Here is a 54,465-nt window from a genome sequence, read left to right as displayed (position 1 = left end):
CGCACCCCACTCTCGGTCGTCCGCGGGGGTCGACGACGAATCCGGGACTGACGCCAGTTCGTGGTTCGCCACCGAGGTGCCCGACATCGTCGAGGGGCTCGCGTCCTCGCAGTCCATCGGTCCCCTCACCGCCGCGACCGCGCGCGAACTCATCGCGGTCGGCCGCGCAAGAGACGCGCTCGCGCTCGTCCTCGGCGAAGTCGACGGGTCGTGGCGGCGGTGAGACGGCGCGACGAGCGCCACCGAATCGACGGCCGACGGACTACTTCTCGCGGGAGCTCGTGTCTCTGACGTACAGTTCCACGAGCGAGTCGAGCAGGTGCGGAGCCAGTCGGAACCGAACGTCCACGCTGTTTTGCTCGCGGTCGTACGCGAGCTGTTGGACGTCGATGGCGGCCAGAAGCGTGCGCATCGCGTCGACGACGTAGTTGCTCGACCCCGCCTCGACGCGGAGGCTGTCGCCGAGGTGAATCGAGAGCCCGTCGACGGCCGTCTCGTAGCACGTCTTGCTCGGCGCGTCGACCCGCTGGGTCCGTTCGACCAGCCCGAGGCTCGACAGCGTTTCGAGCCGGCGGTAGATGGTCGATTCGGAGACGTCGCAGGTCTCGGCGAGCTCCTCGGCGGTCATCGGCGCGCGGTTGCACGCCAGCAGTACGTCCCGGGAGACGTCGTCTCCGAGCGCGTCGAGGAGGTCGTCGTCGGACGACTCCGGGGGGATATCGGTCTCGTCCGTCGTCTCGGCGGCGGCGCTCTCGTCGGTCAGCGGTCCGGGAGGCTCGTCCGAGGCCGAGAGAACGTCGTCCACGAGGTCGCGTCGGGTCATCGCGTGTTACCTGACGCGGGCGGGTAATATGTAATCGGTGCCTACAATCGAGATAATCTTCGATTACCTCCGAACAGTCTCGAATCCCTGAAAAACGGCGGCCCTCGGACCGAAACCGAACGACTGCGGCGAATTAACGGGTGCGAAACGTCGGAACGCGGCGGTGAGACCCACCGCGGCGCTCGCTCACGCTCACTCGACGGTGACGCACTTGGCGAGGTTGCGCGGCTTGTCGATGGGTCGTTCGAGCAGGTCCGCCGCGTGGTACGCGACGAGCTGGAGCTGGACGTTGGCGAGGACGCCGGCGATGTCGGGATGGGTGTCCGGAATCCTGAGCACGTGGTCCGCGAACTCGGTCACCTCGCCGGTGCGGTCGCTCGTGATGGCGATGACCGGCGCGCCGCGGGCCTGCACCTCTTTGACGTTGCTCAGCGTCGCCTCGTCCTCGTGGCCGGTGAAGATGGCGAACACGGGCGACAAGGGTGTGACGAGCGCCAGCGGGCCGTGTTTGAGCTCCGAGGCGGCGAAGCCCTCGGCGTGCTCGTAGGATATCTCCTTGAACTTCAGCGCGCCTTCGAGGGCGACGGGGTGGGCGACCCCGCGGCCGATGAAGAAGTAGGCGTCGCTCCCCTCGTACTCGATGGCGATTTCGCGGGCCATCGAGGTGTCGAGCACCTCCTGTACGTCGCCCGGGAGCCGCGACAGCGCCTCCATCAGGGTGCGCGCTTCGGGCGACTTCGCGCCGGTCACGTCCTCAACGAGGCGCTCGGTGAGGAGCGTCAGCGCCGTCACCTGCGACGAGAACGTCTTGGTGGCCGCGACGCCGATTTCCGGGCCGGCGCGGATGAGCAGTTCGTCGTCGCACTCGCGGGTTATCGACGAGCCGACGACGTTCGTGACCGCGAGGGTCCGCGCGCCGGCGGCGCGGGCGCGGCGCACCGCGTCGAGGGTGTCTGCGGTCTCGCCCGACTGGCTGACCGCGACGACGAGCGTGTCCGGCGTCACCGGCGGCTTGATGACCGAGTACTCGCCGGCCATGAACGCGTAGGCGGGGATGCCCCGGGAGTTGAGCAACGACGCCGCGTACATCCCGGCGTGGTGCGAGGTGCCCATGGCGAGGAGGTGGACCTGCTTCACGTCGGCGAACGACTCCGGCGGGAACTCCTCTAATTCGACGCCGCCGGCGTGGGTGTTCAGCCGGCTCTGGGTGGTCCGCCGGAGCGCGCCGGGCTGTTCGTGAATCTCCTTGTACATGTAGTGCTCGTAGCCGCCCTTCGTCGCCGTCTCGGGGTCCCACTCGACGCGTTCGACGGGGCGGTCGACCGCGCGGCCGGCCGAGTCCGTGATTTCGTAGCCGTCCGAGCGAGTGACGACGAAGTCACCGTCGTGGAGGTAGACGACGCGCGCCGTGTGCTGGATGAACGCGGGCACGTCGCTGGCGAGGTAGTACTCGCCGTCGCCGACGCCGAGGACCAACGGCGACCCCGAGCGGGTCGCGAAGATGGCCTCCTCGTCGCCGATGATGGCCGCGAGGGCGTAGCTCCCCGAGAGACTGCCGACCGCGGCGCGGAAGGCCTCCTCGGGGGTCGCGCCGTCGCGGAGGTTCTCCTCGATGAGGTGCGGGACGACCTCGGTGTCGGTCTCGCTACTGAAGACGTGACCGCGGGCTTCGAGGTCGCTCCGGAGCGACTGGAAGTTCGAGATGATGCCGTTGTGGACGACGGCGATACGGCCCGACTCGTCGGTGTGGGGGTGGGCGTTGCCGTCGGTGACGCCGCCGTGGGTCGCCCAGCGGGTGTGACCGATGCCGTAGTCGCCGGCGATGGGGTCCCGCTCGACGGCCGCGACGAGTTCGGAGACCTCGCCGACGCGCTTCGTCAGCGAGATGCCCGACCCGTTTTTCACGGCGATACCGGCCGAGTCGTAGCCGCGGTACTCCAGCCGCTGGAGTCCCTCGACGAGCGAATCGACCGAGTTGTCCGCGCCGATGCAGGCGGTGATTCCGCACATCAGTGGGTCACCTCCACGCGCTCGCGGACGTCGCCGTGTAAGACCGTGCCGGCCCCGACGACGGCCTCAGCGCCGACGCGACTGCCCGCCGTGAGCGTCACGTTCGCGCCCACCTCGGCGCGGTCGCCGATGATGCTCCCGAGGCGGCGGTCGGTGTACAGCCGGCCTTCGAGGATGACGTCCGCCCGGCCGCCGGGTGAGACGACGCCGTCGCCGACGGTCGCGCCGGGGCCGACGACGGAGTCCCGGAGGACGACGCCCGCGCCGACCCGCGCGTCGGTCGAGAGGATGGAGCGCTCGATGACGCTGTTCGCGCCGACCGAGACGTTGTTCTGGAGGCACGAGCCGGCGCTGATGACCGCGCCCGGCCCCACGTCGCAGTCGTCGCCGACGACCACGTGGTCGCCGACGACCGCGCGCTCGTGGATTCGCGCCGAACCGGCGACGGCCGAGCCGTGCCTGCGCGCGAGGAGCGTCTCCGTCACGGAGAGGAGTCCCCACGGGTGCGAGGGGTCGAGCCAGCCGCCGTTGACGAGGACGGACGTGACGTTCCCGTCGAGGTAGTGAATCACGTCGGGAAGCCGCGTCTCGCCGTCGTGCGGCGGGGTGAGCCGGAGCGCCTCGAACACCGCGTCGTCGAAGACGTAGACGCCCGCGTTGACGAGGTAGCCCTCGCTGTCGACGGCGTGTTCGTCGATGTCGGCGATGCGGCCGTTGTCCTCGACGACGACGCCGTACTCCTCGGGCGTGTCCGACTCGGCGACCGCGACGGTCGCCACCGAGTCGGTCGTCGAGAAGCGTTCGAGCACTGTCGTGACGATGTCGGCGTCGATGACGTTGTCGCCGTTGCAGACGACGAACGGGCCGGAGACGAGTTCCTCGGCGAGGAGGAGCGCGTGCCCGCTTCCGAGTCGGGCGTCCTGGTGGACGAACTCGATGTTCGCGTCGGGGTACGTCGCAGAGAGGTGCGACTGGATGCGGTCGGCGCGGTGGCCGACGACGACGACCGCGCGCTCGATGCCCGACTCGAACAGCGCGTCGAGGACGTACTCGACGACCGGCCGGTTGGCGACCGGGAGCATCGGCTTCGGTTGGAAGGTGGTGAGCGGGCGAAGCCGTCGCCCCTCTCCGCCCGCGAGGACGACCGCCTCGGTGATGCGGTCGTTCATTCGCGCCCTCCCGCGAGCGACAGGCGTTCGGAACGTGACCGTGACGGTATGTAAGTCATGAAGGAAACAGGGAGGGCGACGGGGATTGTTATACAGCGCGTTCCCCGAACCGGTCTCGCGTTAGGGTCGCGTGTGAGACTGTTGCAAGCGGAGACCGCAGTCCGAAATCGGCGGAGTAGACGGTTCGGACGCGCCTAATCTGGGGGCGCTCCCCCGACAGTGTCGCGGCGCGGCGAGCCGCCGCGTCGGTCGCACGGACTGCGAACCACACCGCGGGGTGAGAACGGACCTCGGTGGAGGAGTCGAGGAGAGTTGACCTCGGTGGAGGAGTCGAGGAGAGCAGATGTCGGCGGGCGGAAAGAAGGGAGGGACCGAATGCCGCGGCTGTTCGAAAGCGGAGCGAAGTAAAATCCGGGTGCAGTCGTTGGAAATCGGTATCGTCGCGGACGCGTGAGAACCGACCGACTCAGAGGTCGAGGCGGTTCTTGTACGACTCCATCGCGGTGATGGCCATGAGCGTCGCGGTGCTCAACACGGCCCAGCCGGCGGCCGGGACCTGTTCGAGTCCGGGGACGCCGAGCAGTCCGGCGGAGACGGTCGCGGCCACGCCGGCGGCGATAGCGAGGTTCCGCTTCGGCGACGCGGCGAGCGACGCCGACTGCTCGTCGTCCTCGGTGCTGACGATGTCGCCGTCGAGGTACTGGTCGAGCTGTTTCGCGGTGTCGAGAAGCGTGATGTCACCGCGGTTCTTCTCGAAGTCGACGATGCCCGCCGAGTCCATCTTCGGCAGGTGACACTGGTACAGACCGATGTACACGCGCTTTCGTTGACTCGACGACAGCGCCTTGATCTCGATGCCGTTTTCCTTCGCGGCGATGAACTCGGCCATGTCGCCGAGCTTCGCCTCGCCGTCGTTCTCCTTGAGGTACCGGAGCGCGTCGCGCCGGCGTTGGTTCTTCAGAATCTCGAAGACGACGTCCTTCGAGAGCGCTTCGATTTCGGGTTGTTGTTGCTGTTCTGCGAGCGCGTGAGACCCACCAGTCGTCTCCGCGGGCTGTTCATTCGTCGTCTGGTCGACAACGCCGGTATCGGCTTGTAGTGAATCGGTAACCATTGTTCCTTCCTCCCCCACTGTGTGGTCGGGTGCTACCGTGTCACGTGGTCGGTCGAGAGGGAAGACCACGAGGCGTTTGCACAGACCACAACCTTTGGATGCGCCCCACCAAGCGCGCCCCAGATACAGAGGGTCAGTGAGCTAATAGGTTAAGCGAGGATATATACTTGTCTGACAATCCCACACTCTGATTTCTCCGACTGTTAGGGTTGCAAAATCTGCGAGTAAAGTGACTGTAACAATCTATACTAACTCAGACTTTCAATAGTTCCGACAGTAAGAGAATCCTACCAGAGAGCCGCGAGGGACGCCGTTTTCACTCTCATTTATCTCGGTTCTGAGAAATATATAAAACACAGTTGGTAGTTAGGTTCACGGATACGTCGATTCAGCAGTAGCATCCGTTGAGAATACGCGAGCGCTTCGGAGCGGGTGTTTGCGACGGCCGCGAGGAGACGAATTATTCCGCGGTTATTCCACGAGCGCTTCGAAGGCGTCGGCCGATGTCCCCGCCCGCCGCTCGGAGCGGTACTGCGCGAACACCAACACGAGGAGCGCCGCGGAGACGAACACCGCGACGGCGCTCCACGAGACGAGCGCGAACCCGGGGAGGCCCGCCCACAGGCCGAGAATGAGCGCCCAACTGAGCGCGCCGAGGAGCGCGTAATACCGGCTCCACGGCTCGTTCGTCTCGGATTGCATCCAGAAGAACCCCCGCTTTGCGACGTTCGAAACGAGCTCGACGGACCGCTCTTCGTCGTCGTAATCGACCAGTCCGGCGCTCTCGAGTTTCGGGAGATGCGTCTGGTACAGCGAGATGTACACCCGCTGTCGCTCTTCGTCGGTCACGTCCTCGACCGCCGTTCCGTTCTCCCGCGCGGCGACCATCGCCGCGAGTTCTTTCAGCGAGATCGCCTCGCCCGCCCGATGGAGGAAGTAGAGAATCTGCCTCCGCCGGGAGTTGCTGAGGATTCGGAATAGCTCGTCTTTTGATAGCGTTGTCATCGTCGTGTGCGGGGGTGGTCCCGCACGCGGTGTGAAAGAGGGACCCGACCCGGTTGGGTCGTACTACACCACACCCGACCTTTGTTATCGTGACGTTTCCGGGAGGCACCGAGTCGGTCGCTACCGGATATTAAGCTCATCTTCACGCGATTGTCACCGGGGCACAGACCGTCAGCGGGAGGGGGTTATCTCGGTCTCAGAGATGATTCCACATCTCAGCAGTTTCGAGAAAAACCCTCGGGGCGAAACGGGAGCAAACTCGCGGCAACGGCGGTAAGGAACCCAATTGTCCAGTATAGAGGTGGCTAACAATACCCGATGACGGCGATACTTAGATTCGAGACTACATGTTCGAACTGACTGGCTTCCAGCGCGACCTGCTGTACGTGATCGCCGGGGCAGAGCGCCCGTCCGGGCAGGAGATTAAAGAGATGATCAGCAAAGACGTCGGGGAGGTGAATCACGGTCGCCTCTACCCGAACCTCGACGCCCTCGTCGAACAGGGGTACGTCAACAAGGGACAACACGACCGTCGAACGAACTTCTACGAGATGTCCGAAAAGGGCCGCGAATCCATCGTCGAACGCCGAGAGTGGGAAGACCGGCGCGTCGAGTTCCTCGGATAGCATCACTCTGACGGAGAGACGCATCGTCCGTTCGAACACCCCGCGGGCGCGAGTGGGACGCTCGCCCCGGGAAAGCCGAAGGCGAGAACGACTCGTCGCTGGTGGCCGCATCGGTCCCCGCGGTCTCGTTCGGCCCCTCCTCCTTCCGCCGACGATTCGACCCGAGCGACCGCATCGGCGCTGAACCGGAAGCCGACCGCGCTCGGCACCGAGCGCCCCGTCTGGTCCGGCCGGGTTTCGAAGCATGAGCCGACGTGTGGGCCGTGGACAGGAGGGTCGCGGCGCACACCGTCGGGAATCATATCAGATGTCGGTACACTCAAGAGTCGTCAAAAATATCAGATTCAAGATAGTCGAGTCGGCGCTTCGAACCCGAGATTAATGCGCCCATAAGAAACGGATTAATTCGAGAATAAGTAGGTGCTGTCTTGCGTTTTTGTGCGTTCACTGAACGACGGGGACTCGTCGAGAATTCGAACAGTAACGGCGGCAATAATATCATCGATAGACATTCATGTATTCCTACTAATGTAATTATCGCAACATTTATGGGGATAATCCGCAACCCCTGAGACATGGTAAGAGAACGGTCCACCGGGCAGGACCCAGAGACGACGACTGACGACGACGTCGGTAGACGCAAGTACCTCGCGCTGTGCGGGTCGGTATCGGCCGCCGGTGCGCTCGCGGGGTTCTCTGGGGTCGGCTCGGCGACAGAACAGGCAGACGAGTCAGCCGACGCCGACGGGCACACGCTCGTCGTCGCAGGCACCGGCTCCGTCTCGTCGTTCGAAGTGACGGTCAGCGGGTCCATCTCACCACTCCAGCCGAACGGTGCGCTCAGCACGACCGGGACGGTCGGCCCCGCCGCCGAGGGGACCGTCAGCGACGACTCGCGGCGCTACCAGTTCGCGGGCGACGTCACCAACTTCCAGTCGACAGACGCGGTGTCGGTGTACGTCGACGGCGTCCGCGTCCCCGGCGACTCCTTCTGAGCGCCGCCGAGCGTTCGTCGTTTTTACCCGACCGACAGTGGCGACACGGGAGTGCTACGAGCGCATGTAGCCACGGAGCCACTCGGGCGTCACGTCGTCGAACGACACGAGTTCCCCGCCGTGTTCGGCGACGAACCCGTCGGCGTCGGCGTCTGACGAAAACGGAATCAGGTCCCGTCCCATCCCACCGAGCACCTCGCTTCCGACGACGTAGGCCATCTCGGCGGCGTCGCCGAACGTGTCCGCGGCGGTGTGCGTCGAGATGAACGTGTCGCCGTCCTCGGTCGAGAGCTCGTAGTCGACGGTCGAGTAGTCGGTGACGTACACCGCCGTCGCCTCCCAGCCCAGCTCTCGACGTTCGAAGTGGTACGGGAACAGCCCCATGCCGAGCGTGTGGAACCACGCCGGGTTGTCGCGGCCCTCGGGGGCGTTGTCGCGGTAGAAAATCTGTCCGTTCGGACCGGCGTGGAGGCCGATGACCATCCCGCCTCGGTCGTCCTCCTTTCCGCCCGAGAGGTCGACCGGGTCGGGCACCCGTTCCCGTCGAGAACCGCCGCCGAGACAGCCCGCGAGGGCCGCGAGCGCGCCGAGAGAAGCGGCTTTCGTCGCGGCGCGGCGCGTGAGCGCGACCGGCGGGGAGTCGCCCGGCGGAGAGTCGTCGTGCATCGTCGCTCTACGCGGGGGTCGGGCGTCATGGTACATAAACCGTGAGAACGGTCGCTCGCGTGCGCGAACTGAACTACCCTCCGACGAGGAGGCGGATGGGTCGCAAAAGCGAGTGCTTCAGGCGACGACCCGCGCGCCCTCGACGAGCGAGCGGACGTCCTCGAACAGGCGGTCGGCGTCGTCTTCGTCGCGGGCTTCGGCGGTGATTCGGACCAGCGGTTCGGTCCCGCTGGCGCGGACGAGGAACCAGCCGTCGTCGGTGTCGACGCGGATGCCGTCGATGGTGTCGACGTCGTCGTAGGCGGCGTGGATGTCGCGGGCGATGCGGTCCATCGCCTGGTGTTTGTCGTCGAACGAGAGGCTCGCGCGGCGGGTGGCGTAGCCCGCCCCGCCGAGGTCGGCGACCTGTTCGGACAGCGGTTCGCCGCGGGCCACGAGGTCGGCGAGCGTGAGCGCCGCGTAGTGGCCGTCGGGCGCGAGCGTCTCGTCGGGCCAAATCCACGCGCCGGAGGGCTCCCCGCCGAAGACGTAGCCGGGTTCGGCGACCGCCTCGGCGACGTGGACGTCGCCGACCGGGGTGTAGGTGACGCGCCCGCCGGCGGCCTCGACCACGTCCTGTACGAGCAGGCTCGTGTCGACGGGGACGGCGACGGCGTCGCCCGGGGAGACGGCGTCCCGCGCGAACAGCGCGAGCAGTGCGTCGCCGGGGACGTACGCGCCGGTCTCGTCGACGGCGACGAGCCGGTCGGCGTCGCCGTCGTGAGCGAGGCCCACGTCCGCGCCGAGCGCGGGGACGGTCCGGCGGAGCGCCGTGAGCGTCTCGGCGTTCGGCTCGCTCTTTCGCGCGGGGAACCGACCGTCCTGCTGGCCGTCGATTGTGTTGACCGTCGCCCCGAGTTCGTAGAGCGCGTCGACCGAGACGCGGCCCGTCCCGTTGCCGAGGTCGAACGCGACGGACACGTCGTCGAGGTCGTCGAACGACGAGACGAGGTGGCTCACGTGGCGGGCCGCGGCGTCGGGCCACTCGCGCTCTTCGCCGTGTTCGTCCCACGCGGCGAGCGACACCTCGTCGCGGTTGAGCCGGTGGACGATGTCGCGCGTCTGGGCCTTGTCGAAGGCACGGCCGCTCGGCGTCCAGAGCTTCAGGCCGTTGTCCGAGGCGGGGTTGTGAGACGCGGTGATGCCGATACCGGCGTCCGCGCCGGTCCAACCGACCGCGCGGGCGACCGTGGGAGTCGAGGCGACGCCGAGTCGGACCACGTTCGCGCCGCACTCGCGGACGCCGGCGCTCACGGCGTCCGCGAGGACGTCGCCGCTGAGTCGCGCGTCCTGTCCGACGACGACGGTGCAGGCGTCACAGCCGACCGCGCGGCCGATTCGAAGGGCGAGTTCGGCGGTCACGGTTCGGCCAACCGGACCTCTGATTCCACTCGTTCCGAACATACCGTGGGAGAGGGTGACGGGACGTTTTGGTATGTTTGGCCTACTGTCACGAACGGGGAGTCAGGCGGCACCTACTGGGAGCGCGAACGAACCGCGGACCGCGTCGGCGTTCTCGCCGCGTCGCCACTCGACGGGGCGAGTGGGCGGAGAGTGGTCGATAGTTAGGCGGCGCGTCGCCTCACTGGAGGGGCTGGGTGTCGCCGATGGGGACCACTTCGATAGAACCGAGCGCGTCGAGCGTCACGCGGTAGCCCGCGTACGAAAAAGAAAGAATCGCGTCTTCAGAACAGCCGAACACCGTTTCGAGGGCGTCGGGGTCGATGGTCTGTGCGAGCGGCGGGAGTTGCGTCGGTCGGACGCCCTCGATCGCCGCAATACTCAATACAACGTTCGTGCTTAGAAGCTCGGAAGAATCGCGGTCGACACGGTACGACCCAGTCGCCTCGTCGTACGTCACGTGCGAGTCCTTCCAGTCGTTCGTCTGTGCCATCATGGGTGCCTTAACAGCCGTCTGTGTGCGACGGTGGCCCTTAAATCCATGCTATTTGTGAACAGTCGTAATCCGTGAACGTCACGGAAACGGACGGGTACGGCCGTGGTACTCCGCGAGCGCAATCTGGTACCGGACATACAAAATCAAAAACCGTGATGGTTGTGTGGAGACGACGGTCAGCCCCGTCGGGCACGAAGCGTTCGGACGGTCTCTCGCGCCTCGTCGACCGTGATTTCGCGCTTGTAGAGCGCCGAACCGGGTTCCAGCAGTTCGCCGCCGGAGACGAGGCCGCCGACGTCGACGGGACCGAAACCGATATCACGGATGAGGCCGGCGACGCGCGCTTTGGCGTCCGAGTCGTCGCCGGCGAGGAACACCGCGAGGCGCTCCGATTCGGGGAGGTCCGGGTGCCCGAGGTCACGGAGCGTCTCCCAGTGGATGGTGTTGAACGACTTGACCAGCTTCGCGTCCGGGAGTTGGGTCGCGACGAGCTCCGAAGAGGTGTCGTCGCCGAGGTCGATGACGTGGAAGTTCTCCGTGTAGGGGTTCATCGCGTCGACGACAACCTTCTCCGCGAACTGGTCCGCGTCGGGAAGCGAGTCGCGCTTTCGGAACGGAATCGCAAGGAAGACCACGTCGCCGAACCGAATCGCACGCGACGGTTCCACCGGGCGCAGTTGCGGGCCGAGCGTCTCAGAGAGGTCTGCCATCGACTCGACCCCGCTGTCGTTGGCTATCGCCACCTCATGGTCCGCCTCCACGAGGAGTTGGGCCAACGTCCCACCGAGTCGGCCAGCGCCGAGTATCCCTATGTCCATGAACAAAGATGTATGTTATTCAAGTTGAATCTTTGCGTGGTCGGCGGCGAGGCGACCGGCCACCAGCCAGACGGGTTACAATGCCGTTAAATGCCGTATTCACGGAGAAGGCCGTCTCTATCTCGGATGTCTCCCGGTGGTTTCGCGTCAGGCCCCGCCGGCGTACGCCGCGAACTCCTTGCCGCGCAGGGCGAAGTAGGCCACGCCGACAGCCCCGACGAGCGACGCGACCGAGAACGCGAGCGTCGGGTCTCTCGCGTAGAGCCAGCCGCCGAGCGCCGCGCTCGGGATGACGACGGTGTTCCGCAGGAGGTAGTACGCGCCCGTCACCCTCCCGCCGGCGTTGCGCTCCGCCGGGCCGACGATGAGCGCCTTGTGCGCGGGCAGGCCGGCGAACCGAAGCCCGGAGAAGGCGAAGAGGGCGACGACGACCCACTGGTCCGCCGGCGCGAAGATGAGGAGGACCGGGAAGACGGCGTACACCGCGAATCCGAGTCCGACGACCGGCTTGAGTCCGGTCCGCTCGGCGAGCTTCGAAACGGGGAGCTTCGTCAGGAGGGCGACGACCATCTCGACGCCGAGGAGGACGCCGAAGAAGGCGTCCGGGCGGAGCGAGACGCCGAAGCCGGTGAAGCCGACGGCGAGGAACTCCGTGACGACGATGACGAAAAAGACGTACACCATCCCGTTGGCGAACCGGACGAGCGTGTCCGCGACGAGGAGCGGCCGAAGCGTCGGTGGGAGCGACCGGAGGTCGTCGCGGAGCTGTGCGAGCCCCTCGAACGACTTGCCCAGCGAGTCCTCGCGCGCGTCGTAGAGGACGTGTTGGGCGACGGTGGCGACGATGCCGAAGGCCGCGGCGACGACGAGGACGTACCGGAAGCCCTCGACGAACGTCGCCGTCGCCGCCAACAGCGCGGCCGCGATGAGCGGCCCGAGGAGGAAGCCGACGCGGCGGAAAATCTCGGTGCTGGCGAAGCCCATCGCCAGCCGCTCCGGCGGGACGCTCTGTTTGACGATGGCGAACGTCGCGCCGAGGCCGAACGACTTCCACGCCTGCGTGAGAAAGAGGCCGACGAAAATCCAGAGCCACGGTTCGAGCGAGACGCCCGCGAGCGTCACCTCGGGCACTTGCGGGGCGACGAACCAGAAGAGAAAGCCCGCAGAGGAGACGGTTCCGAACAGCGTGAGCGAGAGGCGCGAGCCGAGTCGATCGGAGAGCGCGCCGCCCGGATACGGGTACAAGGCCCCGATGAGGTTACCGACGCTCCCGTAGAGGCCGACGACGGTCGCGCCCGCGCCGAGCACCCGCAGGTACTCCGGGACGTACCGGCCGGTCATCTGGAACGAGAGGCTGAACGCGAACATCGCCACCGAGAGGACGAGCACGTCGCGTTCGAGTCCGATGAACTGCCGAAAGGAATCGAAGCTGTCGACGGCGTCCCGACGCGTATCCATCGTCCGAGTGGTTCGCGGGAGCGCCCAAGAAAGTACGGAGCGGTCGGGCCACCGCGGGGCGGTCGGCCTACGCGTCGACCGGCGGGTCGACCCAGACGACGAGGCCGTCGTCGGTCCTGACGATGCCGCGGGTGAGCTCGTCGCCGAACGGCGCGTCGTCGACGGTCTCGGGGTCGACCTCCGTCACGCGGTCGACCTCGTCGACCAGCCAGCCGAACACGGTCGCGTCCTCGTCGGCGGCGTCGAAGACGACGACGCGGGAGGCGTCGGGGTTCGAGCCCACGCCGAGGAGCGAGGCCGTGTCGACGAGCATCGTCGTCGCGCCCCGGTAGTCCATCGCGCCGACGACGTGCGGCGGCGTGTCCGGGAGCGAGCGCGCCGACTTGCGGTCGATAATCTCGGTGACGGCGTCGAGGACGACGCAGTAACGTTCCTCGCCGAGTTCGAATTCGAGCACCTGCGTCGGCTCCGCGAGCGCGCCGTCGGGCGCGTCGGTGAGCGACATCTACGCGCCCCGGGCGGGGAGCCCGTCTTCGGCCGCGTCGAGTTCGTCTTCGAGGTCGTCCACCTCGTCGTCGATGTGGTCGACGAGGAGCGCGACCTCCGAGATGTTCGCCGTCTGCTCTTCGGTAGCCGCGGCGACCTGGTCGATTTCGCCGGCGACTTCCTCCGCGCCCCGAGCGGTCTCGTCGACGAGGCTCGCCACCTCCTCGGTGCTCGCGGCCTGCTGGTCGGTCGCGCGGGCGACCTCCTCCGCGCCGGCGGCGGCCTCGCCGACCGCGGCGTCGATGTTCCGGAGCGCGGAGACCGCCGCGTTGACCTCCGAGATGCCGTCGTTGACCTCCTCGTTGGCCTCCTCGATGTTGCCGACGGTGGTCTCGGTCGTCTCCTGGATGTCGCCGACGACCGCCTCGATTTCGGAGACGCTGTCGCGGGACTGCTCGGCGAGGCTCTTGACCTCGTCGGCGACGACGGCGAAGCCGGCACCCGCCTCGCCGGCGCGGGCGGCCTCGATGGAGGCGTTGAGCGCGAGCAGGTTCGTCTGGTCGGCGATGTCGTTGATGACCTCGACGACGTTGTCGATCTGGTCGACTTTCGCGCGGAGGTCGGTGATTTCGTCGTACACGTCGGTGGTCACGTCGTCGACGGTCTCCATCGCGTCCGCGGCGTTGTCGGCGGAGCTTCGACCCTCGGCGGCGAGATCGCGCGCCTGGTCGCTCATCGCCTTCGTCTGGTCGGCGCTGGAGGCTATCTGCTCGACGCTGGCGCTCAGGTTCGACACCTCGCCGGCGACCTCCTGCATGTTGGTCGACTGGTCGCCCGCGAGGTCGCTTATCTCCTGTGCGCTGACGGCGACGCTCTCGGAGGCGTTGGAGAGTTCGGCGACCGCCGTGCCGATTTCGTCGGTCGCGTCGTCGACGTCGTCCACGTCGTCGAGGACCTCGTCGGCCGCCGCGCCGGCGGCACCGGGACCGGAATACGCGTCGTGCTGTCGGGAGGTACCGCCGTCACCGGGCGTCGGGTCCCGTTTGTTTCGCTCGATTGCCATACGAACGAGTGTGGGAGTAAAGTGATAAGTATTCGTGGAGAATGTCAAAATAAATAACTACAGATTGCCGGTATTCGCTTCGAAACGGCCAGAAATAAGCGATTCGGAGTAGATATTGCAGAATAGATACCATACTACCGACGCCGACAGAGCCGGAAATCATCGGGTCGTTTAAAAACCACTTGTCCGGTCAAGGTCGCGGTCGCGACGGGCTCTCCCCGGCGTCGCTCCGGAGTCGCCGCGGCCGGGGTTCGATGGGAGGGCCGAAACGGGGCGCGTTCAGGCCAGTCGGCGGCCGGCGGCGACGGCGACGAAGCCCGCGAGCGCGACGAGGACGATGGAGCCGCCGGCGGCGAGCCCGTAGAGATATGCGACGGTGACGCCGACGATACCGGCGAGTTCGCCCGCGAGGACGCCGTAGAGGAGCGACTGCTTGAAGCTCCGGCCGAGCCGTGACGCGGTGACGACAGGGACGACGAGCAGGGCCGCGACGAGGATGACGCCCATGATTCGCATCGCGCTGACGACGACGAACGCGGTGAGGACCGACAGGAGCGTGTTGACCGCGCGGACGTGGAGCCGCGACGCGCGGGCGGCCGTCTCGTCGAACGTGACGTACACGAGCGGCCGGTAGGCGACCGCGACCGAGCCGACGACGACCAGCCCCATCGAGACGAGGAGGCCCACGTCTGCCCGCGAGACGGTCGCCAGCGAGCCGAACAGATACTGGTTGATGCCGACCGAGATGCCGCCGCCGGTCAGCGAGATGAGCACGCTCCCGAGGGCGAACCCACCGGTCAAGACCATCGCCAGCGCGGCGTCGCTCCGGGCGTCGGTGTACTCGATGAGCGCCTGCACGACGAGCGCGGCGACGACCGCGACGACGAGCGCGCCCAAGAGCGGCGGAACTGCGAGGCCGAGCGTCGCGTCGAGAAAGAGCGCGAGTGCGACCCCGGTAAAGGCGGTGTGGGCGAGCGTGTCGCCGACCATCGAGAGGTCGCGATAGACGAGAAAGGACCCGACGAGCGGGCCGACGACGCCGATGCACAGCACCGAGACGTACGCCCGTTGCATGTAGGGGTAGCCGAGGAAGTCGAGGCCGGTGACGCCGGCGAGCCACGAGAACGCCCCGCCGACGACCACCGTCAGGAACCAGTCGAAAACACCCGTGAGCGCGTCGGTCACGAGGAGCGGCGCGAGGGAGTCGGCCGCGGAGAAATCGACCGTGAGGAGGTCGGCCGCCGCGAGTGTGACGGGGCCGGTCACGACTCGTCCTCCGGGTCGGTGCGGGCGTCACCGTGGGAGGGGCCGTGGTGGCCGTGAGAGTTGTCGTGATGGCCGTGTTGGTGGTCGTGGTCCAGCACGCGCTGATTCGCGCCGTAGGCCGCGGCGAGCGCGTCGCTGTCGGCGAAGTCGTCGGGAGAGTCGTGGAAGTACAGCCGCTTGTTGAGACAGGCGATTCGGGACGCGCGGGCCGTGACGACGCCGATGTCGTGTTCGACGAGGACGACCGTCATCCCCCCGTCGTTCAGCTCGCCGAGGAGGTCGTAGAACGCCTCGCGGGACTCGGCGTCGAGGGCGACCGTCGGCTCGTCGAGCGCGAGCAGGTCGGCTTCGGCCGCGAGCGCGCGGGCGACGAAGACCCGCTGGCGCTGGCCGCCCGAGAGCGCCCCGACCCGGCGGTCGGCGAGGTCCGCGATGTCGACGCGGTCGAGCGCCGCGGTGACCGCCTCGCGGTCGGCGTCCGAAAAGCGGCCGAACAGGTTCCGCGGGTAGCGACCCATCCGGACGACCTCGCGGACGGTGACGGGCATGTCGCGGGCGGTCTTCGTCACGTCCTGTGCGACGTAGGCGACGCGCTCGCCGTCGGCGAAGTCGTGGGCGGGCCGGTCGAACAGCCGCACCTCGCCGCGCGTCGGTCGCTGGAGACCGAGCATCAGCGTCAGGAGCGTGCTCTTTCCCGACCCGTTCGGACCGACGAGGCCGAGGAACTCGCCTTCGGGCACGTCGAGCGAAATCCCGTCGATGACGGGCACGTCGCCGTACGAGAAGGCCACGTCGGACAGCGAGACGGCCGTCATTGCGCACCGAGCGCCGTCCGGAGCGACGGGAGGTTCACCTCGCGCATGATGTCCACGTAGCCCCAGTCGTTTTCCTCCCACTCGGTCATGACGCCCGGAAGCGGCGTGAGCGGAAGCACGTCCTCGGCGTCCGTCTCGGCGACGAGTTGCTGTGCGGCGCGGTCGGACTCAAGCGGGTCGGCGAGGACGTGTCGGATGTCGTGTTCCGCGATGGTCGCCTGCGCCCGCTCGATGTCCCGCGGCGACGGCTCCTCGTCGGGTGAGATACCGGTGAGCGCGACGATTTCGAGGTCGTAGCGGTCGGCGAGATAGCCGTAGGCGTCGTGACCGGCGACGAGAAGCACGTCGCGCTCGCGGTCCGCGAGGCCGTCTTCGAACGCCGCGTCGAGGTCCGAGAGCGTCTCGCGGTAGGACTCGGCGTTCGCGGCGTAGGCGTCGGCGTTCGCGGAGTCGACCGACTGGAAGGCGTCGCGGAGCGTCCCGGTGGCGGTGGCGACCCGCGTGGGGTCCAGCCAGAAGTGCGGGTCGAGTTCGCCGTCGTGCTGTTCTGTCTCGTCTGCGTGCGTCTCCTCGTCGTGTTGTTCCGTCTCGTCGTGAGACTCGTCGTCGTGGACGTGGCCGTCAGCGCCGATTTCGTGGAGTTCCACGTCGGCGGACGCGTCGACTTCGGCGACACCCGAGTCGTCGGCGTCGAGCGAGGCGCGGATGTCGTCGGCCCACGGCTGGAAACCGGGCATCCCGTGGACGAACAGGTCGGATTCGAGCACCCGGCCCTGCACGTCCGGACCCGGCTCCCAGCCGTGGCCGTGCTGGCCGATGGGGACGAGCGTGTCGACGGAGGCGGCGTCGCCAGCGACGTGGCGCGCCACGTCGCCGAAGACGAAAAAGGAGGCCGTCGCCGTCGTTTCCGAGTCGGCCGACGAGTCGGTCGAGCCGGTCGAATCGGACGAGTCGTCACCGCCGAGACAACCCGCGAGGCCGACGGCGGCGCTTCCGGCGACTGTCGCGAGGAACCTGCGTCGGGTCTTCGTTCGCATGTTAATAGAAAGTTTGTTCGAGATAATAAGTGCTGTTATTTTGAATGTGTTTTTTATTATTTCGTGGTGGCGTCGCGGTCGCCGGGGAGCGCCGTCGACCCCGAAGATATGCGGAGAGCCGTGATATCGCTCTGCGGACGGAAGCGTCGACCCGAGACGCGCGGTGAATACGGAGCGCCGCGGCTCAGCGGGCAACTGTCTGAAAAGTCGAGATGGTGTCTGCCGCGATAAACAGCAGTCGCGTCTCGGTGTTACTGTCGGACGACGTTCGCCGCGCGGGGGCCCTTGGGCGAGGACTCGATGTCGAACTCGACTTCGGTACCTTCCGTGAGGTCGTCGCCGCCGACGTCTTCCATGTGGAAGAACACGTCTTCGTCGTCGTCGAGGTCGCCGTCGTCAGTAGAGATGAAACCGTAGCCGCCAGTGTCGTTGAAGAAATCAACTTTGCCGTGTGCCATTACGTACAGATCGAGAGTCGGGCGACGGATAACCCTTCCGAGGGTCGAGGTACCACGACCCTTCGGCAGACGTTCGTCCACTACCAACGCCCAATTCGGCGGGAATGTGCCGGACCGGACGGCAGTCGGCGATGACGCCGAAACTGTGGCGTCCAGCCTGAGCAGTGGTCCGCAGAGCGTCTCGTTGTGCGGCGCGCGGGAGCGAAGTTCCGCGACGGCGACGACGATTCGACTGGTGTACGAAAACGGCTTTGTCCGAACGGCCCGTCGTCCCGACACCGTCGGGCGGTCGCCCGCGGGACACTCCATCATGGCCACCCTCGCACAACAGGTCGAGCAGGCGACGAGTCTCGGAATCTTCCTCCTCGGAACCACGCTCGCGGTGCTCAGTCTGCTCGCGTGGCGGCGGGAGCGCGACACGCGGATGGCCATCGTCTCGGCGTCCTACGCGATGTTCTCGCTGTACGGGCTCGCCGTGTTTCTCGAATACCATCTCATCGACTGGGGGGTGGCGACCGCGGCGACCGTCGAACTCCTCGAACACGGGTCGGCGGCGCTCATCCTCGTCGGGCTGGCCGGCTTCTTCGCCGCGCTCTCGCGGGACTGACGCATGGACGAGTTCGAACTCGACTCCCGGCGAGACATCTACGCCGCGGTCGCCGACCGGCCCGGAGTCCACTTCCGCGGGCTGTTGGACCGGCTCGACGTCGCGCAGGGAACGCTCCAGTACCACCTTCGGGAGCTCGCGGACGCCGGCCTCGTGGACGTCTCCGACGACGGGAAGTTCACCCGCTACTACCCCGCCGGCGAGTTCGACGACGAGGACCAGCGCCGGATGAACGCGCTCCGGCGAGAGTACTCCCGGCGCATCATCGCGCACCTCCTCGCCGACGGCCCGCTCACAACGTCAGAGCTGAGCGACCGCCTCGAACGGTCGGCCTCGACGATATCGTGGCACCTGTCGAAACTGGACGACGCTGACCTCGTCAGCCGGCGGCGCGACGGCCAACGCGTCTACTACGCGGTTCGAGACCCCGACCGCGTCCGCTACCTGTACGTGGTTCACCGGCGGAGCTTCACCGACGGCGTGGTCGACCGACTGCTCGGGTTGTGGGACGCCTACTGAGACCGAGGTTCGACCCCGTCCGACCCGGTCCGCCCCGACTCAGGACCCTCGGGCGGTCACTCGCGCCGACGCGTGGCTGAGGGCTCTGAGCGCCAGCACGTACGCGAGGAAGCCGACCAGCGCGACCAGTCCGGGGACGGCGAACCCCGCGAGGTCGGTCCCGACCGCGGCGGCGTGGAGGGTCGCGAAGCCGAAGCCGGCGTAGGCGAACGCGTGGACGACGCGGGGCGACCACGGGCGGGCGAACCGCCGCGGGTCGAGGAACCCGAGAACCGCGACGACGAGCACGACGAGCGCACCGACGCCGACGGCCGACCCCGCGAGCAGGTACGGCAGGCCGTAGTCGGGGACCGGCGCGGCACCGTCGACAACGCTCCACACGTCCGCGATACCGACGACGCCGTGGGCGACGACGAGCATCATCGCGAACGCGGACACCTCGACGTGGATTCGCCTCGCGGCGTCCCGGAGCGGGCCGAACGCCTCCGCGTTGTACAGGATGCCGGTCAGGACGGCGAGGTACAGCGCCGGGTACGAGACGAGCGCCAGCGCCCGGTCGAGATACCAGACGAGCGCCATCAGGAGGCCCTCGTCGTCGCGACCGCGTCGGGACAGCCGTCACCGTCCTGGAAGCCGTTCTGCGTCTCGGGGCGAGTCGGGCACGCGTCGGCGTCGTCGGCGAGGCCGTCGCCGTCGTAATCCGCGGGGGCCTGTCGCTCTACGACCGAGGCGGCCGGGTGGTCCGCGACGGTCGGCGATTCGAGGTCGGCGCGGGCGTCGGCGACGGCCCAGACCGCCGCCATCGACGCGACGAGGACGAACACCGCCGCGAGCGCGACGAGGCGGTTCGTCAGCTCCCTACGCGACATGGTCTGAGAACCCCGTCGTCGCGTGGAACACGCCGTCGTGGACGACGAACGCTTCGAGCCCCGACCAGTCCTCGGCGAGCGAGAGCGCGTCCGCGAGCGGCAGGGCCCCGAGCGTCGTCGCCAGCGCGTCGGCCTCGGTGCAGTCGCGCCGGGCGACGACCGTGACGAGGTCGTGTCGCGCCCCGACGCGCCCGCCCCGCGGGTCGTAGATGTGGTCGACGCCGCCGCGGCCTCGCCGGTGTCCCGACGAGGTCGCGACGTTCCACGAGGTGTCGAGGACGCGGAGCGGGCGGTCGCCGCCGAACGGGCTCTCGACGGCGACGGGGCCGGTCGGAGCGCTGATGTCGCCGCCGCCGTCGACGAAGCCGGTCCGGGCGAAGCCGTCGAGTTCCGCGGCGGCCCGGTCCACGATGAACCCCTTAGCGAGCCCGTTGAGGTCGAGTCGCCCGTCGGTCTCGACCGTCGTCCCGTCGACGGCGACCCGCGCCGATTGGGTGGGGTCGGCACCGCGGGGGCGGGCGTCGGACTCGCCGGCGATGTACTCCTTGACTCGGGCCTCGGTCGCGCCGGCACCGATATCGAACGCGCCGTCGGTTCGCTCGCGGTATTCGAGGCCGCGACGGACGACCGCCGCGACGGTCGCGTCGTCGATTCGGCCGGTCCGGTTGAGCCGGGAGACGGCGCTTCGGGAGTCGAAGGCGTCGAGCACGCGTTCGAGGTCGAGGGCGGCGTCGCGGGCGCGACGGGTCGCCGCGGACGCGTTCCGACCCGCCGCGCGGACCAGAAACGCCGTGTCACAGCAGTCGAACGTCACCGTCGACTCGCCGAGCGCCGAGCGGGCCCGCGAGGCGAGGTCAGTCGTCATCGCCCTCGTGTTCGTACTCGTGTTCCTCGTCGTCGTACTCCCCGTGCTCCTCGTCGCCATCGTATTCCTCGTGTTCCTCGTCACCGTCGCCGTCGCCGTTCGACTGGACCGCGGGCGTGAAGTCCGGGTTCGGCGTCGGCGCATCGTCGGCGGACGCCGTCGCGGCGTGGTCGGTCGGCGTCTGCGTGTCGGTTCCGGGGAGGAGCGTCGGCGAGACCAGCCCCGCCGCGACGACGGTCGTCAGGAGCGCGCCGACGAGCGCCAGCGCGACGAGGGTGTGTTTCGGAAGCGGGATTCGCATCGTGTCGAAGCGGTCGCGGAGGGCGGATAAACGGGTTCGCGTCCAACGCTCGAATACTCGGTCAATCATCGAATGTTCGTCCAATCGTCGAATCGTCGGCTCGCGGGGACACCAAACGGGTCGGGGCTGGCTGGGGCGGGCTGGAGCTGGCCGGAGCTGACCGGGGCTGACCGGGCTGGGACTGAGGCTGGCCGGGACGCGGCGGGACGAGCGCCCTCGCCTCAGTCTGCCGCTCCGCCGCGCGCTTTCGCGACCGACTCGCCGAGGGCCCGGCGCTTGATGAGCGCGAAGCCGGCGAAGATGGAGACGAAGCCGAGCGCGGTCACGGCGTCGATGAGCTGGCCGAGGAACGCCCAACTGAGGAGCGTCGCGGAGACGGGTTCGAGGTAGCCGATGAGGTTTATCTGCGTCGGGCCGAAGCGACCGAGCAGTTCGAAGTAGATGAGGAACGCGCCCGCGCCGCTGACGACGGCGAGATACAGCAGGGAGCCGACGGCGACGCCGGACCACTCGATTGCCGCGAGCGATTCGCCGGTGGCGACGCCCGCGACCGACAGGAGCGCGGCCCCGAACAGCATCGCCCACGCCTGAAGCGTTCGCGCCGGGATGTCCGACGAAAAGGGCCGCGTCAGGACGGCACCGAGGGCGAAACACGCCGAGGCGACGAGGACGGTGGCGACGCCGACCACGTCGCTGGAGAGGAGCGCGTTCGGGTCCGGTCGGGCGACGAGACCGACGCCGAGGAAGCCGAAGCCGAAGCCGAGGACGCCGAGCGGGGAGATGCGGTCGCCGAGGATGCCCGTCGCGAACAGCGCGGTCAGGACCGGCCCGAGGCTGATGACGATGGCCGCCACCGCGCCGGGGACGTGCTCCTGTCCGAGGTAGAGAAACGCGTGATGAGCGCCGATGAGGAGACCGCCGGAGACGCCGACGAGCGTCCAGTCGGTCCGGCTGTGCGGCCGCCAGTAGTCGGTCGAGACGGCGGCGTAGCCGAGGACGATGAGTCCCGCGAGAAAGAACCGAAGCGCCGCGAACTGGAGCGGCGGGAAGTACGCGAGGCCGATTTCGATGGCGACGAACGAACTCCCCCAGAGGAGTCCCAGAAGCACGAACAGCCCGGCGGCGACCCGGCCGTTCACCGACACCACGCTCCGCTCGGCGGCCGCCGATGCGACCGCGTCCGACTCGGCGGCTCCATCGATTCCGCCGACCGTTTCGGCCCCGTCAGCCGTTTAGGCCGCGTCAGCCGTTCCGGCCCCGCCGGCCCGGATTCGAGACGTCCGCGTTCAGTTGCAGTAATATCCAGCACGTGAGCGTATCGTTACCACACAATCGATAATAGTCGTTTTGTTCGGTTCGAATTTCGAACCGCTCGCGGCTTATAGCGAGCCGCGGAGGACCTTCGCCGCGGTCAGAATCGGGTCCCAGACGGGGCTAAAGGGCGGCGCGTAGCCGAGGTCGAGTCGCTCCACCTCGGCGACCGTCAACTCGGAAGCGAGCGCGGTCGCCACGGTGTCGATTCTGACGGCGGCGCGGTCGGCCCCGACGATGGTCCCGCCGAGCAGTCGCCCGGTGTCGCGGTCGGCGACGAGCGTGACGGTCGTCTCGGCGGAGCCGGGGTAGTAGCCCGACCGCGAGCCGGCGGTGATGGTCTCCGAGACGGGGTCGAAGCCCGCGTCGCGCGCCACGTCGAGGTCGGTCACGCCGGCGCGGCCGCACTCGAGGTCGAACGCCTTCACGACCGAGGTGTCGGCGACGGTCCCGATGGGTTCGGGGTCGCCGGCGACGGTCTGACCGATGGCGCGCCCGGCGCGGTTCGCGGGCAGGCCGAGCGTGTTCCACGTCGGCTCGCCGGTGACGACGTGGTCGATTTCGGCGCAGTCGCCCGCGGCGTAGACGCCGTCGGCGCTCGTCCGCCCGTAGTCGTCGACCGCGATAGCGCCCGTCTCGCCGAGGTCGACCGCGTCGGCGACGAGGTCCGAGTTGGGCCGGAGACCGATGCCGACCATCGCCGCGTCGACCGCGAGGTCGCCGTCCTCGCAGACGACGGCCTCCACCCGGCCCGCGTCGCCGCCGCGGAGCCGCTCGACCGACGCGCCGAGGTGGAGCGTGACGCCGTGGGCTTCGAGGTGTTCCTCGACTCGCTCGCCGACCGCCTCGCCGAAGGTGCCGAGGACGTGGCCGGACCGCTGGAACAGGTGCACGTCGAGTCCGTGGGCGGTGAACGCCTCCGCCATCTCGACGCCGACGAAGCCGCCGCCGACGATGGCGACCGACTCGGGCGGTTCCATCGCGCCGAAGCGGGCCGCGCGCGCCTCGTCGACGAACCCGCCCCCGCCGAGGTCGGCCACCGACGCCTCGTCCGGGTCAGTGAGGAACGACCGAATCGCCGCCGCGTCGTCCAGCCCGTGGAGCGTGAACGCGCCGTCGAGGTCGATGCCGTCTATCGGCTCGCGGAGCGCCCGCGCGCCGGTGGCGACGAGGAGGTCGCCGTAGGGCTGTTCGAACGTCCCCTCGGGGCCCTCGACCGTGACGACCCGCTCGTCGGTGTCGACGGCGACGACCTCGTGTTCGCGCCGGAGGTCGATACCGCGGTCGGCGGCCGCCTCGGGCGACAGCGAGAGCATGTCGGTGAGTTTCTCGACCTCGCCTTTGACGAAGTAGGGCGTGCCGCAGTGGGCGTAGGAGACCCAGCGGCCCCTCTCGAAGACGACGACGTCGCGGTCGGTGTCGGCGCGGGCGAACTTGCTCGCGGCGGAGAGTCCGGCGGCGTCGCCGCCGACGACGACGAATGGTTCGGCAGACATCGTGAGAGAGTGGTACGCCCGCCGACACGTAATTTCCCCGGCCGGACGGAGGGGGCACACGGACGCGCCGGGGACGGTCGAGGGGCCGGCGACGGCGGCCGGAAGCGAGGCGAAAACGAGCGAACCGGCCCGTCAGTGGCCGACGCCGCCGCGCTCGGCCGCGAGCGTCCCGAGCACCCACGCGCTCACGGCGGGCGTCTCGCGCGCGGCGAACTCGGCGGTCGCGTACTCCGAGACCGCGTTTCGCGCGGCCCGAGGGTCGCCGTCCTCGTAGTAGTCGTCGCCGAGGTAGTCGTCCCCGTTGCCCACCATATAGGCGATATCGACCAGCGCGCGCCGCGTCAGGTGCGGGTTCGATTCGTCCGAGCGGGCGGCTTCGAGGGCTTCGAGCGCGCCGAGTTTCGCGTCTCTGACCGCGGCCGCGGACTCGACCGACTCGTACCGGCCTCGCTTGACCGCCGTGACTGCCTCCTCGAACGCGCGGCGGTGCGTCTCGGCGGTGTGCGAGCCCACGAGCGCGGTGGCGAATCGCCCGCTTCGGAGAGCTTCGCGGGCGTCCCGAAGCCCGCTTTCGACTTCGACGAACGTCTCCACCAGCAGGTCTTTGGCCGGCGTGGATTCGAGTTCCTCGGTGTCGAACCCCTCGCCCTCGATGACGGCTTCGAGCCCGCCCTCCTCGGGGTACTCGGCCCGGCGGTCCTCGACGACCGCGCCGAGCGAGGACGCGGTCGACTCGAACGCGTCGGTGAAGTCCACCGGGTCGTGAATCGACGCCAGATAGCGGTCGCGGACGTGGCGCGCGCCGTCGAGCGACGCCCGCGCCGACTCCACCGCGTCGAGCAGTTCGCCGACTCGCGGGGCGCTGTCGGCGTAGCGACCGTACTCGTCGGCGTTGTCGAGACGCCGGGCCGCACCCGCGACGAAGTCCTCGACGGCGTCGTACACGACGAGCGCCCGGTCGGGTTCGTCGCCGAGGTAGCGCGTGCCGAGCCTGAACGACTCGATATCGGCGCGGACCGCCGCGGCCTCGTCGCGCACGTCGGCCTCGGTGAGGTCGCCGACGGCGGCGTCGTAGGTCCCCTTCGCCATCGCCGCGGCCCCGCGGGCGTAGCGCAGTCCCCGAAGCGTCTCGAAGGGCGACTCGTCGGTGTCCGAGGGGGCGAGGGCCTCTGCGGCGTCCGCGTACGCCTCGGCGTAGACGTTCCGAACGCCCTCGTTCGGGACCTCTTCCGGAGACATCGTCTCGGGGACTGAATCGAGGAGTTCGCGGGCGCGAGCGCGACTCAGTTCGAGGTACGATTCCGCGATGGGGGCCGGGACGCGGGCGGGGAACGCCGGCGACCCGAGTTCCCTGACCTCCCGGAGCGCCGCCGCGTCAAGTGCCGAGTCGTCGGATTCGGATTCACCCGCGTCGAGTGCCGTACAGCCCGCGAGTCCGGCGACGCCGACCCCGGCGAGCGAGGCGAGCACGTCGCGTCGCGTTCGGGGCATCTCAGGCGTCCTCCGTCTCGGTTCGGAGCGACGGCGGGAGGTGACAACTGCTTCCGCCGCCGTGTCCCCAACTCGACTCGCCCTGCGACGAGTAGGGCAGTCGCACCAGCGAGGCGACGACGTGGCGGTCGTCCACGGAGCACTCGACCGACGCCGGCCGGAGCGGGTAACAGAAGTCGAGGTGGACGGCGCTGTCCGGCGGGTTCGTGACGTACAGCAGTTTTACCCGGTGGCAAGCGTTCGTCCGGTGCTGGGTGATGACGAGCGTCTGCGCGTCGAAATCCGTCTCGTCGATGAACGCGCGAGCCTCGTCGATTCCGTCGGGGTCCGCCGCGAACTCGACGTCTGCGCGTTCCTCGTCGGTGGTGACGAGGAAGTCGTCGAGGTACGACGACCCCGCCCCGTCGTCGTCGCGGGCGGCGTCTCGGAAAATCGCGCTCTCGGTGTCGTTTCGGAGTTGGAGCTGGTCGTAGTCGGTGACGAGCGTGTCCGGGGAGGGACCGGACGGCACGTCCGAACTGGAACTGGACCCCTCGCCGGAACACCCGGCGAGCGCGGCGACGAGCGACGCGCCGCCGGCGCGGAGGACCTGTCTGCGAGTCGGCAGGGACATGTGTCGATTTTCCAACCGAACGCCGGCGGTATGGGTGTTCCGATACACCGGGTCGCCGCCGGCCGAACCGCGGGACATTTCCCCGACGGTCGCCTCGTCTCGACCGACAGATGCGCGAGGACGAGTTGGCGACGCGGGTGGTCGAGCACTTCCGGGCGGCCTTCGACGACGTGGAGATTCACCTCGAAGAGCCGTACGACCACTACGGGAACCGCGGCGTCGCCGACGTGTACGTCCGGGTGCGGACGCCCGAGCCGGTGGATTACCTCATCGAACTCAAGGCCGACGCCGCCGTCCGCCACGCCACCGGCGCGAACGAGATACTCCGCCAGTACCGCCGCATGGAGCGCTACTTCTACAAGGACGACGAACACGCCATCCGGACGAAACTCGGCCGCGAGGGGCCGGGCGTCCACGCGCTGTTGCTGTTCGCGCCGACGAGGCGCTGTGTCGAGCACGTCCGCGAACACGCCGCCCTGTACGAGTCGGTCGACCCCGAGGCGACCGTCGAGGGCGTCGAGGCCGTCCGCAAGGTGGCCTTTCTGACGAATCTCGACCGCGCGCCCGAGGGCGAACTCGGCTTCCTTTCTCTCAACGGGCCGCTCGCGTTCGACTCGGTCGCCTTCCGCGAGGCCGTCCCGTCGGGGTCGCGCCTCGCTGACGCCCTCTGGGGCAACGACTAGCGGACACGCTCATACACCCCCCGTTCGTAGGGGCGGGCATGGGAACGATTCGAGAGTCGGTTCGAATCCCGTTGGGGGACCTCCGTCAGCAGGTCGCTGACAGCTTCGGCGTCGCGGCGTCGCTCGTGGAGATACACGGCATCCGGCTCGAAGACGGGGCAATCGAAGTCGAGGCGAGCTACCCCGACGGCGAGGACGTGCCGGTGGTCGAACTGTTCGTCACCGACCCGACCGGGCACACCGAGTCGTACGTCACCGAGTTGAACGGCGCGAAGAACCTCCTCATCGCCGGCGAGGACGTGCTCGTCGAGCTCGTGGACTACGACCCCGAGCGCGGCGAGGTGTTCGTCTCGGTGAAACACCGACAGGACGGCGAACTGGTGACCGTCCTCGGTTGCGGGGAGAAATGGGTGATTCCGGTCGAGCGCGACGGCGTCGAGGAGTCCATCCGCTGTCGGATACAGACCGCCGTCGGGCCGACCGGCGACGACTCCTGACCGGAGAGCCGCCCACGAGAGCCGTCCCCGAGCGCTACCCCTCGTACTCCACGTAGGAGACGCAGTAGCCCTCGGGCGAAATCTCGCCCGCGACGATGGCGCACGCGCCCGCGCCGTCCCCGTTTTTGTCCTCGATGTAGTACCGGCAGGTCGAACACTGCCTGCCCTCGCTCGGCTCCTCTTGATACGAGACGGCCTCCTGCGACGAGAGGCTGTCGGGGTTGCGCTGGGTGCCGCCGAGGGACGTGGCGGTCGCGTACTCCGCGGGGACGCCCCCGGTCGACCCCGACGACTGCGTCGTCGTCGCGGTCGCGGTCGTCTCGGCCGCGCCGCCACCGCCGCCGGAACAGCCGGCCAGCCCCGCCATCGCGGCGGTCCCGGTGAGCCAGATGAACCGTCTCCGGGTGCGTCCCGCGTCGGTCTCGGCGGTCTCGCCGGCGTCCCGACCGCGCGTCGGTCGGTCCGGTCGGTCCGGTCGGTCCGGTCGGTCGGTCGCGTCACGGCGTGGCGTCCGCTCGTCATCTGCCATGCCAGTCTCTGACGCGCGGCGTCGGGAAAACCGAGCCAGCCGTTTCTCGCGTGGCAAGAATTGCGGACGCGTTGATGGTGTCACGCCACTAAGTAACACGGATGCGCGAATCGGGCCGCGAGAGAGCGAAAATCGGGAAGTGAGAGGTGACGAGCCCCGTGAACCTCACTCGTCCGGGCGAATCCGTGCGAGTCGCATCGCGTTGCCCGTCACGCCCATGGTCATCCCGGCGTCGCCCGCGAGGACCGCGAGCGCGACCGAGACGTAGCCGAAGGGCACGCCGACCGCGAGGACGGCCTTGATTGCGAGCGACGCCCAGATGTTCTGCCGGATGACGCCGTTGGCCCGGTGGGAGAGTTCGTAGAGGTACGGGAGCTTCGAGAGGTCGTCGGCCATGAGGGCGATATCGGCCGTTTCGAGAGCGGTGTCGGTGCCGGCCGCGCCCATGGCGACGCCGACGGTGGCGGTGGCGAGCGCCGGGGCGTCGTTGATGCCGTCGCCGACCATGGCGACCGAGCCGTACTCGTCGAGCAGTCCCTCGACGGCGGCGACCTTGTCCTCCGGGAGGAGGCCCGCGCGGACGTCGTCGACGCCGACCTGCTCGGCGATGGCGCGGGCGGTCCCCTCGTTGTCGCCGGTGAGCATGACGACCGAGAGGCCGGCCTCCCGGAGCTTCGCGACCGTCTCGCGGGCGTCGGGGCGGACCTCGTCGGCGACGGCGACGAGGCCTTCGAGGTCGTCTTCGGTGCCGACGACGACGACCGTCTTGCCCTCGGACTGGAGGCGCGGAATCGTGTCCTCGACGAGGTTGAGACAGCCGTGGCGGTCACAGAGCTCTCGGACGTCCGCCGAAAGCTCCTCGCCGGGGCCGGTGACGTGGACGTGTTCGAGGTCGAAGCCGAGCTCCTCGAAGAAGCCGGGCTTGCCGGCGAAGTGCGGGACGCCGTCGAGGTCGGCGCGGACGCCCTTGCCGGTGACGCTCTCGAAGTCGTCGACCTCGCGGCCGGCGACGCCCGTCCCCTCGGCGTGGGAGACGATGGCCTCGCCGATGGGGTGTTCGCTCCGGGATTCGAGGCCGCGGGCGCACCGGAGCACGTCCTCTTCGGAGTTGCCGTTGAGCGGAACCACGTCGGTGACGGTGAGTTCGCCTTTCGTGAGCGTGCCCGTCTTGTCCACGGCGATGGCCTCGACCGAGCCCATCGCTTCGAGGTGCGTGCCGCCCTTGATGAGCACGCCGTTTTTCGCGGCCGACGTGATGCCCGAGACGACCGAGACGGGCGTCGAGATGACGAACGCGCAGGGGCAGGCGAGCACGAGCATCGTGATGCCGTAGACGAACCACGTCACCCAGTCGAGGCCGAACGCGAGGGGCGGAATCGCCGCGACCGCGATAGCGACGAGGACCATGACCGGGGTGTAGTACGACGAGAAGCGCTCGACGAACTGCTCGCGTTCGGTCTTGTTGGACTGAGCGTCCTCGACCATCGAGACGATGCGCGAGAGGGTGTCGTCGCCCGCGGCGGACTCGACGCGGACTTCGAGGTAGCCAGCCTCGTTGACGGTGCCCGCGAACACCTCGTCGCCCGCGGTCTTGTCGACCGGGACGGACTCGCCGGTGATGGGGGCCTGATTGACCGCGCTGTCGCCCGTGACCACCGTCCCGTCGACGGGTATCTTCTCGCCGGGCTTGACGGCGACCACGTCGCCGATTTCGAGTTCTTCGACGGGAACGACCGTCTCGACGCCGTCGCGGAGGACCGTCGCCTCGTCGGGCGAGAGGTCCATCAGTTCGCGGAGGGAGTCGCGCGTGCGGTCCATCGAGTAGCGTTCGAGGAGTTCGGAGACGCTGAAGAGGAACGCGAGCGTCGCCGCCTCGAAGTAGAGGCTCGTCGGCCCGGAGATGAGGCTCGCGGCCACGGCGCTGAGAATCGCCGCCGACATGAGGAAGTCGATGTCGAGACTGCGGTTCTTCGCCGAGTAGTAGCCGTTGCGGAGGATGGCCTGCCCGCCGACCGCGGCCCCGAGGACGTACAGCAGTTCGGCGACCGTGAACGAGACGCCGAGAACGCTGGCGACGACGAGTTCCAGCCCGAGCAGGTACTCGGCGGCGATGCCCGCCGCGAGGAAGCCGCCGCTCACCCACGTTTTGACCGCGCGCGTACTGCGCCAGACGCTCTCGCGGTCCGCGTCGGAACCGCCGTGAGAGTGACCGTGACCCTCGTTGCCGTCGTCGGCGTCGGTCCCGGTGACCTCGTAGCCGGCGGATTCGACGGCCGAGACGACCGAATCGAGGTCCGCGTCGGCCGCGAGCGTGACGAGCGCAGTCCCGGTCGTCGGGCGCGTTTCGTACGACAGCACGCCCGGCGCGCCCCGGAGCGCGTTCTCGACCTTCCCGGCGCAGGAGGCGCAGTCCATCTCCGGGACGGAAAGCGACACCTCGCGCGTCGAGGGGCCGCCTTCGACGGCGTAGCCCGCGCCCTCGATGTTTCCCCGGATGTCATCGGGCGTGGTCCGGTCGGGGTCGTAGTCGACGACGAGCCGGCCGGTCGTCACCCGCGGGTCGACGTCGCCGATGCCGTCGAGTTTCCGGACGCTCGTTTCGACCTTGCTCGCACAGGAGGCGCAGTCCATCTCCGGGACGCCGAACTCCGCGCGGGCCGAGCCGTCGGACCCGCCGATGGGGTCGCCGGTGCCCGTCTCGCCGGGCGCTCCCGACGCCGACGCGGACTCGACCTCGCAGGCGTCGCCGCACCCGCATTCGTCGCCCTCCTGCGAGTCCGTGGACGCGTCCGCACCCTCATCGAGGTCGGAGTCGGGGTCGCGCCCGTCGTGTTCGCTCATACTCGGCAGTAGCCGGTGACGGATTAATAATCCACCTGTTAGAAACGGGGGGTTTGATATTGTAAATTCACAAATTAGAGACGGTTAGTTATTAATCAGAGGAACGGCGGGGACGCGGTCGGCAGTGAGATGAGCCACAGGCTGAGAATCGTGTAGAGAATCATCACCGCGACGAAGGGGAACTGGCTCCGGACGGCCTGCAGTCTGCTGGGGAAGGTCCGGTAGGCCTGCGAGTGTGCCACCCACACCGCGAGCAGGTGGCCGAGGAGGACGAATCCGACGTTCAGCCCGCCGAACCACGCGGGGAGCGTGAGCACGACCGGGTTCGCCGGCGACGACAGCGGCGACGACAGCGCGTGGACGAGCATCGGCGACAGCGAGACGAAGAAGCCGAAGTAGTGCGCGAGGTGGTAGCCGGCGGCGATGGCGAGAAGCGGGGGGGCGAATTTGACCGCGAGGTCGAGCGGCGTCTCGAAGGTGTCGATGCGGCTGGCGGTCACCCGCGCCGCGAGGACGTAGAGTCCCAGGAAGACCCCGAAGCCGCCGAGGTAGAGCAGGCCGTAGACGAAAAGCGGCGGAAGCCCGACGCCCACCAGCGACCGGACGGCCGCCGCGCCCTGCTCGGTCGTGACGAAGCCGCTGAAGGTGAGTTCCCAGACGAGGACGACCGCGACGGCCACGTCGCCGAGGTCCGTCAGGTCGTCGTCGGTGACGAGTCGCATCCCCGGCAGGCGGAACGAGAGGCCGTCGCCGTCGAGGCGAACCGGCGCGACCCGGCCGTAGAAGTGCAGGAAGACGGAGACGGGGTCGACGTTGTCGAACCACGCGTCCGCGCCGACGACGACCGCGCCGACGAGGGTGACGACCGAGTAGACCACGAGCGCCGTCGCGAGGACCGACGGCCGAGTCGTGACGGCGGTCGCGGTCTCGACCCAGACGAGCGTGAGAATCCCCACGACTGCCGGCCAGCGGCCGAGCCGCTCGGGGTACGAGACGAAGCCGTTCGGAACCGCCGAGACGACGGTTCGCCACGGGTTCAGCGCGCGCCACGTGTCGGCGACGAGGTACGAGAGCATCGTGTAGCCGGCGCGGAGTCCGGCGAAGACGACGATGACGGCGAAGCTGACGGTCGGAATCTGCGGGCCGGCGTAGCCCAGGTAGACCGCAAGCGCGAGGACCGCGAGGCCGAGGACGCCGCCCGCGACCCGGAGCGCGCGCAGGACGCCGTCGGAGACGCCCGCTTCGGGGCCGGTCTGCCACAGGTGGACGCGCTCGATGAACCGGCGGTCGGTGACGAAACTGGCGAGGAGCGCGGACGCACCGACGGTCGCGCCGCCGGTGGCGAGATAGAGCCACCGCGGGACAGCGAGGTTGTCCTGCGACGCGCCCGCGAGGCCGACCGCGGCGTTGCTCGCGGCCGCCGGGTCGGCGAGGAGCGACAGCAGACTCGCCACGAGGAGGCCGAGACCGAATCGCCTGAGAGTGGTGGGTCGGAGTCGGGTCATGATGCGAAGACGATAAACAGCATGAGGAATCCGAAGTACAGCAGGACGAGGACGCCGAGCGCCCGGATGCGGAACGACTTGAGTTCGCCTTCCTCCTCGTAGTACGCCTCTCGATACGCCTCGACCTCCGCGGCGTCGAGGTCGTCGGGGTGTCTCGCGCCCCGATGGAGGACCAGCAGTCGCTCGGTCGGATACGCCTCGCCGCACGCTGTGCAGGTGTGGCGGTCGCGCGTCGCGTCTGTGTCCGTGATCATCCGATAGTCACTCGAAGTTCGGAGGGGTTGGCTTCTGAACGTTTCCATCGCGGGCGTCCGCGTCGGGCGGTGAGGGTCGAAAACATCGAAGCGCCGTCTCAGACCTCGAACCGCATCGGCTCGAACGTCATGAACGCCGTCTCGTAGCCGTCGTGGCGGGCGACCTGCGGCGGCACGTCCACCGAGAGCGTCAGCGCGTCGCCGGATTCGACGCCCTCGACGCCCGCGCCGTAGTGGTAGCTGAGGTCGGGGTCGAGCGTCCGGGCGAGTCGCGCGCCGTCGAGGACCGTCGTTCCGTCGCGGTCGAGCGTGGCTCTGACGCCCATCATCGGCAGGACGAACTCGTTGTGCGGCGTCCGCGCCGAGACGTAGAGGTACGCGCCGTCGACGCCGAACCGGGAGCCGTCGTCGACGACGAAGGCGTCGAACAGGGCGTCCGCGCTCGTCTGCCGGCCGATGTGGCGACCGGGGAGGTCGGCGACTGCGGGCGCTTTCCCGGTCGGGACGCCCATCATCTCCATCGCGGGGACCGCGCCGCGCGACCCGGCCTCGTCGCCGAGGCGCCGCAGTTCCACGTCGTAGAGGTCGTCGGTCTCGAACGCGAACTCGAACGTCGCCGTCTCGGCCGACTCGAACCGCCCGGCGAACGAGCCGGTCCGGGAAAGCGAGGTGCCGCCGACGTGGACGCGGGCCTCGTAGTCGCCCTCGCCGTCGAGGACGTAGTTCGAGCCGTAGTGCATCCCCATCTGCTGGGAGAGCATCGGGTAGGCGACCTCCTCGCTCACGAGGTCGCCGTCGCGGAGAATCTCGATTGAGACGCCGGCATCCAGCGGGAGGACGGTCCCCGTCTCGGCGTCCCACAGCGACGCCATGAGGTGAATCGAGTCGTCGGCCTCGACGACGGTCTTCTGAAGCTCCGAACCGGCGGCCGTCCAGAAGCGGTGGGGATACGAGTAGGTGAGCGCGACGCCGTACGGTCCGGCAGTCGTCTCCCCGTACATCTTCATCCCCTCGGTGATGGCGGGCAGATAGACCGCGGCCGGCCGGTCTTCGACGAGCGGCGGGTCGCGCCACGCCGACTGTCGTTCGAACCCGCCGAGACACCCCGCGGTCGCCGCGAGGGTTCCGATTCCGAGCGTCTTGATTGCGTCTCGTCGTTTCATGGTATCTCGGACCTCGTCGGCCCGTGTGGCGTGCCGCCGCGCGGAACCCGCGAGACGGTGATTGGCTCCGCTAGCGGCCCGGTGCCAATGTCGGTTGCGCTTCCCGCTCGGCTTTCGAGGGGCGTGTCGTCGTTATCAACTGCCGGTTCGCCGCATCACGTTTATATCTCCGCTCGCGCTCCGTTCGAACGATGAACGACTCGCCGCTCGACGGTCTCGACGCCCGCGCCATCGCGCTGGCGTACCTCGGCTTCGGGACCGCCGGCATCCTCGGCGGCGAGTTACTGCTGTCGACCGTGTTGGGTTCGACCCCGACTCCCGCGGCCAAGGTCGTCGGCGGGCTGTCCTTCGTCGCCGTCTCCACCGCGTTCGTCTGGGCGCTCGTCGCCCGGAAGGACCGCCGAATCGAACGCCAACAGGCGTCAGTTCGGTCGTCGCTGGAGCACCTTCGCACCGTGGTCGCCGCGTCGCCGGTGCCGATTACCGCGGTCACGCCCGAGGGGCGCGTAACGAGGTGGAACGACGCCGCCACGGAGACGTTCGGCTGGGAACGCGAGGAGGTGCTCGGCGAGCTAATCCCCTACGGCGCGAGCGAAGGCGGTGAGAACAGCGAAAGCGTCGAGGAGATTATCCGGCGGACCATCGCCGAAGACGGCCTCTCGAACGTCGCGGTCGAGCGACGACGCGCGAACGGCGACCACGGAGAGTTCCGCCTCTCGACGGCGGTCATCCGCGACGCCGACGGCGAGGTTTCCGAAATCGTCGGCGTCTTCGTCGACGTGACGGCACAACAGCGCCGGGAGCGGCGACTCCGCGAGTTCGAGCAGGCCGTCGAGCAGGCGGGCCACGCGATTTACCTCACCACGCCGGACGGAGAGATTACGTACGTCAACCCGGCGTTCGAGGAGACGACCGGCTACGACGCCGCGGAGGTCATCGGCGAACCGGCGTCGATACTCAGTTCGGGCGAGATGCCCGAGACGTACTACGAGCGGCTGTGGCGGGCCGTCCAGTCCGGCGAGACGTGGCAGGAGCGAATCATCGACCGACGGAAGGGCGGCGAGCTCTACACCGCGATACAGACTATCGCGCCCATCGAGAGCAACGGCGACATCGACGGCTACGTCGCCATCCAGTCCGACGTCACCGAGTCGGAGCTGACCAGACAGCGGCTCGGCGTCCTCAACCGGATGTTCCGGCACAACCTCCGAAACCGGATGAACGTCATCGAGGGCTACGCGGAGCTGATTCGCCAGAACGAGGCCGCGGTCGCCGACAAGGAACTCGCCGATGCCGCCGAGGCCATCGTCGAGGCGGCGGGCGACCTCGCGTCGCTCTCCGAGAAGGCACAGACGGTCTCGGACGCCCTCGAATCCGAGGGATCGCCGCGGCGCGTCTCGACGCTCGTCGAGGACGCCGTGTCGAGAGCCGAATCGGCGTATCCGGAGGCGACGATGCGGACGGACATCGAGACGGGGCTCCGCGAGCGAGTCGACAGCCGCGTCGGCGCGGCGCTCGACGAGCTAATCGCGAACGCGCTCAAACACGGGGGCGAGACCGTTCACATCGACGTGTGTCGAGCCGAAGACGACGACTCCAAACTCATCGTGCGAGTCGCCGACGACGGGCCGGGCATCCCCGACGAGGAGTGGCGAGTTATCAAGCGCGGCGAGGAGACGCCGCTCGAACACGGGACCGGGATGGGCCTGTGGCTGGTCCACTGGGTCGTCAAGAAAGCGGGCGGGAGCATGGAGTTGGAACCGTCTTCCCTCGGGGGGACGGCCGTGATGCTGAAGCTTCCGGTCGGGTCGGAGCGGCCGCGGGCGTGGTTCCCGAACGACGATTGACCACCGCCGGTATTGCGATGTCAGAACAATCCCAACGTCGAACTCCGAGCGGTGACGCCCGTCGAGCGGAGTGGCCGCGTCAGGCGTCGAGGAGTTCGACGAGGTTCCCCTCGGGGTCGCGGACGAATGCGATTCGCGTGCCGCTTTCGGTCGTCTGCGGTTCGCTGAGCGTCTCGGCGTCCGACGGGAGTTCGGCGACCGCGGCGTCGACGTCGTCCACCGAGAGTCCGAGGTGGGTCGCGCCGGGACGGTTGAGCGTCGGTTCGTCGGCGTCGGTGCCGACCGGGTCGTACTCGACGAGTTCGACGCGCACGTCGCCGCCGTCGAGGTGGGCGAACCGCGCCGACGCGCCGTCGACGGAGACGGCGGTGGCGAACTCCTCGCCGCCGACTTCGAAGCGGGAGACGACCGGCAGGTCGAGCGCGTCGCGGTAGAACGCGAGCGTCGAATCGAGGTCTGAAACGGTGATGCCGACGTGGTGGGCGTTGGTGTTCACGGTTCGTCTGCGCGCGCAGAGCCTCAAAGGCGCTTCGCTCGGAACGCGGAACGCGGGGCGGCGGCGTCGACGGAACGTCCGATTCCGCGCCGCCGCCGGAGACCGTATCGCATATACCCGCTCGGCCGCCCACGTAGGTATACGATGGAACCGAGAGGTGCGCGACGCGAGGTGGTGCGACCGTGAGCGAACCGTTCGTCGAATCGCTCCCCGGACGGGCGGTCCCCAAGTCGTTCGTCGCCGAGCTCGAAACGAAAGAGGCGATTCAGCAGGCCGTCGCGGTCCGCGGCTACAACATCGAACGCGACGGCGAGACGGTTCAGCACGCCTACCAACTGGTCGTGAACGTCCGCGGGAAGTACATCCTCGGCCTCCACCTCTCGAACGGGACGTGGCGCGTCGTCTTCGACACCCGCGAGCACCCGAAACTCGCACAGGAAGGCCCGCGGGCGGCCTACGAGGCCGTCCACGACGCGCTCTACGAGCGCGCGCCCTCCGACGCGGAGATAGATTTCGAGTCGACGCCGCGGTTCTGGAACGCCTCGCAATAGGGGCACAGGCGGCTCTTTCGGCCGGTTCGACGGTCCCAACTCCGTGAGCGGCGCGTGTGAAACGCGCGTGCGCGCCGCCGCGGCCGACGACCCGCCCGCACCCCACACCACCGTGTCCGCAGAAACCCGAGGCGTGACGGTTCGAACCGGCGTGTCACGCGGGCGGGAGAGTCTGATTCGGGGTATCGAGCGCCAACGGACCGATTCGCCACCGACCGCATCCCCCGGTGGTACGCAGATGGGATGGAATGGCTTAAATCCAGAATTCGGGCGTTAGGAGCGTCCTAACCCCTCGAATAGACCGGTAAGCCACTGCGAAATTAAATATATCCGGAACATACGGAAGGCCAACAGGAGCCGGAACATGTGGCCGCTCGCGGTCCCGTGCAGGTGGGCACGAGGTGGGTCTGAGGCCGGTCCTGGGTAGAACAATGGATATCAAGAAATTCCTTAGCGAATCACGCGCAGTCTCGCCGGTCATCGGCGTCATCCTCATGGTCGCGATTACCGTCATCCTCGCGGCCGTCATCGGCACCTTCGTCCTCGGTCTCGGCGACCAAGTCGGCGACACCGCCCCGCAGGCGAGTTTCAGCTTCGACTACGACGATGACTCGAACATTCTGACCATCACGCACGAAAGCGGTGACGCCATCCCCTTCGAACGGCTGAGCGTGTCCGAAAACTCGGATGCGAGTGTGACCGACGAAACTACCGGCGACGCTAACAGCGACGACAACATGAACGCCGGTGACACTATCGCCGTCGATTTCGGTTCTGATCTCAGCGACGGCGACGAAGTGCGCCTCGTCTGGACCTCCGAGTCCGGCTCGAACTCCGCGACCCTGCAGACGTACACGCGCTGAACGGTCCGCGGCGACACAGCCAACCGAACCTCGATTTTTCCGGACGTTCCCCCGAGAGCGACAGCGCGCTCCGATGGTGGTACGGAACACGCATGAGACGTGAAACACCTTCTCAGTACTAGTTTATAGCTTCGGAGAACGTCAGACTATCTGTTAGGTTAGAACGCAGGCGTTGGAGGACCGATTCGAATTTTTCTCAACGGTCGCCTCTCGTCCGGCACACCTAGGAGAAACACAACTATGCAAATCAAGACAATGTTCACGGAGTCCCGCGCAGTCTCGCCGGTCATCGGCGTCATCCTCATGGTCGCCATCACCGTCATCCTCGCGGCCGTCATCGGCACCTTCGTCCTCGGTCTCGGCGACCAAGTCGGCGACACCGCTCCGCAGGTGAGCTTCGCGTTCGCCCACAACAGTAGCAATGGGGATCTCGTCATCACCCACGAGAGCGGCGCTTCAATCGACCCGGCTCGCGTGACCATCGCAGGACCGATCGATGAAGACGGAGACGCCTGGAACGAAATCGATACGACTGCGACTGAGATATCGGCAGGGAGCTCGGTTACCGTTGGAGCGACAGGTGACTCGTTCGAATCTGGTGAAACCGTCCGCGTCGTCTGGACCTCCGAATCCGGCTCCAACTCCGCGACCCTCCAGCGGTGGACCTACAACGCCTAAGCCGGATGGCAGAATCGGCAACGAGCTCTATCAACCCCGGCCCGGAGCACTGATTTCTTTCGGAACCACGCTACAGAGGAGATCCGCATCTCCCATCAGTATTGTATTTTTAGCACAAACTTATTCGTCCGCGGTACGTACGTTCGGATAGAACTCCCATGTCCGAACCAGAGCTGACAGCCGTCGTCGCCTCCCTCCGCGAGCACCGCGAGGACGTCGTCGACCTCGCGTCGAGGCTCGTCGGCCACGACACGCAGAACCCGCCGGGAGACACGCGGGAACTCGCGTCGTGGGTCGAATCGTTCTTTTCGGAGCTCGGCATCGAGACCGAGCGCGTCGCCTCGGCCCCGACGAAGCCGAATCTCGTGGCGACGCTCCCCGGTGCGACAGACCGGACGCTCGTCTTGCTGGGGCACCTCGATACGGTCCCGTTCGAGGCTGGCGAGTGGACGCGCGACCCGCTCGGCGAGCGGGAGGGCGACCGGCTCTACGGGCGCGGCGCGACCGACATGAAAGGGGCAGTCGCCGCGATGCTCGCGGTGGCGAAGGCGTACGTCGAAACCGACACGGTGCCGGCGACGACCCTCGTGTTCGCGTTCGTGAGCGACGAGGAAGTCGCCGGGAGCGCGGGGATGCCGACGCTTCTCGACCGGCGCGGGCTCGACGCGGACGCCTGCGTCATCGGCGAGACGACCTGCGAGAGCGACCGCCACTCGGTGACCGTCGCCGACCGGGGGAGCATCTGGCTGGAACTCGAAGCGACGGGGACCGCCGCCCACGGCTCCCGGCCGATGCTCGGCGAGAACGCGATTCACCGACTCTACCGCGCCGTGAGCGACATCGAATCGACGCTCGCCGACGTCCGGTTCGACCTCGACCCCGCGGTGCGGGCGCTCGTCGACGAGTCCGTCGAGTACTACGCGCCGCGGTTCGGCGCGGACGCGGCGCGAGAGCTGTTCGAGCGGCCGTCGGCCAATCTGGGCGTCCTCTCGGGCGGCGACCGGGTGAACGTCGTTCCCGCCGCGGCGCGGGCGAACCTCGATATTCGCGTGACGGCGGGCGTCGAGACTGAGGCGGTGCTCGACGCCGTTCGAGACGTGGTCGACGGTCACGACGGCGTCGAGATTTCGGACGCCGACTGGTCGGTCGGGACGTTCGAAGACCCCGATGGGGCGCTGGCGAACGCCGTGGTCTCGGTCGCCGAGAGCGTCACCGGCGGGCGCGTCTACCGCCGGAGCGCGACCGGCGGCGGCGACGCGAAACGGATGCGGAACGCCGGCGTTCCGACCGTCGAGTTCGGACTCGGGACCGAGACGGCCCACGCGGCCGACGAGTTCACCACGGTCGACGCGCTCGTCGGCAACGCCGAGGTGTACGCCCGCCTGCCCGACGAGCTATTGCGGCAATTCGATAGTGGTACCGGAACGTTTGATTCGACGGACGCGACACCAGCAGACACGACTCCTTCGCGGTGGGACCGACGAGAAGATAACTCCACAAACACCTGATAATTCACCATGACACCCGACGAACTCCGAACGACGATTCCGGCCCTCGACGACGTCACGTATCTCAACACCGGCGCGCACGGCCCGAGTCCGCGCCCCATCGTGGAGCGCGCGACCGAGTTCCTCGAATACCACGAGTACGAGTCGCCGGGCGACGACGGTCCCTACCCGGCCGCGTTCGACGCCTACGAGGCCGTCCGCGAGGACGTGGCCGCGTTCATCGGCGCCGAGACCGAAGAGGTGGCGCTGACCCAGAGCACCACCGACGGCATCAACCGCATCGCCACCGCACTCGACTGGGAGCCGGGCGACGTGGTCGTCCGGACCGACCTCGAACACCCGGCGGGCATCCTCCCGTGGCGACGACTCGAACGCGAGGGCGTCGAGGTCCGCGTCGTCGAGAGCGAGGCGGGGCGGCTCGATATGGACCAGTACGCCGAGGCCGTCGCCGACGCCAAACTCGTCTGTTTCAGCGCTCTGACGTGGAACTACGGGACGCGACTCCCCGTGGCCGAACTCGCCGATATCGCCCGCGACGCCGGCGCGCTGTCGGTGGTCGACGCGGTCCAGTCGTTCGGCCAGTACCCCGTCGACGTGGAGGACTGGGGGGCAGACATCGTCGCCGGCGCGGGTCACAAATGGCTACTCGGACCGTGGGGCGCGGGCTTCCTCTACGTCCGACGCGAGGTCGCAGAAGACATCGAACCCCACGCCGTCGGCTACCGCGGCGTCACGGAGCCGAACGCCGACGGCCTCGACTTCGCGCCGGGGGCCAAGCGCTTCGAGGTCGGGACCACCAATCCCGCGCCGCACGTCGCGCTCAGGGAGGCTATCGATATCGCCGAGCGCCTCGGCCTCGACCGGACCGAAGAACACGTTCGCGACCTCGCGAGCCAGTTTATCGAAACCGTCCCCGAGGGCAGGCTGTTGAGTCCGCACGACCCCGAATCGGGGCTCGTCTCGTTCGAAGTCTCCGACCCGGAGGGAACGGTCGAACGCCTCAAGTCGGCGGGAGTGGTCGTCCGGACGCTTCCCGAGCCGACGGCGGTCCGCGCGTCGTTCCACAACTTCAACGACGAGTCGGACGTGGCGGCGCTTCGCGACGGACTCGACGGGGAGTGGTAGGCTCAACGCAGTATCTGCCACGGCGGTAAACGTTCATATCCACCGACGCGGAAGCCCTGGGCATGCATCCCACGGCACGCAAGTTCGCCGACCAAATACGCGATTCTCACGGCTTCGAAGCGACCATCGAGGAGTTCCCCGAGGGAACCAAGACGGCCGATGACGCGGCGGCGGCTGTCGGCTGTGACGTCGCCCAAATCGTCAAGAGCATCGTGATGCGCGTGGGCGACGAGACGGTCGTCGTCCTCACGAGCGGTGCGAACCGCGTCGACGAAGGCTCGCTCGGCTCCGAGTTCGGCGTCGAACAGGGCTCGGTTCGAAGCGCCAACCCCGACGAAGTGAAAGAGGCGACCGGCTGGAGCATCGGCGGCGTACCGCCGACCTGCCACGCGACGGACTGTCCCGTCCTCGCGGACCCGACGTTCGAGTCGTTCGACCGGATTTGGGCCGCCGCGGGGACGCCCGAGGCGGTGTTCCGGCTCACGCCGGACGACCTACGAGCGCTCTCCGAACCGCGGTTCATCGACGTGTTCGAGTGAGACAAGAGCGGCATGCGGCATCCAGCCGTACTTCCGAGACAGGAGCGGTATCAAGGCCGACACCCGGCACGTTCCACCACCGACCGCGACGAGCACAACACCACTATGTCCGCTGTTCTTCACCGTCGGAACGGAGTTCGCATCGCCGGAGAGAAACGGTGAAACTGCCGCAGAACTACTGCGAGACGGCCGGAGCGCCGCGGCTGGTGCGTCGAGTAAGATAAACTCTCCTTTCGGAGAAAATGATTACTGGATGTGGCCTTCGCGCCGAAGCTGGTCCGCGTCCTCGCCGGTGTAACGCCATTCGATGTTGGCTTTCTCGTCCTGCCAGTCCCACGGTTCGACGAGCACGACGTCGCCCTCGTTAATCCACGTGCGGTACTTCATGCGGCCGGGGATGCGGCCCATTCGGTTCTTTCCGTCTTCACAGCGGATTCGGACGTGGTTGCCACCGTTGTGCTCTGTGACGACTGCGAACAGCTCGTTGTCGTTGGGCATTCGAAGGTTTCGACGCCCTTGATTTTCACTCACAGTCTTGCTCGGGGACGGAGACGGATAACTTATCGGATACTCGTGATACCAAATGTCACGGCGTTGAAACTGGGAGACTGTAGTTTCGAACACCACGTTGTCCGCTGTTTTTCGACAGATTGGCCGGTAGCAGGGAGAGTGGTTCATGGGTACAACCCACACGGGTCGTCCGAGTTCCGTTGGAGGTCTCGTTCGTGGCGAATCATGTTAGCGGAGAGCCATGTGAGGTTAGTCATGTTAGAGGTCGGGCATCGCTGGGTCGTCGATGAGAGCGAGGGCGGGTGCGACGAGAGTCTCGATGGTTCCCCTACAACACCACTTTGTCCGCAGTTATTCGACGTCTCATCTCCTGAGAAGGCGCTTTCACCGATTCACAGAGTTTCGCAGAGTCACGGAGAACAGATTCCGTCGGGAGTCGAAGGCGAGCGAAGAAGTCGATCGACTCGACCGGACGAGACTAACCGCGCGGTTGTGTGACGGCCCGTGTCAACGAGCGGTCGAGAAGCGTTCGGTGAGTGTTGACACAGACACCATGTTGTCCGCTGTTCTCGGCGAGTGTGAACGGGGGGACGAGACGGCGTGAGACGAGGAACACTCACACCACTTTGTCCGCTGTTCTCGGTGAGGGGCGGTACCCCCCATCGTCGTGAGTCGGTTCTCTACCGTCGGGTTCCGACCAGTCGGGTTAGTTTATAGCTCTGAAGCCGTGAACGAAAAGAGCGGTCCGCAGACAGCCCCCATACAACTATAATAATTGCCTGTATTACGGACTTAGTTTAAATTGCAGTATAATAAATCTTTCTCTAATTAAAAACAAGCGGAAGCGTCCAGTTGAACCACTTGTCACCCTCGTCTCCCAGAACAGCGGACAAAGTGGAGGGGGTGTGTCTCCGCCAATCTATATAAAGGACGAGAACAGCGGACACTGCGGACGCGGTGGTTTTATCAATGAAGTGGTCGAACCGTGGTTGTATGCCCCTATTCGAGCGGGACACCGAGATTTATCGGGACAGGGACGCCCTCCGGGAGGACTACCAGCCCGAGGAACTCGTGGGGCGTGACGAAGAACTCCGCACGTTTCAGGCCGCACTCCAGCCGGTCATCAACGGCGAACAGCCCAACAACATCTTCCTCTACGGGAAGACCGGCGTCGGCAAGACCGCCGCGTCGCGGTACCTACTCGGTCACCTCCGCGAGGACGCGAGCCACTACGACGACATCCACCTCACCGTCGTCTTTCTGAACTGCGACGGACTCACGAGCTCGTATCAAATCGCCACTCGACTCGTCAACGAGTTCCGGTCGGAGTCGAACCAGATCAGCACGACGGGCTACCCGCTCGGCTCCGTCTACGAGATGCTCTGGCAGGAACTCGACGACTGCGGCGGGACGATAATCATCGTCCTCGACGAAATCGACCACGTCAACGACGACAGCATCCTCTATCAACTCCCGCGAGCGCGGGCTAACGGGAACCTCGACGCGGCGAAGGTCGGCCTCATCGGTATCTCCAACGACTTCTCGTTCCGCGACGACCTCTCGCCGAAGGTCAAAAGCTCCCTGTGCGAACAGGAGATTCACTTCCCCGCGTACAACGCGAAGAACCTCCGCGCCATCCTCGAACAGCGCGCCAGAGTGGCGTTCCGCGAGGGCGTGCTCGCCGACGAGGTGATTCCGCTCTGTGCCGCCTACGGCGCGAAAGACGCCGGTGACGCCCGCCAGTCCATCGACCTGTTGATGAAAGCCGGCGACTTGGCCCGCGACGACGACACCGACCGCATCGAGGAAGAACACGTCAAGCGCGGTCGGCGCGCCCTCGAACGCGGCCGCATCAAAGAGGGCATCAACGGTCTGACCGAACACGGCCATCTCGTCCTCTACTCGCTTTTGACGCTCGAACTGGAAGACGAGACGCCGATTCGCTCCCGCGACGTTCGCCCCCGCTACACCCGCTTTACCGAACTCGCCAACCGCGACCCGCTCGTCCCGCGACGGATGCGCGACCACCTCAGCGAACTCGCGATGCTCGGCATCGTCTCGGTCACCGAGCGAAACGAGGGCCGTCGCGGCGGAACGTACCGCGAGTACGCCCTCGATATGGACGTCGGGCTCATCGTCTCGGCCATGCGCGATACCATCGAACTCGTGGGCGTCCACGAGACGGTCGAACCCTTCCTCGACGGAGAGAAGACGAGCACGCTCGACGACTTCATCGAGCAGTAGGCGACATCGACTGCGATTACTGCGGACATCGTGGTGTCGGTTTCGCGTCCGGTCGCCGGAGCGGTGCTCTCCTGCGCGTTACGGACTGACAAAACGGTTCTCCCCCGCGTTGTGACACTGCCTGTTCCGCGCGGAACTGACTACTAATTGAGTAACTCTCGTAACGCGCGTCTCGAAACGAGCGTTCGTCGGACGCACCGAGTTCTCTTTGAGACCGGTTTCCGACCGCTTTGAACACCACCATGTCCGCGGTAATCGGCTATTTTCGCCGCTTACTAGAACAGCGGACATTGTGGTGTACCAATCCGTCCACGACGTCCTATCTCAGCGATAGCGCCTCTATTCGTGGCTTCTATCGGGATAACAGCGGACATGCTGGTGTTCGGCGTCGCGCCTTTCGACGCGCGTAATCTGCCCGTGAAATCGCGTTTGCGACAACAGCGGACGCGACGGTGTTCGACTGTCGTTCGTCTCAGCTCCGAACTCACTCGTCACCGACTGTCCCGATACTCGGACGGAGCCTCCCGTCTGGAACACCACGTTGTCCGCTGTTCTTCGGGTGTTCGAACAGCTACTCGGCTTTCCTTCCTCGCGCTCTTCGCGCGCGAAATCGTTGCCCCGAACCGTTCCCCGTTTACTCGTCTCGCTCGCTGGGCCGCCGCGCGTCACTCGTCGCGGGTTTCGAGGACGGCGTCGGCGATTTCCTCGGGGTACTCGGCGGCGACGCGGACGAGTGCGTCGTGGAACTCGCGGCCGGTCAGGTCGCGCACGTCGTGTTCCCGGCGGAGGAGCGACTCGACTTCGAACTCGGCGTCGTCCAGTCGGTCGAGCGTCGCGGTTCGGACGTAGATGCTCTTTGCGGTCGTCGCCTCGAACTCGAACGCCGGGCCGCCCTCCGCTTTCGTCGCTTGTTTCGTCTCGTCGGCGACTGCGCTCTCTTCTCCCGTGTCCGACTCGGCCGCTTCCTTGGCCTCGTCGAGTTTCTCGCTTTCGCCTAGTTCGTCGCTTTCGTCTGGCTCTTCGCCTTCGTCACTTTCGCCGTCACCCTGCTTCTCGTCGCCGCCATCCGATTCCTCGCTCGCGCCTTCCGACTCGGATTCGTCCGCGGTCTCAGACTCGACCACCGGTTCGGCATCTGACGTCTCGGGCGCGTCGGACGCGGTTTCGTCCGGAATCTCCTCGTCGTCGGACTCTGACTCAGATTCCATCGCCTCGCCGAGGCCGGCGAATCGGTTCTCCTTAGGCATCGTTCGTCCCTCCGCGCTCGACGATTTCCGCGAGCTGGTCGAGTCGGTCCAACATGTCGTTCGACGGGTCGTACTCCCGGAGCGTCTTCCCGTCGCGCCAGGCGCGACTGAACGCGATTCGATGTCTGATTCCCGGTCCCTTCGAGTCGGGGTCGTCGAACAGGTCCGAGTGGGCGAACGGCGGGATGAACCGCTCGAAGGGGGAGTCTTCGAGGTCGCGGATGATGCGTTTTTCCTCGTTGTTCCCCGTGAGGTCGTTCGGGACGATGGCGAGGATGTCGAGGTCGACCTCGCGGCGAATCGGCCCGATCTGCTGTTCGAACATCCGCTCGAAGCCGCTCACGCTCGGTTCGCTCATGAGGAGCGGGACGACGACGTTCCCGGTCCCGATGAGCGCCGCGTCGGACAGCGGGCCGAGGCTCGGCGGCGAGTCGATGACGATGTAGTCGTAGTCGTCGCCGAGAAGCGGGTCGACGATTCGGCGGCGGACCCAGAGCACGCCGAACGTCGAGTTCCGAACGCGGTCTTCGATGTCGTCGAGGTCGACGTGCGAGGGAAGCACGTCGAAGCTCTCGCGGTCGCGTATCACCTCGTGTACGTCGATGGGGTCGTCGTCGGTCAGCACGTCGCCGATGTTCGGCTCCGACGACTCGTAGGCGTCTTTCAGTCCGACGCCCTCGGTCGCGTTCCCCTGCTGGTCGAGGTCGACCAACAGCACGTCGTTGCCCCGCGCGGCGAGCGCGTCCGCGAGGTTGATGGCAATCGTCGTCTTTCCAACCCCTCCCTTCTGGAGGGAGACGCTCACGGCTCGCGACACTTATCGGCCCCCCGTCGAGGAGCGATTTCCACAAATTGTACACAGTGTACGCTGTGTCTGCTGTCTGAGCGGTGCAAACTCCGTTTGAATTGCGAGCTGTGCGGACATTTGAGGGCTCGAACTGACCTTCCGCGGCGTGCCACATAATTTTATCCACGACTTTTGAACCGTTAGGACTGCTTCTACATTCTATACATTCTACAATTTTCAAAATTTCTAAAAATTGTAAAACCGCCTATTCACGCCCAGTGACTCGTCTCCGTTCCGACCTGAACAGTCTCCGCTTCGTTCGACGTGTCCGATTCTCGAACATCGTCAGAACTCTTTGATGTTCTCGCAATGCACGAATCTCCCGCGGTACAGACCGTCTATAGATTCCACAATTTCTACAATTTGCAGAATGTCTGTGGATTCTAAAACTCGGGAACCGTGCGAACCTCGCGAGCGGTGCACGCCGCGTGGGCGGTTTCGACTGCCTCCGCTGTTCGCGCCGTCTGAACTGCTCTAACTGTCGAGACTGCGTTGACTGTCCGCGCCGCCCTCACAGTCCGTCCGGTTTCCACTGTTCGGACGTCGTCGCCGGCCGGTATCCGATTCGCCCGGCACCGAAGAAAATGGGTATTCAGTGTCGCTCGACCGAGGATACTGCGGACATAGTGGTGTACCTCTCGGCGGTCGCGTCCGACTCAGTTGGCGAGTTTGTCGGCGAACTTCTCGCGGACCTTCTCGACTTTCGGGCTCGCGTGGAACTGGCAGTACGCGTCGTTGGGGTTCTTCTCGAAGTAGTCCTGGTGGTACTCCTCGGCCTCGTAGAACGTCCCCAGCGGGACCAACTCCGTGACGACGTCGTCGTCGTACTCCTCGTCGAGCGCCTCGATGTAGGCCGACGCCTGCCGCTCCTGTTCGTCATCGTGGAACAGGACGATAGAGCGGTACTGCGTCCCCACGTCCGGCCCCTGTCGGTTGAGTTGCGTCGGGTCGTGGACCGCGAAAAACACGTCGAGCAGTTCGTCGTAGCCGACGACTGCGCGGTCGTACTCGACCTGCACGACTTCGGCGTGGCCGGTGTTCCCCGAACAGACCTGTTCGTAGCTCGGGTTCTCCGTCTCGCCGCCGGCGTAGCCCGACGTGACCTCGCTGATGCCGTCGAGTTCCTCGAACGCGGCCTCGACGCACCAGAAACAGCCGCCGCCGAACGTCGCAGTCTGTGTGCTTCCCATAGCCCCGGTTACGTCGCCGAGGAATTAAGCCCCGCGGCGGGGGCAGTCGCGGCCGGGGCCCGCCCTCGCCGACGACCGCGAACCCAGCGGTGGTTGACGAGCGAGTCCCGGACACGTACGCGAGTTTTCCCGACCAAACTGTACGCGAAGCCAACATTTATCCGCTCTGTCTGTCAGCAATTACCATGGAAGACGTATTCGTCGCGAGGCTCATGTCCACGAACCTCCACACGGTCACCCCAGACACGCTCGTCGAAGACGCGGCGCAGTTGATTCTCGACAACAACATCAGTTCGGTCATCGTCGTCGACGAGGACAACCGGCTCGAAGGCATCCTGACGACGACCGACTTCGTCGACATCGTCGCCAAGAGCCAGCCGAAAGCGCAGACGACCGTCGAGCGGTACATGACCACCGACGTGATTACCGCGGGCGCACAGGACTCCATTCTCTCCGTCGCGGAGTCGATGACCGAACACGGCTTTCACCACATGCCCGTCGTCGACGAGGAGGAAGGCGTCATCGGGATGATAGCCACGTCGGACCTCGCCGCGTACCTCTCGCAGACCGGACAGTTGGCGCGGTCGTAACGCAGTCTCTTCTGCCTGACTCCGCGCTACTCCACCTGCTCGGAGAGGCTCTCGACGATGCTCGCCAGCCGCGGGTCCGTCGCGTGGCCGTGGTGGACCGCGAGGGGCGAGACACTCACCTCGCCGTCGACCATCGCGCGGCGGTCGCTCCCGACCGGATAGCGGTCGCGGTGTTCGTCGTCGAGCGGGAACGGGTTCTCGAAGCCGACGGCGTCCGGCCACGAGATGTCCTGCAGTCGGACGTAGACTTCGCCGTCGTCGAGGTCGTGTTCGCGGTCGCCGTCCGGGAGCGCGGCGGCGTCGGCGTGGTGGTCGACCTGCTGGTCGTAGTCCGCGAAGGGTCGGGTCACGCGCATCCGGGGGCTCGGCACGTCTGCCGGGGCGTTGACGTTCAGGAGGTCGACCTCGTCGAACACGTCGGTGCCGAAGACGCGCTCGGTCAGGGCGCGGGCGACTCGCGCCGGGCGGGAGAAGTCGTACTCCTCGGGCGGGTGGCAGAAGAAGTCCCGCGCGTGGTAGCTGGAGACGGCGATGGCCGGCGTCCCGAGGAACGCGGCCTCGACGCCCGCGCCGACGGTGCCCGACCGGCCGACGATGTAGTTGCCCGCGTTCGGGCCGTCGTTGATACCGGAGACGACGATATCGAAGTCCGCGTCGAGGCCGCGAAGGCCGTAGGCGACGCAGTCCGCGGGGGTGCCTTCGAGGGCGTACCCCCACGGGTGGTCGCGGCGGACCGCGCGTTCGTTTCTGGCGCGGCCGACCCCGCTTTGGTTCTCGGCGGGCGCGACGACGGTCACGTCGCCGACGGCGGTGAGTTCCTCGCGCATGGCGGCGATGCCGGGCGCGTCGATGCCGTCGTCGTTGGTGAGGAGGATTCGAAGCGGAGACGGGGAGTCGGTCATCGGGTCGTGAATTTCCGCCGGTCGCCGTAGCTATTCCGGATTCTGAGCCGACGGCGTCGCCGACTCCCGTCCCGCCGTCGCAAACGGGTCGTACTCCACGTCGTCGATGGTCGCCCGCCAGTACGGCAGGTCGCCCGTCGGGAGGGTCCACGCCACTTCGGCCGCCGCGGGGACCCGAATCCCGTTCACTTCGCGGTAGTCGCGGAACCGTCCCGTCCACGGACGCCGCTCGTACTCGCCGTGCCCCGTCTCGCGCCACCGGTCCGCGGTGACCCGCGCTATCTCGTCGATCTCGTCGAAGTGGAACACGACGGTCGCGGTCGACCCGCCGTGGGAGAGCGTCGCGCGGGCCGAACGGTCGTCTCTCGGCTCCCAGCTGACGCCGTGGCCGGGGAGAAACGCGGTCGGAAACCAGACCATCTCGGCGAGGTATCGGGAGAGTTCGCCCTCGTCCAACTCGGGCGACCGCGGGGCGTCCGCGACGGTGACCACCGAGAGGAGCGTCGCTTCGAGCGTCCCCGCGCCGCCGACGAACGCGTCGGCGACTCGAACCGACAGGAACGGCACGAGGTCGATTCGGGCGTCCCAGACGAACCCCGGCGGGTCGACCGTGTAGTGCTGGGTCGCCGTCATCGGCTTCCACGGCGAGTCCGCGTCGCCGAGTCTGAACTCGCCCGTCTGACGGAGCCGAACCGACCGAACGAGCGGAGGTTCGTCGGGAAGCACGCGTTCGAGATACCGCCGGACTGGGGCGGGAAGGTCGGTGGTATCCGGTGTGTCAGCCCCCGTCCCGGCGACGTCCGAGGCCGATTCGGCGCGCTCCCGCCGGAGCGTATCCAGCAGTCGGGCGGCCGTGTCGTCGGTCAGGACCCGGACTGCGGCGAGGAGAACGCCGACGGCGAGTGCGCCGCCGGCAACCGCGATGCCGAGTCGTCCGAGCGTTCGATTCCGTTCCATACCGGCCGATACGAGTGAGACGGATATGAGCCTCGTCGTCGTTCTCGCGAGTCGGTATCGACCAAACTCCTGTCAACGAGACGTTCAAACATCCGAGACTCTCACGAACGCGTGAATATAATTCAAACGACGACTTTATGTAATTAAGTTCGTACTAACGAACGAATGCGCACCGAACCGATGCGGCCGGCACGCCGGGCACCCGCCGACATCGCGGTTAATCTCCCGTTAATGCGCCTGTTTTCGGAAGATACGTCTCCGCCACCGTCGGTGGTCCTCCCGTCGCCGACCGCCGCGACCGCCGCGGGCGATACGGACCGCCGCCACCGGGCCGCCGTCTCCGCTCGCCGCCGAACGGCCCCGAGAGAACGCTCCGACTCGATTGCGCTCCGACCCGTCTCCGCGAGCGAGGTGGGCGTTGCGTGAGCTCCGTCGACGGGGGCGACGACGTGCCGTGGGACGACGTGGGCTTCGTCATCAGCTCTCGCTACCGCGTCTCCGTGCTTGAGCGGCTCTCCGAGGGCCCGGCGACGCCGACGCAGATCGCCACCGATTCGGAGAGCGCGGTCGCCCACGTCTCGCGGGCGCTCCAGGAACTCAGAGACCGCTCGCTCGTGGAACTCCTCGTCCCGGAACAGCGCCGAAAAGGGCGGGTGTACGGCATCACCGACGACGCCGAGAACATCTGGCACGTCATCCAAACACAGCAGATGGCGTGACTGCGGTCGTCTCGCGGCCGATGAGCCGACCCGGACGACTCACTTCGTGGCGATTCGCTCGGACCCCTTGCTCAGGAGCTGGTAGGTCCGCTTGGCGAGGTTCATCCCGACGCCGGTCGACTCGACGACGTAGTACGGGACGAGCTCGCCGCCGAACTTCGATTTGTAGTTGCAGAGCCGCTCCGTGTTCGCGCCGACGAGGTCGTACTTCGTGACAGACGCGAGCGCCTCGTCTTCGACGATGTCTTCGATGATGGTCCAGTGGAGCAGGCTGTTGATGCTGACGCCGTCGTACTCCCCGCGCGCGCCGCCGAGCCAGAAGTAGCCCACCTCGGCGGAGAAGGGGACGATCATCCCGCTGAGGTACTCGCCGTCGGGGTCGCGGGCGACGTACACCCGACACCGGTCGCCGAGGTTCTCGACCAGCGACTCGACGAACTCCCACGGCATCCCGAACGGTTCGTCCTGCTCGTCGTACCGCGAGACCACGTCGTCGTAGACGACGCGAGCGCCGTCGAGCCCCTCGTCCGCGATGGTGATGTCGAGGTCGCTGGCCTGCCGAATCTCGCGGCGGAGACTGCTACTGAACTGGGCCTGTATCTCGTCGAGCGAGCGCCCGTCGAGGTCGAGCCGGTAGGTAAAGGAGGGCTTGACCGCGAAGCCGGTCCACTCGAACGGGCGGGGGTCGAGATACGCCGGCGAGCAGAGCAGGCGGACGAACGTCCGGTTCGAGCGGATGCCGAGTTCCTCGACCACGAGGTCGGCGAACTCGCGGTTCACCGACTCGTAGGCGCTCTGCTTCGGGCTGTTCGGCATCATCACCGGGCCGATGTATGGAATCGCCATCGACGGCGGCGGGGAGACGACGACCCGTCCGAGGGGGTTCCGGCGGACGAACGTCGGGAACAGCGCGACAGGCTCTTGGCCCTTGAAGACGCCGAATAGGTGCATTTCGCCGTCGAAGTGCTCGTCGATTGCGGCGAGCACTGCGGGGGTGTGGAAGACTTCGGTGCCCGACGGGGGGAGCGCGGCTCCCCACTCGTCGAGGCTCAGGGGTTCGATACGGAGTTGTGACATGTGTCGTGGTCGTGTGGTTGGGTGGTCGTCGGTCGGTGCATCGGTCGGTGCGTCGGTCGGCGCGGCGGGCGGGTCGTCATCGGTGGAGGAACCCCGAGACGAGCCGCGACGGGAAGCTCGTCCCGTTTCCCCGGGACAGCATCTCGATGCCGGGGCCGAGTCGGCTCTTGTACAGGTGCGCGATGGTTCTGACCGGGAGCGCGCCGTGTTCGATTTGGTAGAACGTGACGAGTTCGGGGTTGTACTTGCTCTTGTAGCGGTTGAGCCGGCGGTTGTTCGCGCCGACGAGGTCGTAGCGGCGCATCCCGGCGTCCATCCCGTCGCGCATGATGCGCCAGTCCAGCAGGTCGTTGACGTCGATGCCGAAGTCCCGCTGGGGGCGGACGCCGCCGAGCCAGCGGTAGAGCGTGTCCCCGTACTGGAGGACGAGAATCCCGCTCACGAACGTTCCGTCGTACCGGAAGACGTAGGGGCGGACCTGCCCCGCCGGGAGCGAGTCGTACAGGTCCATGACGAACTGCGGCGGCACGTCGAACGACATGTCCTGTTCCTCGTAGCGGTTTTCGACCAGCGTGAGAATCGAACAGATGTCGTCGCGGTCGCCCTCCTCGATGCCGGAGACGAGCTTTCGCCCGTCGCGGATGTTCCGCCGGGCGCTCCGGCTGAACGACATGAGGAGGTCCTCCTCGCCGCGGGTCAGGTCGACGTTGTAGGTGTACTTCGGCGACACGTCACAGCCGCCCCAGAGGAACGTCCGCATGTCGGTGTAGTAGTCGCCCACGCGGACGTGCGTGTAGTTCGGGCCGATGTGGTCGTCTATCCACTCGGTACAGCCGTCGATGAACTGGTTGCGTCGGCGCTCGAACTTGCGGCTCTTGATGTTGCCGGCGTCGAGCATCACGGGTCCGAGGTAGGGGACGCCGATGTGCGGCGGCGGCGAGAACGCCGTCTTGACCAGCCCCTTTCGAATCTCGAAGACGGGGAACAGGCCGACCGGCTCTTCGGTCTTATAGCCGACAAGCAGGTGGAGCTTCGAGTTCGAGTACTTCGCCTGGAGCCGAAGCGCCTCGTACTGGTGGAAGAGACTCGCCTGACTCGACCGCTCGACGTACGTGTCCCACTCGTCGCGGTCGCGGTGGTCGAACTCGGCGATTTCGATGGTCATGGGCTGGGGGCCGTCAGGTGTTCGTACTGCGTCCGTGACCCTCGACAACACGGTGCGGGGCTGGCCCGACCGTCTCGCTCGACTCGACTGCTTCCGATTCCCCGTTCAAACCGCTCGAACAGCCCGAAATCAGCTGATTCCCCGGCCGACGCGGCGGCCCCGTAAATCGACCCGCGGTCCGGTCGGGCCGCGTCGGCGTGTATCATTCGAAAAGACATTCTCGAACTACTGTGACGGGAGGACGGGGATTTGTTATGAAGCGACTAGCCGGCGTTCGCGCCGGCCTGCCCGCCGTTCAGGGAGTCTCTGCCGCCGCCCGTAGGCGCTCGATACCGTCGGCGTCGATGCCGTAGCCGTGGGTCGGTTCCCCGGCGATTCTGGTGGCGACGTACTCGGCGATGGCGTAGGCCATCCACGCCTGACACCACCGCATGAGCGTCATGCGCTTGGTGTAAAAGCGGTGTTTGCGGAAGTAGAACCGACCCTCCGACGGGACGTACATGTTCGTCAGCGCCCAGTCGATGGCGCGCTCGGCGCGGTCGTACTGCCCCGCGTAGGTGAACACGAGGATGCCCTGCGCCGTCGCGTGGATGTCACGCGGGTAGGGGTTTTCCTCGTCGAAGTTCGGCGCGCCGTCCTCGTCGAACAGCTCGCGGGCGTAGAAGTCGAGGCCGCGTTCGAGCGTCTCGTCGTACCGGCCACTGCCGACGACCTGCTCGTAGCGTTGGAAGCACTCGACGATGAAGCCGTTGTGGTGGTTGTCCATCGAGAGGTGCGAGGCGCTCGCGGGCTCGCGGTAGTACCAGCCGCCGCGGTCGGTCTGCTTCGACGCGACGAAGTCGTACACCTTCTCGGCGCGTTCGAGCAGTTCCTCGTCGCCGAAGTGGTCGTACAGTTCGACGAACAGCCGCGCCCCGATGGCCAGCGCGTTGAGCGTGTAGCTGTCCTTCGGGTGCGAGAGGTAGTAGTCCATGACCGCGCCGTCGTCCTTGGGCCGGTAGTTGAGGTCCTCGAGCATCACGTCCACGGCGGTCTTGGCGATGTCCGGGTAGTCCGGGTCGAACTCCCGGCCGGCGAGGAGCGCCTTGACGCCGTAGGACGTCGAGACGATGTTCGGCGAGTGGGGAATCCCCGACCGCGGGCCGTTGCGACCGGAGATGTGCTGGATGACGTGGCGGTGACTGCCGGCGAAGCCGCTGTAGCCCTTGGCTTGGTTCTCGACGAGCCACTCCGTCAGCGCCGCCGCGTCGTCGCGGTACGTCTCCGCCGGGCGGTCGCCGTCGAACCACTCGGCCAACTGTGCGCGGGTCCGGTTCGCCATGGCGAACAGCGTGATGCCCTTGAAGTTCCGGCGCTTCTCGACGAGGAACAGCGGGCGGACGTTGACGGGCGAGCGCTTGATGAACTCCTGGACCGCGAGGTTGAACCAGCGGTTGTCGATAGGGACCGAAAGCAAGAGCCTGCTACTCATGCCGTCGCCGTAGTCCCAGCCCTTGTAGTCGCGTTCGCGGGCGTAGTCGAGCACGTCGTCGAGCACGTCGACGTACCGCTGGAGTCGCTCTGCGTCGGCGTCGCCGTCGCGGTGATACTGTTTCGGTGATGGATTCATGATACAGAATAGCCTCTCTGAGGGGTATTGGCTGTCCGAGAGGAAGCCCGCTGGCGGCTTTGTTATGGGGCCGATACCGACCGACGACGCCGGATTCTACGGAGAGAGCGAGCGACCCGCGTCGCCGGCGGTCGCGCTTTCGGTCTCCGTCTCGCTCGATTCCTCATCGGTACGCTCGGCCAAGAACGTCCGGTAGTAGTCGGCGACGGGGCCGACCCACGCGCCGCGGTCGAGCGCCCGCTCGATAATGCGGCGGTAGAGCCGGCGGTAGCCGGGGAACTCGTCTTCGTTGAAGTACCGCGGGTGCCACAGGACGGTCATCACGGCGTCGTTCGCCTCCGCCTCGTCGAGGAGGCGCTCGCATTCGGCCCACGCCTCGTCGAACGCCGACCCGGGGTCGGGAAGCGACACCTCCATCAGCGTCAGCGGGAAGACGACAAAGTCGTCGTCGAAGGGTCTGAACGGCCGGTAGCCGTGTTGGAACCCGTTTTCCGAACTCGACCCGGGGCTGG

The 54,465-nt window shown here is 67.1% G+C and carries 57 protein-coding genes (2 of these 57 only partly in view); 17 read left to right on the top strand and 40 right to left on the bottom strand.

Annotated elements, in window-relative coordinates:
* On the top strand, nt 1–223 hold the 3' portion of the coding sequence (locus IEV64_RS16415) for a hypothetical protein (RefSeq protein ID WP_004967817.1). The gene continues 11 nt to the left of window position 1, outside the view; the window shows 223 of its 234 coding nt (coding positions 12–234); its start codon lies off the left edge, out of view; the stop codon is at nt 221–223.
* Between the two features lie 39 nt (nt 224–262).
* On the opposite strand, the gene IEV64_RS16410 is transcribed toward IEV64_RS16415, so the two are convergent.
* The 5 genes from IEV64_RS16410 to IEV64_RS16390 form a co-directional block, all read right to left on the bottom strand.
* Nucleotides 263–823 (bottom strand): helix-turn-helix domain-containing protein, encoded by a 561-nt coding sequence (locus IEV64_RS16410; RefSeq protein WP_004967816.1) that lies wholly within the window; start codon nt 821–823, stop codon nt 263–265.
* A 192-nt stretch (nt 824–1,015) separates the two neighbouring features.
* A complete protein-coding gene (gene glmS, locus IEV64_RS16405; protein WP_007276258.1) occupies nt 1,016–2,833 on the bottom strand; it encodes a glutamine--fructose-6-phosphate transaminase (isomerizing) in 1,818 nt (605 codons plus the stop codon).
* Entirely contained in the window at nt 2,833–4,002 is a 1,170-nt protein-coding gene (locus tag IEV64_RS16400; protein ID WP_004967814.1) for a sugar phosphate nucleotidyltransferase, read from the bottom strand. The genes glmS and IEV64_RS16400 overlap by 1 nt, the downstream gene beginning before the upstream one ends.
* Before the next feature lie 466 nt (nt 4,003–4,468).
* Nucleotides 4,469–5,116, bottom strand: a complete 648-nt coding sequence (locus IEV64_RS16395; protein ID WP_089781242.1) for a DUF7344 domain-containing protein — start codon at nt 5,114–5,116, stop codon at nt 4,469–4,471.
* 471 nt (nt 5,117–5,587) lie between these two features.
* Nucleotides 5,588–6,121: a DUF7344 domain-containing protein gene (locus IEV64_RS16390; protein ID WP_007276256.1), complete on the bottom strand. Its 534-nt coding sequence runs from the start codon at nt 6,119–6,121 to the stop codon at nt 5,588–5,590.
* A 347-nt stretch (nt 6,122–6,468) separates the two neighbouring features.
* On the opposite strand from IEV64_RS16390, the gene IEV64_RS16385 reads away from it, so the two are divergent.
* Together IEV64_RS16385 and IEV64_RS16380 are read left to right on the top strand one after the other, a co-directional pair.
* Nucleotides 6,469–6,747 carry a PadR family transcriptional regulator gene (locus IEV64_RS16385; protein ID WP_004967808.1) on the top strand — a complete coding sequence of 93 codons (279 nt, stop codon included), beginning with the start codon at nt 6,469–6,471 and terminating at the stop codon, nt 6,745–6,747.
* Between the two features lie 575 nt (nt 6,748–7,322).
* The gene (locus IEV64_RS16380; protein WP_007276255.1) at nt 7,323–7,742 is read left to right on the top strand and encodes a hypothetical protein; all 420 of its coding nucleotides are present in this window, start codon (nt 7,323–7,325) and stop codon (nt 7,740–7,742) included.
* Between the two features lie 54 nt (nt 7,743–7,796).
* On the opposite strand, the gene IEV64_RS16375 is transcribed toward IEV64_RS16380, so the two are convergent.
* The 11 genes from IEV64_RS16375 to IEV64_RS16325 all read right to left on the bottom strand — a co-directional run bounded on the left by IEV64_RS16375 (nt 7,797) and on the right by IEV64_RS16325 (nt 17,745).
* On the bottom strand, nt 7,797–8,408 hold the full coding sequence (locus IEV64_RS16375) for a nitrous oxide reductase accessory protein NosL (RefSeq protein ID WP_007276254.1): 612 nt from the start codon (nt 8,406–8,408) through the stop codon (nt 7,797–7,799).
* A gap of 117 nt (nt 8,409–8,525) precedes the next feature.
* A complete protein-coding gene (gene glmM, locus IEV64_RS16370; RefSeq protein WP_049920677.1) occupies nt 8,526–9,851 on the bottom strand; it encodes a phosphoglucosamine mutase in 1,326 nt (441 codons plus the stop codon).
* Between the two features lie 178 nt (nt 9,852–10,029).
* Complete coding sequence (gene ddfA / locus IEV64_RS16365; RefSeq protein ID WP_007276252.1) at nt 10,030–10,344, bottom strand: DdfA family disk-determining factor; 315 nt, start codon at nt 10,342–10,344, stop codon at nt 10,030–10,032.
* 176 nt (nt 10,345–10,520) lie between these two features.
* Nucleotides 10,521–11,162: an NADPH-dependent F420 reductase gene (locus tag IEV64_RS16360; protein WP_188424510.1), complete on the bottom strand. Its 642-nt coding sequence runs from the start codon at nt 11,160–11,162 to the stop codon at nt 10,521–10,523.
* Between the two features lie 147 nt (nt 11,163–11,309).
* A complete protein-coding gene (locus IEV64_RS16355; protein WP_007276251.1) occupies nt 11,310–12,620 on the bottom strand; it encodes an MFS transporter in 1,311 nt (436 codons plus the stop codon).
* 67 nt (nt 12,621–12,687) lie between these two features.
* Nucleotides 12,688–13,125 carry a chemotaxis protein CheW gene (locus IEV64_RS16350; protein ID WP_188424508.1) on the bottom strand — a complete coding sequence of 146 codons (438 nt, stop codon included), beginning with the start codon at nt 13,123–13,125 and terminating at the stop codon, nt 12,688–12,690.
* Nucleotides 13,126–14,169, bottom strand: a complete 1,044-nt coding sequence (locus tag IEV64_RS16345; RefSeq protein ID WP_188424507.1) for a methyl-accepting chemotaxis protein — start codon at nt 14,167–14,169, stop codon at nt 13,126–13,128. It lies immediately after the preceding gene.
* Nucleotides 14,170–14,448: 279 nt separating this feature from the next.
* Nucleotides 14,449–15,435, bottom strand: coding sequence for a metal ABC transporter permease (locus IEV64_RS16340; RefSeq protein ID WP_188424506.1), 987 nt, complete (start codon nt 15,433–15,435; stop codon nt 14,449–14,451).
* Nucleotides 15,432–16,250, bottom strand: a complete 819-nt coding sequence (locus IEV64_RS16335) for a metal ABC transporter ATP-binding protein (RefSeq protein ID WP_188424505.1) — start codon at nt 16,248–16,250, stop codon at nt 15,432–15,434. The genes IEV64_RS16340 and IEV64_RS16335 overlap by 4 nt, the downstream gene beginning before the upstream one ends.
* Nucleotides 16,247–17,287: a metal ABC transporter substrate-binding protein gene (locus tag IEV64_RS16330; protein WP_007276246.1), complete on the bottom strand. Its 1,041-nt coding sequence runs from the start codon at nt 17,285–17,287 to the stop codon at nt 16,247–16,249. Before IEV64_RS16330 ends, IEV64_RS16335 begins: the two co-directional genes overlap by 4 nt.
* Nucleotides 17,288–17,538: 251 nt before the next feature.
* Nucleotides 17,539–17,745, bottom strand: a complete 207-nt coding sequence (locus IEV64_RS16325; protein WP_004040969.1) for a cold-shock protein — start codon at nt 17,743–17,745, stop codon at nt 17,539–17,541.
* A 310-nt stretch (nt 17,746–18,055) separates the two neighbouring features.
* On the opposite strand from IEV64_RS16325, the gene IEV64_RS16320 reads away from it, so the two are divergent.
* A complete protein-coding gene (locus IEV64_RS16320; protein ID WP_049917719.1) occupies nt 18,056–18,352 on the top strand; it encodes a hypothetical protein in 297 nt (98 codons plus the stop codon).
* A 3-nt stretch (nt 18,353–18,355) separates the two neighbouring features.
* Nucleotides 18,356–18,871 (top strand): winged helix-turn-helix transcriptional regulator, encoded by a 516-nt coding sequence (locus IEV64_RS16315; protein ID WP_004967794.1) that lies wholly within the window; start codon nt 18,356–18,358, stop codon nt 18,869–18,871.
* A 39-nt stretch (nt 18,872–18,910) separates the two neighbouring features.
* Here the strand turns inward: IEV64_RS16315 and IEV64_RS16310 are convergent, their stop codons facing one another.
* From IEV64_RS16310 to IEV64_RS16275, 8 genes are all read right to left on the bottom strand, one after another.
* Nucleotides 18,911–19,450 (bottom strand): hypothetical protein, encoded by a 540-nt coding sequence (locus IEV64_RS16310; RefSeq protein ID WP_188424504.1) that lies wholly within the window; start codon nt 19,448–19,450, stop codon nt 18,911–18,913.
* Entirely contained in the window at nt 19,450–19,740 is a 291-nt protein-coding gene (locus IEV64_RS16305) for a hypothetical protein (RefSeq protein ID WP_188424503.1), read from the bottom strand. Before IEV64_RS16305 ends, IEV64_RS16310 begins: the two co-directional genes overlap by 1 nt.
* Nucleotides 19,730–20,605 carry an FAD:protein FMN transferase gene (locus IEV64_RS16300; protein ID WP_188424501.1) on the bottom strand — a complete coding sequence of 292 codons (876 nt, stop codon included), beginning with the start codon at nt 20,603–20,605 and terminating at the stop codon, nt 19,730–19,732. The genes IEV64_RS16305 and IEV64_RS16300 overlap by 11 nt, the downstream gene beginning before the upstream one ends.
* Complete coding sequence (locus IEV64_RS16295) at nt 20,595–20,906, bottom strand: hypothetical protein (RefSeq protein ID WP_007276241.1); 312 nt, start codon at nt 20,904–20,906, stop codon at nt 20,595–20,597. The genes IEV64_RS16300 and IEV64_RS16295 overlap by 11 nt, the downstream gene beginning before the upstream one ends.
* A gap of 221 nt (nt 20,907–21,127) precedes the next feature.
* Nucleotides 21,128–22,045, bottom strand: coding sequence for a DMT family transporter (locus tag IEV64_RS16290; RefSeq protein ID WP_049920694.1), 918 nt, complete (start codon nt 22,043–22,045; stop codon nt 21,128–21,130).
* Between the two features lie 240 nt (nt 22,046–22,285).
* Nucleotides 22,286–23,713 carry an FAD-dependent oxidoreductase gene (locus tag IEV64_RS16285; protein ID WP_188424499.1) on the bottom strand — a complete coding sequence of 476 codons (1,428 nt, stop codon included), beginning with the start codon at nt 23,711–23,713 and terminating at the stop codon, nt 22,286–22,288.
* Nucleotides 23,714–23,845: 132 nt separating this feature from the next.
* A complete protein-coding gene (locus tag IEV64_RS16280) occupies nt 23,846–25,204 on the bottom strand; it encodes a hypothetical protein (protein WP_188424497.1) in 1,359 nt (452 codons plus the stop codon).
* A 1-nt stretch (nt 25,205) separates the two neighbouring features.
* On the bottom strand, nt 25,206–25,817 hold the full coding sequence (locus IEV64_RS16275) for a hypothetical protein (RefSeq protein WP_188424495.1): 612 nt from the start codon (nt 25,815–25,817) through the stop codon (nt 25,206–25,208).
* Nucleotides 25,818–25,927: 110 nt separating this feature from the next.
* On the opposite strand from IEV64_RS16275, the gene IEV64_RS16270 reads away from it, so the two are divergent.
* Together IEV64_RS16270 and IEV64_RS16265 are read left to right on the top strand one after the other, a co-directional pair.
* Nucleotides 25,928–26,500 (top strand): hypothetical protein, encoded by a 573-nt coding sequence (locus IEV64_RS16270; protein WP_188424493.1) that lies wholly within the window; start codon nt 25,928–25,930, stop codon nt 26,498–26,500.
* A gap of 38 nt (nt 26,501–26,538) precedes the next feature.
* Nucleotides 26,539–26,997, top strand: coding sequence for a hypothetical protein (locus IEV64_RS16265; protein WP_007276235.1), 459 nt, complete (start codon nt 26,539–26,541; stop codon nt 26,995–26,997).
* Nucleotides 26,998–27,031: 34 nt separating this feature from the next.
* Here the strand turns inward: IEV64_RS16265 and IEV64_RS16260 are convergent, their stop codons facing one another.
* The 5 genes from IEV64_RS16260 to IEV64_RS16240 all read right to left on the bottom strand — a co-directional run bounded on the left by IEV64_RS16260 (nt 27,032) and on the right by IEV64_RS16240 (nt 33,289).
* A complete protein-coding gene (locus IEV64_RS16260) occupies nt 27,032–27,526 on the bottom strand; it encodes a high-potential iron-sulfur protein (RefSeq protein WP_188424491.1) in 495 nt (164 codons plus the stop codon).
* Nucleotides 27,527–27,691: 165 nt separating this feature from the next.
* Nucleotides 27,692–30,367, bottom strand: coding sequence for a heavy metal translocating P-type ATPase (locus IEV64_RS16255; RefSeq protein ID WP_188424489.1), 2,676 nt, complete (start codon nt 30,365–30,367; stop codon nt 27,692–27,694).
* Nucleotides 30,368–30,462: 95 nt separating this feature from the next.
* Complete coding sequence (locus tag IEV64_RS16250; RefSeq protein ID WP_188424487.1) at nt 30,463–31,872, bottom strand: hypothetical protein; 1,410 nt, start codon at nt 31,870–31,872, stop codon at nt 30,463–30,465.
* Complete coding sequence (locus tag IEV64_RS16245; protein ID WP_188424485.1) at nt 31,869–32,126, bottom strand: DNA-binding protein; 258 nt, start codon at nt 32,124–32,126, stop codon at nt 31,869–31,871. Before IEV64_RS16245 ends, IEV64_RS16250 begins: the two co-directional genes overlap by 4 nt.
* A 98-nt stretch (nt 32,127–32,224) precedes the next feature.
* Complete coding sequence (locus IEV64_RS16240; protein WP_007276230.1) at nt 32,225–33,289, bottom strand: DUF7350 domain-containing protein; 1,065 nt, start codon at nt 33,287–33,289, stop codon at nt 32,225–32,227.
* 191 nt (nt 33,290–33,480) lie between these two features.
* On the opposite strand from IEV64_RS16240, the gene IEV64_RS16235 reads away from it, so the two are divergent.
* On the top strand, nt 33,481–35,136 hold the full coding sequence (locus IEV64_RS16235; RefSeq protein ID WP_188424483.1) for a PAS domain-containing sensor histidine kinase: 1,656 nt from the start codon (nt 33,481–33,483) through the stop codon (nt 35,134–35,136).
* 79 nt (nt 35,137–35,215) lie between these two features.
* Here the strand turns inward: IEV64_RS16235 and IEV64_RS16230 are convergent, their stop codons facing one another.
* Entirely contained in the window at nt 35,216–35,632 is a 417-nt protein-coding gene (locus IEV64_RS16230; RefSeq protein WP_007276228.1) for a VOC family protein, read from the bottom strand.
* 182 nt (nt 35,633–35,814) lie between these two features.
* Here IEV64_RS16230 and IEV64_RS16225 point away from each other — a divergent pair, with 182 nt between their 5' ends.
* From IEV64_RS16225 to IEV64_RS16200, 6 genes are all read left to right on the top strand, one after another.
* Nucleotides 35,815–36,183, top strand: coding sequence for a DUF7964 domain-containing protein (locus IEV64_RS16225; protein WP_188424481.1), 369 nt, complete (start codon nt 35,815–35,817; stop codon nt 36,181–36,183).
* 431 nt (nt 36,184–36,614) lie between these two features.
* Complete coding sequence (locus IEV64_RS16220) at nt 36,615–37,046, top strand: type IV pilin domain-containing protein (protein ID WP_188424479.1); 432 nt, start codon at nt 36,615–36,617, stop codon at nt 37,044–37,046.
* 240 nt (nt 37,047–37,286) lie between these two features.
* On the top strand, nt 37,287–37,724 hold the full coding sequence (locus IEV64_RS16215; RefSeq protein ID WP_007276225.1) for a type IV pilin domain-containing protein: 438 nt from the start codon (nt 37,287–37,289) through the stop codon (nt 37,722–37,724).
* Between the two features lie 158 nt (nt 37,725–37,882).
* Nucleotides 37,883–39,232 carry a M20 family metallopeptidase gene (locus tag IEV64_RS16210; RefSeq protein WP_188424477.1) on the top strand — a complete coding sequence of 450 codons (1,350 nt, stop codon included), beginning with the start codon at nt 37,883–37,885 and terminating at the stop codon, nt 39,230–39,232.
* A gap of 9 nt (nt 39,233–39,241) precedes the next feature.
* Nucleotides 39,242–40,357, top strand: a complete 1,116-nt coding sequence (locus IEV64_RS16205; protein ID WP_007276223.1) for an aminotransferase class V-fold PLP-dependent enzyme — start codon at nt 39,242–39,244, stop codon at nt 40,355–40,357.
* A 62-nt stretch (nt 40,358–40,419) separates the two neighbouring features.
* Nucleotides 40,420–40,896: a YbaK/EbsC family protein gene (locus IEV64_RS16200; RefSeq protein ID WP_007276222.1), complete on the top strand. Its 477-nt coding sequence runs from the start codon at nt 40,420–40,422 to the stop codon at nt 40,894–40,896.
* Between the two features lie 246 nt (nt 40,897–41,142).
* Here IEV64_RS16200 and eif1A read toward each other — a convergent pair whose 3' ends face one another.
* A complete protein-coding gene (gene eif1A / locus IEV64_RS16195) occupies nt 41,143–41,427 on the bottom strand; it encodes a translation initiation factor eIF-1A (protein WP_013035036.1) in 285 nt (94 codons plus the stop codon).
* A gap of 972 nt (nt 41,428–42,399) precedes the next feature.
* Between eif1A and IEV64_RS16190 the strand changes: the two genes are divergently transcribed.
* Nucleotides 42,400–43,650 carry an orc1/cdc6 family replication initiation protein gene (locus IEV64_RS16190; protein WP_007276221.1) on the top strand — a complete coding sequence of 417 codons (1,251 nt, stop codon included), beginning with the start codon at nt 42,400–42,402 and terminating at the stop codon, nt 43,648–43,650.
* 665 nt (nt 43,651–44,315) lie between these two features.
* Here the strand turns inward: IEV64_RS16190 and IEV64_RS16185 are convergent.
* The 3 genes from IEV64_RS16185 to msrA all read right to left on the bottom strand — a co-directional run bounded on the left by IEV64_RS16185 (nt 44,316) and on the right by msrA (nt 46,934).
* Complete coding sequence (locus IEV64_RS16185) at nt 44,316–44,897, bottom strand: DUF7970 domain-containing protein (RefSeq protein WP_007276220.1); 582 nt, start codon at nt 44,895–44,897, stop codon at nt 44,316–44,318.
* Entirely contained in the window at nt 44,890–45,714 is an 825-nt protein-coding gene (locus IEV64_RS16180) for a ParA family protein (RefSeq protein ID WP_007276219.1), read from the bottom strand. The genes IEV64_RS16185 and IEV64_RS16180 overlap by 8 nt, the downstream gene beginning before the upstream one ends.
* Nucleotides 45,715–46,400: 686 nt before the next feature.
* Nucleotides 46,401–46,934, bottom strand: a complete 534-nt coding sequence (gene msrA, locus IEV64_RS16175) for a peptide-methionine (S)-S-oxide reductase MsrA (RefSeq protein WP_188424475.1) — start codon at nt 46,932–46,934, stop codon at nt 46,401–46,403.
* Between the two features lie 185 nt (nt 46,935–47,119).
* Between msrA and IEV64_RS16170 the strand changes: the two genes are divergently transcribed.
* Nucleotides 47,120–47,524 carry a CBS domain-containing protein gene (locus tag IEV64_RS16170; protein ID WP_004967766.1) on the top strand — a complete coding sequence of 135 codons (405 nt, stop codon included), beginning with the start codon at nt 47,120–47,122 and terminating at the stop codon, nt 47,522–47,524.
* 26 nt (nt 47,525–47,550) lie between these two features.
* Here the strand turns inward: IEV64_RS16170 and surE are convergent, their stop codons facing one another.
* On the bottom strand, nt 47,551–48,426 hold the full coding sequence (surE, locus tag IEV64_RS16165; protein ID WP_188424473.1) for a 5'/3'-nucleotidase SurE: 876 nt from the start codon (nt 48,424–48,426) through the stop codon (nt 47,551–47,553).
* A gap of 30 nt (nt 48,427–48,456) precedes the next feature.
* Nucleotides 48,457–49,383 carry a DUF6920 family protein gene (locus IEV64_RS16160; protein ID WP_188424466.1) on the bottom strand — a complete coding sequence of 309 codons (927 nt, stop codon included), beginning with the start codon at nt 49,381–49,383 and terminating at the stop codon, nt 48,457–48,459.
* A gap of 422 nt (nt 49,384–49,805) precedes the next feature.
* On the opposite strand from IEV64_RS16160, the gene IEV64_RS16155 reads away from it, so the two are divergent.
* Nucleotides 49,806–50,102, top strand: a complete 297-nt coding sequence (locus IEV64_RS16155) for a winged helix-turn-helix domain-containing protein (protein WP_007276215.1) — start codon at nt 49,806–49,808, stop codon at nt 50,100–50,102.
* 39 nt (nt 50,103–50,141) lie between these two features.
* Here IEV64_RS16155 and IEV64_RS16150 read toward each other — a convergent pair whose 3' ends face one another.
* From IEV64_RS16150 to IEV64_RS16135, 4 genes are all read right to left on the bottom strand, one after another.
* On the bottom strand, nt 50,142–51,179 hold the full coding sequence (locus tag IEV64_RS16150; RefSeq protein WP_007276214.1) for a lipid II:glycine glycyltransferase FemX: 1,038 nt from the start codon (nt 51,177–51,179) through the stop codon (nt 50,142–50,144).
* 76 nt (nt 51,180–51,255) lie between these two features.
* Nucleotides 51,256–52,344, bottom strand: coding sequence for a lipid II:glycine glycyltransferase FemX (locus IEV64_RS16145; protein ID WP_188424449.1), 1,089 nt, complete (start codon nt 52,342–52,344; stop codon nt 51,256–51,258).
* A 295-nt stretch (nt 52,345–52,639) separates the two neighbouring features.
* Complete coding sequence (locus IEV64_RS16140; protein WP_188424447.1) at nt 52,640–53,953, bottom strand: antibiotic ABC transporter permease; 1,314 nt, start codon at nt 53,951–53,953, stop codon at nt 52,640–52,642.
* Between the two features lie 96 nt (nt 53,954–54,049).
* Nucleotides 54,050–54,465, bottom strand: partial view of a polysaccharide deacetylase family protein gene (locus IEV64_RS16135; protein ID WP_229722714.1) — the 3' portion only. Its footprint extends 589 nt past the window's final position; only the last 416 of its 1,005 coding nucleotides appear in the window; its start codon lies off the right edge, out of view — the gene reads right to left on this strand; its stop codon occupies nt 54,050–54,052.

Origin of the sequence: Haloferax sulfurifontis (assembly GCF_014635105.1) — an archaeon.
GTDB lineage: Archaea > Halobacteriota > Halobacteria > Halobacteriales > Haloferacaceae > Haloferax > Haloferax denitrificans.
The sequence above is the reverse complement of the archived record's forward strand: the minus strand, read 5'-3'. Positions and strand labels throughout refer to the sequence as shown.

What these genes read in the sequence shown, in the direction of transcription:
- IEV64_RS16410 (WP_004967816.1), bottom strand. Translation starts at nt 823, where the DNA reads ATGACCCGACGCGACCTCGTGGACGACGTTCTCTCGGCCTCGGACGAG.
- glmS (WP_007276258.1), bottom strand. Translation starts at nt 2,833, where the DNA reads ATGTGCGGAATCACCGCCTGCATCGGCGCGGACAACTCGGTCGATTCG.
- IEV64_RS16400 (WP_004967814.1), bottom strand. Translation starts at nt 4,002, where the DNA reads ATGAACGACCGCATCACCGAGGCGGTCGTCCTCGCGGGCGGAGAGGGG.
- IEV64_RS16395 (WP_089781242.1), bottom strand. Translation starts at nt 5,116, where the DNA reads ATGGTTACCGATTCACTACAAGCCGATACCGGCGTTGTCGACCAGACG.
- IEV64_RS16390 (WP_007276256.1), bottom strand. Translation starts at nt 6,121, where the DNA reads ATGACAACGCTATCAAAAGACGAGCTATTCCGAATCCTCAGCAACTCC.
- IEV64_RS16385 (WP_004967808.1), top strand. Translation starts at nt 6,469, where the DNA reads ATGTTCGAACTGACTGGCTTCCAGCGCGACCTGCTGTACGTGATCGCC.
- IEV64_RS16380 (WP_007276255.1), top strand. Translation starts at nt 7,323, where the DNA reads ATGGTAAGAGAACGGTCCACCGGGCAGGACCCAGAGACGACGACTGAC.
- IEV64_RS16375 (WP_007276254.1), bottom strand. Translation starts at nt 8,408, where the DNA reads ATGCACGACGACTCTCCGCCGGGCGACTCCCCGCCGGTCGCGCTCACG.
- glmM (WP_049920677.1), bottom strand. Translation starts at nt 9,851, where the DNA reads ATGTTCGGAACGAGTGGAATCAGAGGTCCGGTTGGCCGAACCGTGACC.
- ddfA (WP_007276252.1), bottom strand. Translation starts at nt 10,344, where the DNA reads ATGATGGCACAGACGAACGACTGGAAGGACTCGCACGTGACGTACGAC.
- IEV64_RS16360 (WP_188424510.1), bottom strand. Translation starts at nt 11,162, where the DNA reads ATGGACATAGGGATACTCGGCGCTGGCCGACTCGGTGGGACGTTGGCC.
- IEV64_RS16355 (WP_007276251.1), bottom strand. Translation starts at nt 12,620, where the DNA reads ATGGATACGCGTCGGGACGCCGTCGACAGCTTCGATTCCTTTCGGCAG.
- IEV64_RS16350 (WP_188424508.1), bottom strand. Translation starts at nt 13,125, where the DNA reads ATGTCGCTCACCGACGCGCCCGACGGCGCGCTCGCGGAGCCGACGCAG.
- IEV64_RS16345 (WP_188424507.1), bottom strand. Translation starts at nt 14,169, where the DNA reads ATGGCAATCGAGCGAAACAAACGGGACCCGACGCCCGGTGACGGCGGT.
- IEV64_RS16335 (WP_188424505.1), bottom strand. Translation starts at nt 16,250, where the DNA reads ATGACGGCCGTCTCGCTGTCCGACGTGGCCTTCTCGTACGGCGACGTG.
- IEV64_RS16330 (WP_007276246.1), bottom strand. Translation starts at nt 17,287, where the DNA reads ATGCGAACGAAGACCCGACGCAGGTTCCTCGCGACAGTCGCCGGAAGC.
- IEV64_RS16325 (WP_004040969.1), bottom strand. Translation starts at nt 17,745, where the DNA reads ATGGCACACGGCAAAGTTGATTTCTTCAACGACACTGGCGGCTACGGT.
- IEV64_RS16320 (WP_049917719.1), top strand. Translation starts at nt 18,056, where the DNA reads ATGGCCACCCTCGCACAACAGGTCGAGCAGGCGACGAGTCTCGGAATC.
- IEV64_RS16315 (WP_004967794.1), top strand. Translation starts at nt 18,356, where the DNA reads ATGGACGAGTTCGAACTCGACTCCCGGCGAGACATCTACGCCGCGGTC.
- IEV64_RS16310 (WP_188424504.1), bottom strand. Translation starts at nt 19,450, where the DNA reads ATGGCGCTCGTCTGGTATCTCGACCGGGCGCTGGCGCTCGTCTCGTAC.
- IEV64_RS16305 (WP_188424503.1), bottom strand. Translation starts at nt 19,740, where the DNA reads ATGTCGCGTAGGGAGCTGACGAACCGCCTCGTCGCGCTCGCGGCGGTG.
- IEV64_RS16300 (WP_188424501.1), bottom strand. Translation starts at nt 20,605, where the DNA reads ATGACGACTGACCTCGCCTCGCGGGCCCGCTCGGCGCTCGGCGAGTCG.
- IEV64_RS16295 (WP_007276241.1), bottom strand. Translation starts at nt 20,906, where the DNA reads ATGCGAATCCCGCTTCCGAAACACACCCTCGTCGCGCTGGCGCTCGTC.
- IEV64_RS16285 (WP_188424499.1), bottom strand. Translation starts at nt 23,713, where the DNA reads ATGTCTGCCGAACCATTCGTCGTCGTCGGCGGCGACGCCGCCGGACTC.
- IEV64_RS16280 (WP_188424497.1), bottom strand. Translation starts at nt 25,204, where the DNA reads ATGCCCCGAACGCGACGCGACGTGCTCGCCTCGCTCGCCGGGGTCGGC.
- IEV64_RS16275 (WP_188424495.1), bottom strand. Translation starts at nt 25,817, where the DNA reads ATGTCCCTGCCGACTCGCAGACAGGTCCTCCGCGCCGGCGGCGCGTCG.
- IEV64_RS16270 (WP_188424493.1), top strand. Translation starts at nt 25,928, where the DNA reads ATGCGCGAGGACGAGTTGGCGACGCGGGTGGTCGAGCACTTCCGGGCG.
- IEV64_RS16265 (WP_007276235.1), top strand. Translation starts at nt 26,539, where the DNA reads ATGGGAACGATTCGAGAGTCGGTTCGAATCCCGTTGGGGGACCTCCGT.
- IEV64_RS16260 (WP_188424491.1), bottom strand. Translation starts at nt 27,526, where the DNA reads ATGGCAGATGACGAGCGGACGCCACGCCGTGACGCGACCGACCGACCG.
- IEV64_RS16255 (WP_188424489.1), bottom strand. Translation starts at nt 30,367, where the DNA reads ATGAGCGAACACGACGGGCGCGACCCCGACTCCGACCTCGATGAGGGT.
- IEV64_RS16250 (WP_188424487.1), bottom strand. Translation starts at nt 31,872, where the DNA reads ATGACCCGACTCCGACCCACCACTCTCAGGCGATTCGGTCTCGGCCTC.
- IEV64_RS16245 (WP_188424485.1), bottom strand. Translation starts at nt 32,126, where the DNA reads ATGATCACGGACACAGACGCGACGCGCGACCGCCACACCTGCACAGCG.
- IEV64_RS16240 (WP_007276230.1), bottom strand. Translation starts at nt 33,289, where the DNA reads ATGAAACGACGAGACGCAATCAAGACGCTCGGAATCGGAACCCTCGCG.
- IEV64_RS16235 (WP_188424483.1), top strand. Translation starts at nt 33,481, where the DNA reads ATGAACGACTCGCCGCTCGACGGTCTCGACGCCCGCGCCATCGCGCTG.
- IEV64_RS16220 (WP_188424479.1), top strand. Translation starts at nt 36,615, where the DNA reads ATGGATATCAAGAAATTCCTTAGCGAATCACGCGCAGTCTCGCCGGTC.
- IEV64_RS16215 (WP_007276225.1), top strand. Translation starts at nt 37,287, where the DNA reads ATGCAAATCAAGACAATGTTCACGGAGTCCCGCGCAGTCTCGCCGGTC.
- IEV64_RS16210 (WP_188424477.1), top strand. Translation starts at nt 37,883, where the DNA reads ATGTCCGAACCAGAGCTGACAGCCGTCGTCGCCTCCCTCCGCGAGCAC.
- IEV64_RS16205 (WP_007276223.1), top strand. Translation starts at nt 39,242, where the DNA reads ATGACACCCGACGAACTCCGAACGACGATTCCGGCCCTCGACGACGTC.
- IEV64_RS16200 (WP_007276222.1), top strand. Translation starts at nt 40,420, where the DNA reads ATGCATCCCACGGCACGCAAGTTCGCCGACCAAATACGCGATTCTCAC.
- IEV64_RS16190 (WP_007276221.1), top strand. Translation starts at nt 42,400, where the DNA reads ATGCCCCTATTCGAGCGGGACACCGAGATTTATCGGGACAGGGACGCC.
- IEV64_RS16185 (WP_007276220.1), bottom strand. Translation starts at nt 44,897, where the DNA reads ATGCCTAAGGAGAACCGATTCGCCGGCCTCGGCGAGGCGATGGAATCT.
- msrA (WP_188424475.1), bottom strand. Translation starts at nt 46,934, where the DNA reads ATGGGAAGCACACAGACTGCGACGTTCGGCGGCGGCTGTTTCTGGTGC.
- IEV64_RS16170 (WP_004967766.1), top strand. Translation starts at nt 47,120, where the DNA reads ATGGAAGACGTATTCGTCGCGAGGCTCATGTCCACGAACCTCCACACG.
- surE (WP_188424473.1), bottom strand. Translation starts at nt 48,426, where the DNA reads ATGACCGACTCCCCGTCTCCGCTTCGAATCCTCCTCACCAACGACGAC.
- IEV64_RS16160 (WP_188424466.1), bottom strand. Translation starts at nt 49,383, where the DNA reads ATGGAACGGAATCGAACGCTCGGACGACTCGGCATCGCGGTTGCCGGC.
- IEV64_RS16150 (WP_007276214.1), bottom strand. Translation starts at nt 51,179, where the DNA reads ATGTCACAACTCCGTATCGAACCCCTGAGCCTCGACGAGTGGGGAGCC.
- IEV64_RS16145 (WP_188424449.1), bottom strand. Translation starts at nt 52,344, where the DNA reads ATGACCATCGAAATCGCCGAGTTCGACCACCGCGACCGCGACGAGTGG.
- IEV64_RS16140 (WP_188424447.1), bottom strand. Translation starts at nt 53,953, where the DNA reads ATGAATCCATCACCGAAACAGTATCACCGCGACGGCGACGCCGACGCA.